Annotated in this window: 71 protein-coding genes, 1 pseudogene and 1 other annotated feature; of the genes and pseudogenes, 69 read left to right on the top strand and 3 right to left on the bottom strand. The window is 41.4% G+C overall.

Features of this window, described 5'->3' with window-relative positions; translation table 11 throughout:
• Positions 1–160: 160 nt before the first annotated feature.
• The 3 genes from radA to pssA all read left to right on the top strand — a co-directional run bounded on the left by radA (position 161) and on the right by pssA (position 3,817).
• Complete coding sequence (gene radA / locus PBAT_RS16190) at positions 161–1,588, top strand: DNA repair protein RadA (protein ID WP_068650959.1); 1,428 nt, start codon at positions 161–163, stop codon at positions 1,586–1,588.
• Positions 1,589–1,959: 371 nt separating this feature from the next.
• Positions 1,960–3,036, top strand: coding sequence for a DNA integrity scanning diadenylate cyclase DisA (disA, locus tag PBAT_RS16185; protein ID WP_068650964.1), 1,077 nt, complete (start codon positions 1,960–1,962; stop codon positions 3,034–3,036).
• Between the two features lie 55 nt (positions 3,037–3,091).
• Positions 3,092–3,817, top strand: a complete 726-nt coding sequence (gene pssA, locus PBAT_RS16180; RefSeq protein ID WP_068650958.1) for a CDP-diacylglycerol--serine O-phosphatidyltransferase — start codon at positions 3,092–3,094, stop codon at positions 3,815–3,817.
• A gap of 103 nt (positions 3,818–3,920) precedes the next feature.
• Here the strand turns inward: pssA and PBAT_RS16175 are convergent, their stop codons facing one another.
• Positions 3,921–4,316 (bottom strand): nucleoside triphosphate pyrophosphohydrolase family protein, encoded by a 396-nt coding sequence (locus tag PBAT_RS16175; RefSeq protein WP_068650957.1) that lies wholly within the window; start codon positions 4,314–4,316, stop codon positions 3,921–3,923.
• A 215-nt stretch (positions 4,317–4,531) separates the two neighbouring features.
• On the opposite strand from PBAT_RS16175, the gene PBAT_RS16170 reads away from it, so the two are divergent.
• The 63 genes from PBAT_RS16170 (at position 4,532) to PBAT_RS15860 (ending at position 52,064) form a co-directional block, all read left to right on the top strand.
• On the top strand, positions 4,532–5,620 hold the full coding sequence (locus PBAT_RS16170) for a PIN/TRAM domain-containing protein (protein WP_068650956.1): 1,089 nt from the start codon (positions 4,532–4,534) through the stop codon (positions 5,618–5,620).
• Positions 5,621–5,681: 61 nt separating this feature from the next.
• Positions 5,682–6,374, top strand: coding sequence for a 2-C-methyl-D-erythritol 4-phosphate cytidylyltransferase (gene ispD / locus PBAT_RS16165; protein WP_068650955.1), 693 nt, complete (start codon positions 5,682–5,684; stop codon positions 6,372–6,374).
• A 2-nt stretch (positions 6,375–6,376) separates the two neighbouring features.
• Positions 6,377–6,865 (top strand): 2-C-methyl-D-erythritol 2,4-cyclodiphosphate synthase, encoded by a 489-nt coding sequence (ispF, locus tag PBAT_RS16160; protein ID WP_068650954.1) that lies wholly within the window; start codon positions 6,377–6,379, stop codon positions 6,863–6,865.
• Positions 6,866–6,909: 44 nt separating this feature from the next.
• On the top strand, positions 6,910–8,364 hold the full coding sequence (gene gltX / locus PBAT_RS16155) for a glutamate--tRNA ligase (protein WP_068650953.1): 1,455 nt from the start codon (positions 6,910–6,912) through the stop codon (positions 8,362–8,364).
• Positions 8,365–8,909: 545 nt separating this feature from the next.
• Positions 8,910–9,629, top strand: coding sequence for a serine O-acetyltransferase EpsC (gene epsC, locus PBAT_RS16150; protein WP_084403146.1), 720 nt, complete (start codon positions 8,910–8,912; stop codon positions 9,627–9,629).
• Between the two features lie 33 nt (positions 9,630–9,662).
• The gene (cysS, locus tag PBAT_RS16145) at positions 9,663–11,069 is read left to right on the top strand and encodes a cysteine--tRNA ligase (protein WP_068650952.1); all 1,407 of its coding nucleotides are present in this window, start codon (positions 9,663–9,665) and stop codon (positions 11,067–11,069) included.
• On the top strand, positions 11,066–11,518 hold the full coding sequence (locus PBAT_RS16140) for a Mini-ribonuclease 3 (protein WP_068650951.1): 453 nt from the start codon (positions 11,066–11,068) through the stop codon (positions 11,516–11,518). Before cysS ends, PBAT_RS16140 begins: the two co-directional genes overlap by 4 nt.
• Positions 11,519–11,546: 28 nt before the next feature.
• The gene (gene rlmB, locus PBAT_RS16135) at positions 11,547–12,296 is read left to right on the top strand and encodes a 23S rRNA (guanosine(2251)-2'-O)-methyltransferase RlmB (RefSeq protein WP_068650950.1); all 750 of its coding nucleotides are present in this window, start codon (positions 11,547–11,549) and stop codon (positions 12,294–12,296) included.
• Between the two features lie 6 nt (positions 12,297–12,302).
• A complete protein-coding gene (locus PBAT_RS16130) occupies positions 12,303–12,824 on the top strand; it encodes an NYN domain-containing protein (RefSeq protein WP_068650949.1) in 522 nt (173 codons plus the stop codon).
• A 150-nt stretch (positions 12,825–12,974) separates the two neighbouring features.
• Positions 12,975–13,619 (top strand): RNA polymerase sporulation sigma factor SigH, encoded by a 645-nt coding sequence (gene sigH / locus PBAT_RS16125; protein ID WP_068537361.1) that lies wholly within the window; start codon positions 12,975–12,977, stop codon positions 13,617–13,619.
• A 396-nt stretch (positions 13,620–14,015) separates the two neighbouring features.
• Positions 14,016–14,165 (top strand): 50S ribosomal protein L33, encoded by a 150-nt coding sequence (rpmG, locus tag PBAT_RS24845; RefSeq protein ID WP_076577037.1) that lies wholly within the window; start codon positions 14,016–14,018, stop codon positions 14,163–14,165.
• A gap of 29 nt (positions 14,166–14,194) precedes the next feature.
• Positions 14,195–14,386 (top strand): preprotein translocase subunit SecE, encoded by a 192-nt coding sequence (secE, locus tag PBAT_RS16115; protein WP_068591128.1) that lies wholly within the window; start codon positions 14,195–14,197, stop codon positions 14,384–14,386.
• Between the two features lie 22 nt (positions 14,387–14,408).
• Complete coding sequence (nusG, locus tag PBAT_RS16110) at positions 14,409–14,945, top strand: transcription termination/antitermination protein NusG (RefSeq protein ID WP_068591130.1); 537 nt, start codon at positions 14,409–14,411, stop codon at positions 14,943–14,945.
• A 68-nt stretch (positions 14,946–15,013) separates the two neighbouring features.
• Positions 15,014–15,439 carry a 50S ribosomal protein L11 gene (gene rplK, locus PBAT_RS16105; RefSeq protein ID WP_068537355.1) on the top strand — a complete coding sequence of 142 codons (426 nt, stop codon included), beginning with the start codon at positions 15,014–15,016 and terminating at the stop codon, positions 15,437–15,439.
• Between the two features lie 88 nt (positions 15,440–15,527).
• Positions 15,528–16,220, top strand: coding sequence for a 50S ribosomal protein L1 (gene rplA / locus PBAT_RS16100; RefSeq protein ID WP_068650947.1), 693 nt, complete (start codon positions 15,528–15,530; stop codon positions 16,218–16,220).
• Between the two features lie 68 nt (positions 16,221–16,288).
• Positions 16,289–16,446, top strand: a sequence feature (ribosomal protein L10 leader region).
• 61 nt (positions 16,447–16,507) lie between these two features.
• On the top strand, positions 16,508–17,011 hold the full coding sequence (gene rplJ / locus PBAT_RS16095) for a 50S ribosomal protein L10 (RefSeq protein WP_068600256.1): 504 nt from the start codon (positions 16,508–16,510) through the stop codon (positions 17,009–17,011).
• A gap of 67 nt (positions 17,012–17,078) precedes the next feature.
• The gene (gene rplL, locus PBAT_RS16090) at positions 17,079–17,438 is read left to right on the top strand and encodes a 50S ribosomal protein L7/L12 (RefSeq protein ID WP_068600254.1); all 360 of its coding nucleotides are present in this window, start codon (positions 17,079–17,081) and stop codon (positions 17,436–17,438) included.
• A 159-nt stretch (positions 17,439–17,597) separates the two neighbouring features.
• Complete coding sequence (locus tag PBAT_RS16085) at positions 17,598–18,203, top strand: class I SAM-dependent methyltransferase (protein WP_068650946.1); 606 nt, start codon at positions 17,598–17,600, stop codon at positions 18,201–18,203.
• Positions 18,204–18,551: 348 nt separating this feature from the next.
• On the top strand, positions 18,552–22,097 hold the full coding sequence (gene rpoB, locus PBAT_RS16080; RefSeq protein ID WP_068650945.1) for a DNA-directed RNA polymerase subunit beta: 3,546 nt from the start codon (positions 18,552–18,554) through the stop codon (positions 22,095–22,097).
• Between the two features lie 85 nt (positions 22,098–22,182).
• On the top strand, positions 22,183–25,797 hold the full coding sequence (gene rpoC, locus PBAT_RS16075; RefSeq protein ID WP_068650944.1) for a DNA-directed RNA polymerase subunit beta': 3,615 nt from the start codon (positions 22,183–22,185) through the stop codon (positions 25,795–25,797).
• A gap of 169 nt (positions 25,798–25,966) precedes the next feature.
• Positions 25,967–26,218 carry a ribosomal L7Ae/L30e/S12e/Gadd45 family protein gene (locus PBAT_RS16070; RefSeq protein ID WP_068537341.1) on the top strand — a complete coding sequence of 84 codons (252 nt, stop codon included), beginning with the start codon at positions 25,967–25,969 and terminating at the stop codon, positions 26,216–26,218.
• Between the two features lie 139 nt (positions 26,219–26,357).
• The gene (gene rpsL / locus PBAT_RS16065; protein ID WP_068537339.1) at positions 26,358–26,777 is read left to right on the top strand and encodes a 30S ribosomal protein S12; all 420 of its coding nucleotides are present in this window, start codon (positions 26,358–26,360) and stop codon (positions 26,775–26,777) included.
• A gap of 45 nt (positions 26,778–26,822) precedes the next feature.
• Positions 26,823–27,293: a 30S ribosomal protein S7 gene (rpsG, locus tag PBAT_RS16060; protein WP_068591146.1), complete on the top strand. Its 471-nt coding sequence runs from the start codon at positions 26,823–26,825 to the stop codon at positions 27,291–27,293.
• A gap of 44 nt (positions 27,294–27,337) precedes the next feature.
• Positions 27,338–29,416, top strand: a complete 2,079-nt coding sequence (gene fusA / locus PBAT_RS16055) for an elongation factor G (protein ID WP_068650943.1) — start codon at positions 27,338–27,340, stop codon at positions 29,414–29,416.
• 100 nt (positions 29,417–29,516) lie between these two features.
• Positions 29,517–30,707 (top strand): elongation factor Tu, encoded by a 1,191-nt coding sequence (tuf, locus tag PBAT_RS16050; protein ID WP_068650942.1) that lies wholly within the window; start codon positions 29,517–29,519, stop codon positions 30,705–30,707.
• A 421-nt stretch (positions 30,708–31,128) separates the two neighbouring features.
• Entirely contained in the window at positions 31,129–31,437 is a 309-nt protein-coding gene (gene rpsJ, locus PBAT_RS16045; protein WP_036652923.1) for a 30S ribosomal protein S10, read from the top strand.
• Between the two features lie 46 nt (positions 31,438–31,483).
• Positions 31,484–32,107, top strand: a complete 624-nt coding sequence (rplC, locus tag PBAT_RS16040) for a 50S ribosomal protein L3 (protein WP_068650941.1) — start codon at positions 31,484–31,486, stop codon at positions 32,105–32,107.
• Between the two features lie 24 nt (positions 32,108–32,131).
• Entirely contained in the window at positions 32,132–32,755 is a 624-nt protein-coding gene (rplD, locus tag PBAT_RS16035) for a 50S ribosomal protein L4 (RefSeq protein ID WP_068600244.1), read from the top strand.
• Positions 32,755–33,048, top strand: a complete 294-nt coding sequence (gene rplW, locus PBAT_RS16030) for a 50S ribosomal protein L23 (protein ID WP_068537324.1) — start codon at positions 32,755–32,757, stop codon at positions 33,046–33,048. The genes rplD and rplW overlap by 1 nt, the downstream gene beginning before the upstream one ends.
• A 30-nt stretch (positions 33,049–33,078) precedes the next feature.
• Positions 33,079–33,909, top strand: a complete 831-nt coding sequence (gene rplB / locus PBAT_RS16025) for a 50S ribosomal protein L2 (RefSeq protein ID WP_068537322.1) — start codon at positions 33,079–33,081, stop codon at positions 33,907–33,909.
• Positions 33,910–33,978: 69 nt separating this feature from the next.
• Positions 33,979–34,257 carry a 30S ribosomal protein S19 gene (rpsS, locus tag PBAT_RS16020; RefSeq protein ID WP_068650940.1) on the top strand — a complete coding sequence of 93 codons (279 nt, stop codon included), beginning with the start codon at positions 33,979–33,981 and terminating at the stop codon, positions 34,255–34,257.
• A 35-nt stretch (positions 34,258–34,292) separates the two neighbouring features.
• On the top strand, positions 34,293–34,625 hold the full coding sequence (gene rplV, locus PBAT_RS16015; protein WP_068537318.1) for a 50S ribosomal protein L22: 333 nt from the start codon (positions 34,293–34,295) through the stop codon (positions 34,623–34,625).
• A 13-nt stretch (positions 34,626–34,638) separates the two neighbouring features.
• Positions 34,639–35,304 carry a 30S ribosomal protein S3 gene (rpsC, locus tag PBAT_RS16010; RefSeq protein ID WP_068591161.1) on the top strand — a complete coding sequence of 222 codons (666 nt, stop codon included), beginning with the start codon at positions 34,639–34,641 and terminating at the stop codon, positions 35,302–35,304.
• A gap of 2 nt (positions 35,305–35,306) precedes the next feature.
• Complete coding sequence (gene rplP, locus PBAT_RS16005) at positions 35,307–35,741, top strand: 50S ribosomal protein L16 (protein ID WP_068537314.1); 435 nt, start codon at positions 35,307–35,309, stop codon at positions 35,739–35,741.
• Positions 35,731–35,928, top strand: a complete 198-nt coding sequence (gene rpmC / locus PBAT_RS16000; protein WP_068537312.1) for a 50S ribosomal protein L29 — start codon at positions 35,731–35,733, stop codon at positions 35,926–35,928. Before rplP ends, rpmC begins: the two co-directional genes overlap by 11 nt.
• Before the next feature lie 44 nt (positions 35,929–35,972).
• Positions 35,973–36,239: a 30S ribosomal protein S17 gene (gene rpsQ / locus PBAT_RS15995; RefSeq protein ID WP_068591163.1), complete on the top strand. Its 267-nt coding sequence runs from the start codon at positions 35,973–35,975 to the stop codon at positions 36,237–36,239.
• Between the two features lie 37 nt (positions 36,240–36,276).
• Positions 36,277–36,645 (top strand): 50S ribosomal protein L14, encoded by a 369-nt coding sequence (rplN, locus tag PBAT_RS15990; RefSeq protein ID WP_068591165.1) that lies wholly within the window; start codon positions 36,277–36,279, stop codon positions 36,643–36,645.
• A gap of 53 nt (positions 36,646–36,698) precedes the next feature.
• Positions 36,699–37,052: a 50S ribosomal protein L24 gene (rplX, locus tag PBAT_RS15985; protein WP_068650939.1), complete on the top strand. Its 354-nt coding sequence runs from the start codon at positions 36,699–36,701 to the stop codon at positions 37,050–37,052.
• A 31-nt stretch (positions 37,053–37,083) separates the two neighbouring features.
• The gene (gene rplE, locus PBAT_RS15980; protein ID WP_068650938.1) at positions 37,084–37,626 is read left to right on the top strand and encodes a 50S ribosomal protein L5; all 543 of its coding nucleotides are present in this window, start codon (positions 37,084–37,086) and stop codon (positions 37,624–37,626) included.
• Between the two features lie 47 nt (positions 37,627–37,673).
• The gene (locus tag PBAT_RS15975; RefSeq protein ID WP_068591169.1) at positions 37,674–37,859 is read left to right on the top strand and encodes a type Z 30S ribosomal protein S14; all 186 of its coding nucleotides are present in this window, start codon (positions 37,674–37,676) and stop codon (positions 37,857–37,859) included.
• A 32-nt stretch (positions 37,860–37,891) separates the two neighbouring features.
• Positions 37,892–38,290 (top strand): 30S ribosomal protein S8, encoded by a 399-nt coding sequence (rpsH, locus tag PBAT_RS15970; protein ID WP_068591172.1) that lies wholly within the window; start codon positions 37,892–37,894, stop codon positions 38,288–38,290.
• 33 nt (positions 38,291–38,323) lie between these two features.
• On the top strand, positions 38,324–38,866 hold the full coding sequence (gene rplF / locus PBAT_RS15965; protein WP_068650937.1) for a 50S ribosomal protein L6: 543 nt from the start codon (positions 38,324–38,326) through the stop codon (positions 38,864–38,866).
• An 83-nt stretch (positions 38,867–38,949) separates the two neighbouring features.
• Positions 38,950–39,318, top strand: coding sequence for a 50S ribosomal protein L18 (gene rplR / locus PBAT_RS15960; RefSeq protein WP_076577040.1), 369 nt, complete (start codon positions 38,950–38,952; stop codon positions 39,316–39,318).
• A gap of 28 nt (positions 39,319–39,346) precedes the next feature.
• On the top strand, positions 39,347–39,844 hold the full coding sequence (rpsE, locus tag PBAT_RS15955) for a 30S ribosomal protein S5 (protein WP_068537297.1): 498 nt from the start codon (positions 39,347–39,349) through the stop codon (positions 39,842–39,844).
• A 12-nt stretch (positions 39,845–39,856) separates the two neighbouring features.
• Positions 39,857–40,045, top strand: coding sequence for a 50S ribosomal protein L30 (gene rpmD, locus PBAT_RS15950; protein WP_068650936.1), 189 nt, complete (start codon positions 39,857–39,859; stop codon positions 40,043–40,045).
• Positions 40,046–40,090: 45 nt separating this feature from the next.
• Complete coding sequence (gene rplO / locus PBAT_RS15945) at positions 40,091–40,531, top strand: 50S ribosomal protein L15 (protein WP_068537293.1); 441 nt, start codon at positions 40,091–40,093, stop codon at positions 40,529–40,531.
• Entirely contained in the window at positions 40,531–41,829 is a 1,299-nt protein-coding gene (secY, locus tag PBAT_RS15940) for a preprotein translocase subunit SecY (RefSeq protein WP_068650935.1), read from the top strand. Before rplO ends, secY begins: the two co-directional genes overlap by 1 nt.
• Before the next feature lie 75 nt (positions 41,830–41,904).
• Positions 41,905–42,549, top strand: a complete 645-nt coding sequence (locus tag PBAT_RS15935) for an adenylate kinase (RefSeq protein ID WP_068650934.1) — start codon at positions 41,905–41,907, stop codon at positions 42,547–42,549.
• Positions 42,550–42,554: 5 nt separating this feature from the next.
• On the top strand, positions 42,555–42,815 hold the full coding sequence (locus tag PBAT_RS15930) for a M24 family metallopeptidase (RefSeq protein ID WP_068650933.1): 261 nt from the start codon (positions 42,555–42,557) through the stop codon (positions 42,813–42,815).
• A gap of 10 nt (positions 42,816–42,825) precedes the next feature.
• A complete protein-coding gene (locus PBAT_RS15925) occupies positions 42,826–43,134 on the top strand; it encodes a KOW domain-containing RNA-binding protein (RefSeq protein WP_068650932.1) in 309 nt (102 codons plus the stop codon).
• A gap of 4 nt (positions 43,135–43,138) precedes the next feature.
• On the top strand, positions 43,139–43,354 hold the full coding sequence (infA, locus tag PBAT_RS15920; RefSeq protein ID WP_068537283.1) for a translation initiation factor IF-1: 216 nt from the start codon (positions 43,139–43,141) through the stop codon (positions 43,352–43,354).
• Between the two features lie 186 nt (positions 43,355–43,540).
• Positions 43,541–43,654: a 50S ribosomal protein L36 gene (gene rpmJ, locus PBAT_RS15915; RefSeq protein WP_026688601.1), complete on the top strand. Its 114-nt coding sequence runs from the start codon at positions 43,541–43,543 to the stop codon at positions 43,652–43,654.
• Positions 43,655–43,674: 20 nt separating this feature from the next.
• The gene (rpsM, locus tag PBAT_RS15910; protein WP_068591185.1) at positions 43,675–44,043 is read left to right on the top strand and encodes a 30S ribosomal protein S13; all 369 of its coding nucleotides are present in this window, start codon (positions 43,675–43,677) and stop codon (positions 44,041–44,043) included.
• A 19-nt stretch (positions 44,044–44,062) separates the two neighbouring features.
• A complete protein-coding gene (rpsK, locus tag PBAT_RS15905; RefSeq protein WP_068537278.1) occupies positions 44,063–44,458 on the top strand; it encodes a 30S ribosomal protein S11 in 396 nt (131 codons plus the stop codon).
• A gap of 129 nt (positions 44,459–44,587) precedes the next feature.
• Positions 44,588–45,532 carry a DNA-directed RNA polymerase subunit alpha gene (locus PBAT_RS15900; protein WP_068537275.1) on the top strand — a complete coding sequence of 315 codons (945 nt, stop codon included), beginning with the start codon at positions 44,588–44,590 and terminating at the stop codon, positions 45,530–45,532.
• A 32-nt stretch (positions 45,533–45,564) separates the two neighbouring features.
• On the top strand, positions 45,565–45,930 hold the full coding sequence (gene rplQ / locus PBAT_RS15895) for a 50S ribosomal protein L17 (RefSeq protein ID WP_068591189.1): 366 nt from the start codon (positions 45,565–45,567) through the stop codon (positions 45,928–45,930).
• Positions 45,931–46,161: 231 nt separating this feature from the next.
• Positions 46,162–46,950 (top strand): tRNA pseudouridine(38-40) synthase TruA, encoded by a 789-nt coding sequence (gene truA / locus PBAT_RS15890; RefSeq protein WP_068650931.1) that lies wholly within the window; start codon positions 46,162–46,164, stop codon positions 46,948–46,950.
• 186 nt (positions 46,951–47,136) lie between these two features.
• Positions 47,137–47,574 (top strand): 50S ribosomal protein L13, encoded by a 438-nt coding sequence (gene rplM, locus PBAT_RS15885; protein ID WP_068537268.1) that lies wholly within the window; start codon positions 47,137–47,139, stop codon positions 47,572–47,574.
• Positions 47,575–47,594: 20 nt separating this feature from the next.
• A complete protein-coding gene (gene rpsI, locus PBAT_RS15880; protein WP_068591195.1) occupies positions 47,595–47,987 on the top strand; it encodes a 30S ribosomal protein S9 in 393 nt (130 codons plus the stop codon).
• A gap of 186 nt (positions 47,988–48,173) precedes the next feature.
• A complete protein-coding gene (locus tag PBAT_RS15875) occupies positions 48,174–48,866 on the top strand; it encodes a phosphoadenylyl-sulfate reductase (RefSeq protein ID WP_068650930.1) in 693 nt (230 codons plus the stop codon).
• A gap of 34 nt (positions 48,867–48,900) precedes the next feature.
• Positions 48,901–50,070, top strand: coding sequence for a sulfate adenylyltransferase (sat, locus tag PBAT_RS15870; RefSeq protein WP_068650929.1), 1,170 nt, complete (start codon positions 48,901–48,903; stop codon positions 50,068–50,070).
• A gap of 68 nt (positions 50,071–50,138) precedes the next feature.
• Positions 50,139–50,903 (top strand): N-acetylmuramoyl-L-alanine amidase CwlD, encoded by a 765-nt coding sequence (cwlD, locus tag PBAT_RS15865; protein ID WP_068650928.1) that lies wholly within the window; start codon positions 50,139–50,141, stop codon positions 50,901–50,903.
• Between the two features lie 57 nt (positions 50,904–50,960).
• Positions 50,961–52,064 carry an Mrp/NBP35 family ATP-binding protein gene (locus PBAT_RS15860; RefSeq protein ID WP_068650927.1) on the top strand — a complete coding sequence of 368 codons (1,104 nt, stop codon included), beginning with the start codon at positions 50,961–50,963 and terminating at the stop codon, positions 52,062–52,064.
• 69 nt (positions 52,065–52,133) lie between these two features.
• Here PBAT_RS15860 and gerD read toward each other — a convergent pair whose 3' ends face one another.
• On the bottom strand, positions 52,134–52,790 hold the full coding sequence (gerD, locus tag PBAT_RS15855) for a spore germination lipoprotein GerD (RefSeq protein ID WP_068650926.1): 657 nt from the start codon (positions 52,788–52,790) through the stop codon (positions 52,134–52,136).
• A 126-nt stretch (positions 52,791–52,916) separates the two neighbouring features.
• Here gerD and PBAT_RS15850 point away from each other — a divergent pair, with 126 nt between their 5' ends.
• Positions 52,917–53,507, top strand: a complete 591-nt coding sequence (locus tag PBAT_RS15850) for a KinB-signaling pathway activation protein (RefSeq protein WP_068650925.1) — start codon at positions 52,917–52,919, stop codon at positions 53,505–53,507.
• Positions 53,508–53,587: 80 nt separating this feature from the next.
• Here the strand turns inward: PBAT_RS15850 and pdaB are convergent, their stop codons facing one another.
• A complete protein-coding gene (pdaB, locus tag PBAT_RS15845; protein WP_068650924.1) occupies positions 53,588–54,397 on the bottom strand; it encodes a polysaccharide deacetylase family sporulation protein PdaB in 810 nt (269 codons plus the stop codon).
• Positions 54,398–54,472: 75 nt separating this feature from the next.
• Between pdaB and PBAT_RS15840 the strand changes: the two are divergent.
• Together PBAT_RS15840 and PBAT_RS15835 are read left to right on the top strand one after the other, a co-directional pair.
• Positions 54,473–55,149: pseudogene (locus tag PBAT_RS15840) on the top strand (stage II sporulation protein M).
• A gap of 129 nt (positions 55,150–55,278) precedes the next feature.
• Entirely contained in the window at positions 55,279–55,509 is a 231-nt protein-coding gene (locus PBAT_RS15835; RefSeq protein ID WP_068591214.1) for a hypothetical protein, read from the top strand.
• Positions 55,510–55,951: the final 442 nt, after the last annotated feature.

Raw genomic sequence — 55,951 nt, 5'->3', positions numbered from 1 at the left:
CACTATTTTTTGTGGGTAATCGCTTGTCTTTTGAGTTATTATAAGAAGAGATGTAAACTTTTTATGTAAACTATTCGATATATAGATATAGATGGCTTGCCGTCTACTAAATATGGCTATTTTAAATATGATTTGATTAACCGAGGAAGTGAATTTTAATATGAAAAAGAAAACAATATATAAGTGTACGAGTTGTGGTCATGAGCATATAAAATGGCAAGGTTCGTGTAATGATTGTCGAGAATGGAATACGCTTGAAGAAGAAGAGATTGGCGATGTAACGGGTGGACAAAAGACTATCAGTAAGAAGAAAAATGTTAAAGTAAACCGGCTAACCGATACCATATCTCAAAACAGTGATAGGATTATCACGAAATACAATGAATTTAACCGTGTGATGGGCGGGGGAATTGTAAAAGATTCGATTACGATTATTACTGCTATTCCAGGGGCGGGTAAATCAACCCTCTTGTTACAAATATCCGATGATATGGCAAAGCAAGGATTAAAAGTGCTATATGCTTCTGGTGAGGAAAGTGACTCACAGATCAAAACAAGAGCAGAACGTGTGCTGCAAGATATGCATAAGGACGTATGGGTCTACTCTGATAATAGCTTGAACAACGTGTTAGGTTGTATTGATCAAATTGACCCCGATGTTATTATCATCGATAGTATTCAAACTTTTGTATTGGATGAGTACCCTCAAAGACCTGGTTCTCCTACGCAAACTATGGAATGTGCGAATACGCTCTTGAAAATTGCCAAAGATGCGCAAAGACCAAGAGCCATTATTATGGTTGGACAGATGACCAAAGATAACGAACTGGCCGGTTTGAGAGCATTAGAACATTTGGTTGATACTGTTCTTATTCTCGAGGGAGAAGAAGGCGAAGAGTTGAAAATGCTATTTTCTTCTAAGAATCGTTATGGAAGTTCTGGGGAAATTGGTTTTTTCTCAATGGGCGAGCAAGGAATGACAGCCGTCGATAATCCATCCGAATTCTTTATGACGCAAAGAGATGATAATGATGTGATTAGCGGTAGTGCATTAACTGTCGTTAAAGAAGGAACCAGGCCCATTATTCTTGAGATAGAGAGCTTGGTATCATCAACGTTTATGCCGTATCCGAGTCGAATTGCAGAATGTTTAAAGAAAGACCATGTAAATACACTCATAAGCATCATGGAACAAAGAGCGGGTATCCCTTTACACGATAAGAATGTTGTAGTGAAAACTACAGGTGGTATTCGATTGAAAGAACAATCCTCCAACTTAGCTGCAATTATGAGTATTGTGTCTTCATACAAGAATAAAGGAATTCCTAATGATACCGTATTTATTGCCGATATTGGATTAACGGGTGAGTTGAAGAAAGTACCTACCTTAGAATTACGTATTAAGGAACTTGAACGAATGGGATTCAAACGTGTGTATGTTGCGTTTAACGGATTGAAGAGTACAACGACATTTTCTAAAATCAAGGTTATTCCATGTAAGACGTTAAGCCAAGTGATCCAATCTGTATTTGGAACTTCTACTTCCAAAGGTGGGAGTCAACGTGCTCCTTGGGATGAGGAAGAATGAGGATGTTTTTCTAACCGTTAACAGTTTTATGTTAAAGGCTAGAAATTATCCGTTATACTTAGATGTATGGATTTAGCATTTGGGCGTTCTCATGAGTTGTTGGATTTAGAGTGTCTATCTTAATGTAAAACAGCATGAATTTTGATTAGGAATTATATAATATAAATGTTCCTTCAGAATCAAGATTGCTATCTCAAAAGAGTGCCGGTGGCGTGAAATTTGACGAACCTGCAGTAGATTTGGAAATAGCTGTGGGATGATGCTCGATAAGAGTTTGAAGGTATGGAGACATCCTAAATAAATGGAGTCTACGAGTGTAACTATTGTGGCACAAGCACTTGCTGTTGCGTTAAATTAGGGGGCATTTAATGATGAAAGAGAGTAATCAAGTAGATATAATGAATGATTTACTAAGATTAGTTGCACCTGGAACAGCCTTTAGGGATGGTCTGGAAAATGTATTACGTGCGAAAACGGGAGCGCTAATCGTTGTTGGCTATAGTCCGGAAGTTATGGAGGTAGTGGATGGAGGTTTCTCAATTAACTGTGATTTCTCGCCCAATTATTTATACGAATTGGCCAAGATGGATGGAGCCATAATATTGAGTGAGGACCTCAAGAGGATATTGTATGCAAATACGCAGCTAATCCCTGACTCCTCCATTGCATCCTCTGAGACGGGCATTCGGCATAGAACAGCAGAACGTGTGGCTAAGCAAACAGGTAAGTTAGTGGTCTCCATCTCGCAACGTCGTAATATAATTACCTTGTATCAGGGCGTATTACGTTATTCACTTAAAGAGATTGGTGTTATTCTTACCAAAGCCAATCAAGCTATACAGACTTTAGAGAGATATAGAGCTGTCTTGAATCAATCACTCACTAATTTATCGGCATCCGAGTTCGAAGAACTCGTAACGATTCCAGAAGTAGTGAATGTGATTCAACGTGTAGAGATGGTACTTCGCATCAAGACAGAGATTAAACGTTACATTACGGAATTGGGTAATGAGGGGCGTCTAATCAGCTTACAGATGGAAGAACTAGTAAGTAATATGGAAGTAGAAGCTTGGTTATTATTTAGAGACTATGCCCGTGACGATAACGAAGATAAGATTCGTGAGATTATTGCGGGACTCAAACGTGCCTCGGATGATGAATTACTGGATCTCCACTATATCACTCGATTATTAGGCTATCCGACATCATTTGTGACATCAGAGGAGTCAGTCGTTCCACGCGGATATAGAGTCTTGAATAAAATACCAAGATTGCCTAATGTAATCATTCATAATCTTCTAGAGCGGTTCGAACAATTGCCACAAATTATGACTGCCACAATTGAACAGTTGGATGAAGTGGATGGTATTGGAGAGGTTAGAGCTCGAAATATCAAGGAGGGTCTTATACGATTACAAGAGCAAGTATTCATTGACAGGCAAGTGTAAATACCATACAATCAATGGATGATATGGGGTATATTGAACAAATTGAGGTGAATAAATGATAACGAAGTCAATTCCGAATATGTTTACTTTAGGTAATCTAGCTCTCGGAATGATTGCGATGATGATGGCGCTGAATGAAAAATACAGTATGGCTGCAATCATGATTATTATAGCGATGCTACTTGATGGCCTAGATGGTCGCGTGGCAAGAGCACTTCATGTGCAAAGCGAGTTCGGGAAAGAATTAGATTCCCTTTCGGATGTTATTTCTTTTGGTGCAGCACCTGCACTTATTATGTATATGGTTACAATGCAAGGTATACCAGACCCAATTGCTTGGAGTGCTACGGCCATATTTCCGATGTGTGGTGCACTTCGTTTAGCTCGATTTAATGTTCGAAAAGGAATGCCAGGTTATTTTGTTGGATTGCCCATTCCTGCTGCTGGTGGAGTATTAGCAACATTATCTCTTTTTCATAACGAGATTTCTGATACTTATATGATTATTGCCATGCTTTTGCTATCTTATTTGATGGTTAGTACGGTAAGATATCCCAATTTTAAAAAAGTGGGATTACCTAAAAAAGTTGTTATAGGCGCACCTGTTGTTATTATTGTTGCAGTAGCGATCGCTGTAGTCTTTCCGGATCAAATATCGAAGTTGATCTTTATACCACTTGTTATATATGCGGTATATGGTGTGAAACAAAGCATTGAGCGATCACTGAGACGTCGTAAACATAAAAAGAAGGAAGAAGATCCGCTTCATTCCGATCATTGAGATCTTTCATTCCCTAGAAATATAAATAAAAAGCATTTATTTCATGCCTTATGGCAGTGAGATAAATGCTTTTTTTGTGTTTACTCATGATGGACAATACCCTCTAAGACATATTGAATAAGCCCAGAGTAGAGCATTTCTTCGATTCATCTCGAACGACATCATCCATATTAATTTCAAGCAAGTTACAAAGAGCTGATAAGTAGAACATGTTACGACCTAATTCGGTACTGATTATCTCTTTGCAGTTCTCACATAAGTGTCCATGTACGTGACTTCCTACAACTTCTTTAGTAGATGCTAAATCTAATCCGGGTTCAAATGCTTGTTTGGTAGCATGGAGTTCGATACAACCACAATCTGTAATGGATTTGGCAACAGCTCGGTTCAATGATGCGCTACTCTGTCCATTTTTAGACATCACATCGAGTAGACTACGGTGACGGAGCAGTAGGTCGGATATTTGATCTTGGAATTCCTGTAAACTGACTGTACTCATTTTTCCAATCACCTCGTAAATTATGAATTGAATTCATTATATGCCAGTGGAATGTTTATTTTCAACCTAAAAAGTGACAGTAAAGAAGAAACAAAGGGATGGTTTATCAACCATTAATAAAAATTGGGCAAATTAGGGTTAGGTACCAACGAATTGGATCATACTGGATAAAGATATCTATAAACGCTATATATTGTGAAGGAGATGTGGAACTGATGGTAAAAAAAGCTATTTTAGTATTCATTGGACTATGTGGTGCATGGTTTGGATATACGATTTATCAAATGTTAGGTAAATCATTCCCTGAATGGATAACCTTATTTGGTGAAAATGATGCTGTACGGGGAGGGTTGGTCTTTGCGGCATTAGGAGCGATCTTATTTATGTTGATTGGTTCTATGAGTTACCCAACCGTTGTTGATAAAGTGCAAGGTATTGTTGGTGCCTTTTCAAAAATGCCAATGAATGAGTTGACTGCTGGGGCGGCTGGGTTGACAGGTGGACTTCTACTGGCTTTGCTGCTGTATCCTAGCCTTGTGTGGCTCGGGAAAGCAGGACAAATGATAGAAGTGGGTATAACTCTAATATGCGGCTATATGGGCCTTAGAGTCGGTATGGAGAAGAAGGAAGAACTGGCAACATTATGGACCTCAGGAAGATGGGGGCGTGCGGAGTTATCCGACGAAAGAATGTTGGAAGAGCATAAAATACTCGATACAAGCGTCATTATTGATGGACGGATTGCTGATATATGCAAGACGGGTTTTATCGAGGGGACGATTGTTATTCCTGAGTTTGTACTCGAAGAGCTTCAACATATCGCAGATTCGTCAGATTTACTCAAACGAAATCGAGGGCGTAGAGGCCTGGATATTTTGAACAAAATTCAGAAAGAATTAGCTATAAAAGTACTCATATACGAAGGGGATTTCGAAGAAATTTCAGAAGTGGATAGTAAACTTGTTAAGTTGGCTAAGGTATTAAAGGGAAAAGTGGTCACCAACGACTACAACTTGAACAAAGTATGTGAGCTGCAAGGGGTGTCTGTCCTGAACATCAATGATCTAGCGAATGCAGTCAAACCCGTTGTTCTTCCTGGGGAAGAAATTATGGTGCAGGTAATCAAAGATGGTAAAGAGCATGGACAAGGTGTCGCCTATCTAGATGATGGAACGATGATTGTTGTGGAGGGCGGACGTGAATATATTGGATCCCTTATGGAAGTGTTGGTAACGAGTGTATTACAGACCTCTGCGGGACGAATGATATTTGCGAAACCGAAACTGTTGGAAAAAGCCCAGTAAAAACGGTATGATGGAGATAACTATTTCCTTAATACTTGGGAATGAAGACAGGGGTATAATTATGGACAACAGTTTGGGGATCGTTATTGTATCAGCAGGTAAAGGTTCCCGGATGGGTACCCTTGAAAGTAAACAGTACTTGTTGCTACAGGACAAGCCCATTTTGATTCATACATTAGAAGTATTCAACAGTATGCCTCAAGTGAAAGAGATTGTTCTGGTAACGGGTCAGGATGATGTGGGGCGTGTCCAAGAATGGGTACACGAGTATAAGATTGACAAGGTGATCCAAGTGATTCCTGGTGGAAGTGAGAGACAACACTCCGTCTATAAGGGCTTATTAGAGATTGGGACGGAGTGGGTCATGATACATGATGGCGTACGCCCCTTTGTAGACCAAGTCGACATTGAATCATGTTATCACAGGGCACTTCGCACTGGGGCTGCTGTATTAGCAGTACCTGTGAAGGATACAATTAAACAAGTTGATGAATCCGGTATCATAGTCGCGACACCGGATCGTCAAAGTCTGTGGGCTATTCAGACCCCACAGACTTTTCGTGTTTCTGATCTTCTTAGATCTCATCAAGAGGCACAGAGAAGCGGGTTTGTGGGAACGGATGACTCTATGTTAGTGGAACGAATGGGTATTCCGGTGGCTATCGTAAAGGGGAGTTATTCCAACATCAAGATTACAACACCCGATGATTTAGAATATGCTGAATTTATAGAGAAACGTAAGGGAGAGGGATAGTCATGATAAGAGTAGGACAAGGTTTTGATGTACATCAACTAGTTGAGGGCAGGCCGTGTATTATTGGTGGGGTCACGATTCCGTATGAGTTAGGTTTAGTTGGACACTCAGATGCAGATGTGCTATTGCATGCAGTTACAGATGCTATTCTTGGTGCACTTGGGCTTGGTGATATTGGTAAGCACTTCCCAGATACAGATCCTGACTATAAAGATGCCGACAGTCTCAAATTATTAGTACAGGTTTGGAATCTTGCCAAAGAGAGAGGCTATCGACTTGGTAATATAGACTCCACAATTATTGCTCAGAAACCTAAAATGGCCCCTTATATTCCTCAAATGATGGAGGTTATTGCGAAGGCGCTTGATGCAGATGTCACTCAAGTCAACGTGAAGGCAACAACAACGGAGCAGTTAGGGTTCACAGGTCGTGGCGAGGGGATTGCCGCCCAATCTATTGTATGCCTAACCCAAGATATGCTATCATCTTGAAATACAAGTGAAGGTTTGATATATACGAAGCGGAGGAATTAGATATGACCAGTGGAGTGCGCGTGCGATATGCACCTAGTCCAACAGGACATTTACATATTGGGAATGCAAGAACAGCTCTTTTTAACTATTTGTATGCTCGTCATTTGGGTGGACAATTTATTATTCGCATTGAAGACACAGACGTGAAACGTAACGTTGAAGGCGGAGAAGAAAGCCAACTCAAATATTTGAAGTGGTTAGGAATTGAATGGGATGAAAGTATAGATGTAGGCGGGGCATATGGGCCATATCGTCAGACAGAGCGACTGGATATTTATCGTACTTATTGGCAAGAACTGCTTGATAAGGGCCTTGCTTATCGTTGCTACTGCACAGAAGAGGAATTAGAACAGGAGCGGGAAGAACAGACTGCTCGTGGAGAAACACCGCGTTACTCTGGTAAACATCGTGATTTAACAGAAGAACAACGGCTTGCGTTTGAGGCGGAAGGTCGCATTGCGAGTATACGTTTTCGCGTACCGGAAGACAAAACATACACTTTCAATGATATCGTTAAGGGCACGATTTCCTTTACAACACAGGATACAGGGGATTTCGTTATTGTGAAGAAAGATGGTATTCCAACATATAACTTTGCTGTAGTGCTTGATGATCATCTGATGGAGATTTCGCATGTATTACGTGGTGAAGATCACGTCTCTAATACGCCCCGTCAATTGATGATATATGAAGCACTTGGATGGGAAGCTCCGCAATTCGGGCATATGACATTGATTGTGAATGAGAATCATAAGAAGCTTAGTAAGCGGGATGAGTCTATCGTTCAGTTTATTGAACAGTATGATCAACTGGGCTTTTTACCGGAAGCATTATTTAACTTTATTTCCTTGCTTGGATGGTCACCTGAGGGTGAGGAAGAGATGTTCTTAAAAGATGAGTTAATTACTATTTTTAACGCAGAACGTTTGTCTAAGAGTCCAGCAGTATTCGATCAGAATAAATTGGCTTATATGAACAATCATTATATCAAACATGCGGATCCAGATCGGATTGCGAAGCTTGCTATTCCACATTTGCAACGTGCAGGGTGTCTGCCTGAAGTGTTGAATGCTGAACAGGAAGCATGGGCGAAGTCTTTGGTTGCTCTTTATCAGGAACAATTGAATTCCGCTTCTAACATTGTGGAATTGTCTGAGATGTTCTTCCGCTCCAATATCGAACTAGATGAAGAAGCGAAATCGATCCTTGCGGAAGAGCAAGTACCAACGGTTCTTGCTGCATTCTTGGCAAAGGTAGAAGCTACAGAAGATTTCACTCCAGCTAACATGGCTGTTCTTATTAAGGAAGTACAGAAAGAGACTGGATTTAAGGGTAAACAATTGTTCATGCCAATTCGTGTAGCGTTAACGGGACAGACGCATGGCCGAGATCTGAACCAAATCATCTATCTTCTTGGATTAGATCGTGTACAGAATCGGTTGAAGTCACAAATCTAGGATGGAAGCATAACTTGATGAAAAGATAGTTGTCGTTACTGATGTCTTGTCAGTTCCTTGTCTTTTCGTTATAATACATCCAAATAACTTTATCATTCGGATATGATAGTATATCGTGAGTAATACGAATAGTTGTTAATAGCTAGGATCAGGAGAAGTACGTTACTTTGCATATTCCAGAGAGGATAACCCTTGGGGATTTCATTTGTTTTCCCTAATGGCTGTGAGTTATCTATGTGTCGGTAATCGAAAATGCACCTGTGAGCTGCGCGACCGAGCGAAGGAGCGAACAAAAGTTACGCTATCGTTAGGTTGTGCCGGATTGACCTCCGTTATAAGGCATTAAGAGGAGATGCATCGTTATGTTAATGGGTACAATATTAACAAGCGTCTCAAGCAGAGTGGAACCACGGTTAAACGTCTCTGCAGCGTATGCTGCAGGGGCGTTTTTTGAGTTCTAAGACGGATACATGATGATACAACTATGATGCTCACAGAACGAGGAGTCCTACAGCGGGCGAGTTGAATGACAGAGATAAGGTGTTATGGGAGCACAAGGAGAGCTGAAAAGCGTCGAAGAGGAGAATAATATGTTTAAGAACATGAAATCAGATATCCAAGCGGTATTTGAAAACGACCCTGCAGCTAGACGACTATTTGAAGTTATCTTCACCTATTCGGGACTCCACGCGATTTGGGCACAAAGAGTTGCCCATGCTTTGTACAAACGTCGTTGGTTTACATTGGCACGTACGATCTCACAGTGTAGCCGATTTATGACAGGCATTGAAATTCATCCGGGGGCAACCATCGGAAAAAGATTGTTTATCGACCATGGAATGGGTGTCGTTATTGGCGAGACTTGTGAAATAGGAGACGATGTGGTGATCTATCAAGGGGTAACTCTTGGAGGAACTGGTAAGGAGAAAGGGAAACGACATCCTACCATTGGGAATAATGTTGTCATTGCATCAGGGGCCAAAGTATTGGGTTCTTTTACAGTAGGCGACCAATGTAATATTGGAGCTAACTCCGTTGTTCTGAAGGAGGTTCCACCAAATAGTACCGTTGTGGGTATCCCAGGTAGGATTGTTAAGAGGGATGGTAGACGTATTGATCGTCTTAGTCATCAATTACCGGATCCAGTCGTCGATGCTATGCGTTTACTCCAAATGGAAATTGAGGAACTTCGTACGGAACTAGACCTCGTAAAGCGCGAAAGGCATCCATTACAAGAACAAGAATTATCTACTTATAGCGAGTAATAAAGCAGAATAAGAACGGGAGGAATATGTTCAATGGCTCTTAAAATTTATAATACGCTGACCCGGAATAAAGATCTCTTTGTACCACAGGAACCTGGCAAAGTAAAAATGTATGTATGCGGACCAACCGTGTACGACTTTATTCATATCGGAAATGCACGTCCTATGATTGTGTTTGATGTGGTTCGAACGTACCTAGAACAACTGGGTAATGAAGTGAACTATGTTGTAAACTTCACGGATATCGATGATAAGCTAATTCGTAAAGCGGAACAAACAGGTAGTACAGTACCGGAGGTAGCCGATACTTTTATTGGTGCTTACTACGAAGATCTTGAAGGTCTTGGTCTCACTCGTGCGACTTTGAATCCACGCGTAACGGAAAATATGGATTCTATCCTTGAATTTATTCAGGAGCTTGAGCAGAAGGACTTTGCTTATGAGAATGGTGGAGACGTATTCTACCGTACTCATAAATTCAAAGAATATGGTAAATTATCTCACCAGAATATCGAAGAATTACAGTTTGGTATCCGAATTGGGGTGGATGAACGTAAAGAACATCCAGAGGACTTCGTACTTTGGAAGGCAGCGAAGCCAGGAGAGATAGCTTGGTCTAGTCCATGGGGGGATGGAAGACCGGGATGGCATATTGAATGTTCAGCTATGGCTCGTAGATACCTTGGAGATAGCATCGATATTCATGGGGGCGGACAGGATTTACAATTCCCACATCATGAATGCGAAGTTGCGCAGACAGAAGCACTAACAGGTAAGAAATTTGCTAACTATTGGATGCATAATGGATACATTAACATTAATAATGAAAAAATGTCCAAATCCCTAGGCAATGGTATATTGGTTAAAGATTTGCGTAAACAGTATAAATGGGAGTCCATCCGCTACTTTATGTTATCTAGCCAATATCGTAATCCACTTAATTTCAACGATGAGACAATTGATCAAGCGGAGAAAAGTACAGAACGAATCCGTAATGCTGTAGACAATGTTAAACATCGCTTGACGGCAGTAGTGGAAGATAAGGTGGCTATCGTTAATGAGGCTTTGCAGGATAGACTGACGGCTATACTAGCTACTTATCATGCTAAAATGCAGGATGATTTCAATACACCAGACGCGATTACAGCTATGTTTGAATGGGTATATGAGGCTAATGCCTTATTGCAGGAGCCAGTAGTGAAGGCTGTTGATTTGCATGCGTTGCTTCAAGCTTTTAATGAGATGAATCAAGTGCTAAGACTTTATGCTCTCCATGAAGGTGAACTTATCGATGAAGAGATTGAAAGGTTGATCGTCGAAAGAGTTAATGCTCGCAAGGATAAAAATTGGGGTCGTGCTGATGAAATTCGAGATCTACTTGATTCCCGAGGCATTGTTCTAGAAGATACTGCGCAAGGAATGCGCTGGCGGCGTAAATGACAGGCGGGCGTGATGAAGAGCTAGTTGGGGGAAATAAGGATCTGTGGTTTCCTTTCCCCCCTTCTAAGCAGCCTAAGTTGATTCCACCGATTGTATTAGCCTATATTGGAGACTCGCTTTATGAAGTAGCTGTACGTCAATATCTGATTTCCAAGCCTAATCTACGACCGCATCATCTTCATCGTTCTGCAACTAAAATGGTGTCGGCCAAAGCACAAAGTAAAATTGTGACACATTTAGATGCGATCTTAACAGACGATGAGCGAGATGTGGTAAGACAAGGGCGTAATGCCAAATCGGGAAGTGTCCCGAAGAATGCAGATGTGCTGGAATATCGTCATGCGACAGCTTTTGAAGCTTTAATTGGTTATTTGTACTATACGAAACAGAGTGCAAGAATGGATGAATTAATTGAATTGAGTATTAAATATATAGATGAACAGAGTTAATTTTAACTCAGTAGAAGGAGGAAGAACCATGGAAAATAATGATATGATCGCGGGTAAACATTCCGTAACCGAAGCTCTTCGTTCAGGAAGAAGCATTAATAAAATATGGATCTCAGAGAATGCACAAAAGCATTTAACACTTCCCATTATCGCGGAAGCTAAGAAACGCGGAGTCGTTATCCAGCAAGTAGACAAGCGTAAGCTTGACTCACTAGTTCCGGATGTTCAACATCAAGGGGTAGTTGCTCAAGTTGCACCATACGAGTATGCGGAAGTTGATGACATTATAGCGATTGCTGAACAAAAAGGTGAAAAGCCGTTTTTGATATTGCTTGATGAAATCGAAGACCCGCATAATTTGGGATCTATTTTGCGTACAGCAGATTGTACGGGGGCTCACGGTGTGATAATCCCTAAACGTAGATCAGCACAAGTAACGGCAACAGTATCTAAGACATCTGCTGGAGCTGTTGAATATGTTCCTGTTGCTCAAGTGACTAATTTAGGGCAAACCATAGATAAGTTGAAAGAAATGGGCGTCTGGGTTGTAGGTACAGATGTTGAGGCTGTCCAGGAATTCTATGAGACAGATGTATTCGAAGGACCTGTCGCTGTGGTTATTGGTAACGAAGGTACAGGTATGGGGCGTTTGATTAAAGAAAAATGCGATGTATTGGTAAAGTTGCCAATGGCGGGTAAAATAAATTCGCTTAATGCTTCCGTGGCGGCTGGAGTAGTTATGTATGAAGTGCTGCGCAGACGTCATAATCAAGGGTAACCTTGTATGGTAGATTTGCGAGATGTGCTTCTTGTTGATGCATACAATATGATCGGTGGATGGCCTGAGCTTGCACAATTAGCGCCAATCAATATGCAGGAAGCAAGGGATCGCCTTCTTGAACGAATGGCAGATTATCAGGCATTCACAGGCACGCATGTTATTGTAGTCTTTGATGCTTATCGTGTTCCAGGGTTAGGGAAGTCCTTCTCGCAGAGTAAAGTTGAAGTGTATTTTACGAAAGAAAAAGAAACGGCCGATGAGACCATTGAACGCTTGGTTGGTGAAATGAGTCGCAAGAGACGCCAGATTTATGTAGCAACGAGTGATCTTATCGAGCAACATGTTATATTTGCTAAGGGAGCACTTCGTCTGTCTGCACGTGAATTACTTATTGAGGTAGAGAATAGCGAACACGAAATTAAGAAACGAATAGAACAAGACAACAGTAGATCTAATCGAAATACGCTAGATGGCAAATTGAGTCCAGATCAGCGTAAATTATTCGAACGTTGGCGTCGCGAGTAATGAAATGAGTCTATATTTTTAATTCTAGTCACTGGACAATGTTGTATAAATGACATTAATATGGTTGACGTTCATAGGTTACATAATATATACTGATCCTATATTTCACAGAGTAACGGTGTACCTTGCGTTGCAGCCGGGGGGATTCTGGTGAGTGTCGACCTGAAGGATTCAATGTTGTCAGAATATATGTGCCTCAGTGATGAGGACATTGTCGAAGCTTTCCGCTTAGGCGAAAGTGAAGCTCTAGAGTTCTTGATTAACAAGTATAGGAATTTTGTGCGCGCTAAAGCCAGGTCTTATTTTTTGATCGGTGCTGATCGTGAGGATATCGTCCAAGAAGGAATGATTGGTTTATACAAGTCGATAAGGGATTTCAAAGGGGATAAACAGTCTTCGTTTAAAGCCTTCGCTGAATTATGTATTACAAGACAGATCATTACGGCGATTAAGACAGCAACGAGACAGAAGCATATTCCACTGAATTCATACATATCGTTGGACAAGCCCATTTATGATGAAGATTCCGACCGGACGTTGCTCGATGTCATTTGTGGATCGCAAATATGTGATCCGGAACAACTAATTATTAATAAAGAAGAGTTTGTTGGTCTTGAAGACAAAATGTCGGAAATTCTAAGTGATTTGGAACGTAAAGTTCTTATGCTCTACTTGGATGGTCGTTCGTATCAGGAAATTTCGGTTGACCTTAAGAGGCATGTGAAATCGATTGACAACGCTCTCCAGCGTGTGAAACGTAAGTTGGAGAGATACTTAGAAGTAAGAGATAACTGAACAGACGCTTATATAAAGGGAAGGCTCGATCGTGAGTCTTTTTTTTTCTCACAAGAAATACAATGTTTAGTCCCTGTAAGAATGACCATACTAGTGAATGATTGCAGGCAGTTTGTCATAGAGAAAATAGGGTTGAGACGGCCTATAATAAGGAACTGTGTATACTTCTATTACCTTCATTCTTTCGTTGACATGGTATGACCCATGTGATAAAGTGTTTTAGGTAGGCCTAAATTCGCGTGGTTTTAATGAATGAGAAAGCAGAAGTCATCATGTATTCTTTCTTATTCATCTCGCAGAAACGGCTTTTTCCTTTCAGCAATGAAGGATTGAACGTTTCTAATTGGGATCAATATAGAGTCTTCTTAAAGGAGACATCTACGGGAGGTGTACATCATGCGGGTAATTATTACTTTGGCTTGTACAAATTGCAAGCAAAGAAACTACGCTACCACGAAGAACAAGCGGAACAACCCCGACCGCATGGAGATGAAGAAGTTTTGCAAGTATTGCAACGTGCAAACTCCTCATCGCGAAACCAGATAAGAATAGTCTTATTGGAGGTGTAGTCGGTCGTGAAACGCAGCTTCAAGTCTCTTTTTTCCTTTTTCTCAGAAAGCTGGGCGGAACTTAAAAAGGTTCGCTGGCCCAATCGTAAAGAACTGACGAACTATACGCTTATTGTTATTGGAACGGTTACGTTTGTCACAATTTATTTTTGGGTATTAGACATCGGTATTTCCGCTGTGATCGAAGCGATTATTTAAGAAGGGTCCCAGGTGGCTTGATATGGAGAAAAGATGGTATGTCGTTCATACCTATTCAGGGTATGAGAATAAGGTCAAGGCCAATTTGGAAAAACGCGTTGAGTCCATGGGTATGGAAGATAAGATATTCCGCGTTCTTGTTCCTATGGAAGAAGAAATTGTAAACAAAGACGGTAAGAAAAAAACCGTTATGCGTAAAGTTTACCCCGGATATGTCATTGTCGAAATGATCCAGACTGATGATTCTTGGTATGTTGTTCGCAATACACCAGGAGTTACAGGTTTTGTAGGTTCAACAGGGTCAGGTTCTAAACCTACAGCTCTGCTTCCGGAAGAAATGGAATCAATCCTTAAACACATGGGAATGACTGAACCGAAAGCCCTAGTAGAATTTGAACTTAAGGAATCCGTTAAGATTAAAGTCGGTCCTTTTGCGAATTTCGTCGGCTCCGTGGAAGAAATCTTGGTAGACAAGAGCAAAGTTAAGGTACACGTCAACATGTTCGGACGGGAAACCCCAGTTGAGCTGGATTTCACTCAAGTGGAGAAGATTGAATAATCTTATCGTTTCTTGTGGGAGGACAGAGATGTCCGCTTAACCACTATTGATTCAAGGAGGTGTTTTACATGGCTAAAAAGGTAATCAAAATGGTAAAACTGCAGATTCCTGCAGGTAAAGCGAATCCGGCACCGCCGGTAGGTCCAGCATTGGGTCAAGCAGGTGTTAACATTATGGCATTCTGTAAAGAGTTCAATGCACGCACAGCTGATCAAGCTGGATTGATTATTCCAGTTGAAATCTCAGTGTTTGAAGATCGTTCCTTTACATTTATCACCAAAACTCCACCTGCTGCAGTTCTACTTCGTGTAGCTGCTAAGATAGAGAAGGGTTCTGGCGAACCTAATAAGAAAAAAGTTGCAACGGTTAAACGTGCAGTAGTACGCGAAATCGCTGAAACAAAAATGCCTGACCTTAATGCTGCATCCGTAGAGGCTGCTATGCGTATGGTTGAAGGTACTGCCCGCAGTATGGGAATTACGATCGAAGATTAATTTTAGGTTTTTCTGCTTCACGCAGGTCTGAATAAGATCAGCATATGTGGGAGGAATTTCCGTTAAAACCACAAAGGAGGAACATTTCATGGCTAAACATGGTAAGAAGTACCAAGAAGCTGCAAAGCTTATTGATAACGAAACAGTATATGAGCCTGCTGAAGCCGTACAATTGGTGAAAAAGGCAGCGACTGCTAAATTTGACGAAACTGTCGAAGCGGCTGTTCGTTTGGGTGTAGACCCTCGTAAACAAGACCAAGCCGTTCGTGGTGTAGTTGTCTTGCCTCACGGTACAGGTAAAACACAACGCGTATTGGTTTTTGCAAAAGGTGATAAAGCGAAAGAAGCGGAAGCTGCTGGTGCAGATTTTGTTGGTGATTTAGATATGATCAACAAAATTCAACAAGGCTGGTTCGATTTCGATGTCTGCGTAGCAACACCTGATATGATGAGTGAGGTTGGTAAACTGGGTCGTCTACTTGGTGGTAAAGGTCTAATGCCTAACCCTAAAGCGGGCACAGTTACTTTCGATGTTACTAAAGCTGTTCAAGAAATTAAAGCTGGTAAAATCGAATACCGTCTCGATAAAGCAGGTCAAATTCACGCGCCAATCGGTAAAGTTTCATTCAGTGAAGAACAATTGAATGAGAATCTTAAATCTTTACTTGAAGCGTTAAACCGTGCAAAACCAGCATCTGCTAAAGGTGTGTATCTTAAGGGGATTGCTATTTCCTCCACGATGGGTCCAAGTGCACGTGTAAATACAACTTCTTACAAATAATACTTGTTGACGTGTTCAATGATGTTTGTTATTCTGTAATAGTTGTGTGAATGACTTGAGGTTATTCTTAAAGTTGAATATGCTTACCGTAGACAGTAGGTGCCAATAGGCTTAATTTCCTACCGAGGTGTTGTGATAGAACGTCAGCAGTGATTGGACGAAAGTCCTTGCAAATGATGATTCATCAGGCCTTCGTAGATTCTGCGGAGGCTTTTTACTTGCCTAAGTAGAATGTCAGAGTCGCGATTTCGTGATTCTGTATAGTAAACTATCAGGAGGTGTACAAATTGGCAAATACAAAAGTAATTCAAGCTAAACAAGAAGCAGTAGACGCTGTAACAGCAAAACTACGCGGAAGCGTAACGACTGTTGTTGCTGACTATCGTGGATTGAATGTTGCTCAAATCACTGAATTGCGTAAGCAACTTCGTGAAGCAGGAATTGAGTTTTCAGTATTGAAAAACTCCTTGTTGCGTCGTGCGACTGCTGCTACAGATCTTACAGAATTGGATGCAATTCTTACGGGTCCTACAGTTGTAGCGTTCGGTGGAGAAGATGTTGTAGCTCCTGCTAAAATTCTTAACGATTTCGCTAAGAAGAATACAGCATTGCAATTGAAAGGTGCCGTAGTTGAAGGTAAAGTCATTGGCGTTGATCAAATCAAAGCTCTTGCTGAACTTCCTTCTCGCGATGGACTTCTTTCTATGCTTCTCAGCGTGCTTCAAGCGCCTGTGCGTAACTTCGCACTTGCTGTTAAAGCTGTTGCTGACAAAGAAGAACAAAGCGCGTAAGCAAATTGTTCTTCAAAAGTTCCATCATAAAAAATTGATTTTAATATAAAATTGGAGGTTCACCCACATGAGTAACGAACAAATTTTGGAAGCCATTAAAGGTATGTCTGTATTGGAATTGAACGATCTTGTAAAAGCAATCGAAGAAGAATTCGGCGTAACTGCTGCTGCTCCAGTAGCTGCTGCAGGTTCTGCTGCTGTTGAAGCAGAAGAGCAATCCGAGTTTGACGTAGTCTTGATGAGCGCTGGCGCTTCCAAGATCAACGTAATCAAAGCAGTTCGCGAAATCACTGGTCTTGGTTTGAAAGAAGCTAAAGACTTGGTAGACAACGCTCCAAAAGCTTTGAAAGAAAAAGTTTCTAAAGAAGAAGCTGAAACTGTAAAAGCTAAATTGGAAGAAGCAGGCGCTAACGTAGAAGTTAAGTAATTTAACTTTCGTTTGCAAGAAGCTTATACTTTCTTATAATGTTCAAAAAAAACAAACCCCTTGAACTAAATTCAAGGGGTTTGTTTTAATTAATGGATTGATGTCTAAATTATAAACATTGGGAAAAAATAGAATGGAACGCAGATTCGGAGGATTAGGATGCCACAGCACTATTATTCGAACCAACCGGATGCACAGCATGACCGTAGAGCGATTGAAGAACAATTAAAAGGATCTACGTATCGTTTTATAAGTGATGCTGGAGTGTTTTCCAAAAAAGGCGTGGATTATGGTAGTAAGGTATTGATTGAAGCCATGGAGTTTTCACCTGGATCAGAAGTACTTGATGTTGGATGTGGGTATGGGCCGATGGGTCTTACTGCAGCGCGGATGGTGAAAAATGGTCATGTGACGATGGTTGATGTCAATAGCCGAGCAGTCGAACTAGCCAAAGAAAATGCTTTGCTAAATGGAATCACGAATGTTTCTATTATGGAGAGTGATCTGTTTACAGCGGTCAAAGGTAAAAGCTTCGATGTTATTCTAACTAATCCTCCGATCCGTGCTGGAAAAGAAACGGTGCATGCTATTTTTGAACAGGCTTATGAGCATTTACGAGAAGGTGGAGCGCTATGGGTAGTCATCCAGAAAAAACAAGGTGCGCCATCGACAAAAGAAAAGCTTACGAAGTTGTTCGGAGATGTGCAGGAAGTTACGAAGGATAAGGGTTATCGAATATTTAAGGCTTTAAAACCTTTGAAATAATCCGCAATAGGACTATTGACTTGATATTTCAAATATGATACTATTATGAAATGTCAGTATTAGGATAGGCTTCTTGTCTTTAGTTTGCTCAAATGTCAAGTGCTTTGTTAGAACTAAATAACATAGCCATGCATGTATTAAAATGCTATGCAGATGTTAAGCAAGTCTGTTGAACGTGAAGTCCAAGTGATGTAAGGATCCACGGTAAGATGCTCTTTGTTCGAAAGAATTCGGGTAAGGGCTTTTCTTTATTTGTGGAAGAACGCTCTGTATGGTTCCATTATAATTGTCCAAACAGAGGTTCGCAATGTATTTTTAAAGTGAGTAGACATGAGGGGTGAGTTAAAGTTGGCAGGACATCTTGTTCAGTATGGTCGACGCACTCGGCGAAGTTATGCACGAATTAACGAAGTACTCGAAATTCCGAACCTGATTGAAATCCAACAAAAATCTTATGATTGGTTTTTGGAGGAAGGATTACGGGAGATGTTTCACGATATTTCGCCGATCCAAGATTTCACAGGTAATTTGGTGCTGGAGTTTATTGACTACAGCCTAGGTGAACCAAAATACAACATTGACGATGCTAAAGAGCGTGACGTCACGTATGCGGCACCACTACGGGTTAAAGTGAGACTCATTAACAGAGAAACGGGAGAAGTCAAAGAACAGGAAGTGTTCATGGGAGACTTCCCACTAATGACGGAGACCGGTACATTTATTATTAATGGTGCAGAACGGGTAATTGTCAGCCAGTTGGTTCGCTCTCCTAGCGTCTATTTCAGCACCAAAATCGACAAAAATGGTAAACGGAATTACACAGCTACAGTAATCCCTAACCGTGGAGCATGGCTTGAACTGGAAACGGATGCGAAGGATATCATGTATGTCCGTATTGATCGCACACGTAAAATACCGGTAACTGTATTACTTCGAGCACTAGGTTTTGGTAGTGATGCTGAAATTCTTGATTTGCTTGGAAATGATGAATATATCCAGAACACATTAGATAAAGACAGCACGGATTCTACGGAAAAAGCGCTCATTGAAATTTATGAACGTCTTCGTCCGGGTGAACCTCCAACTTTGGATAATGCGAAGAGTCTATTGGTAGCTCGATTCTTTGATCCAAAACGTTATGATCTAGCTAATGTAGGTCGTTACAAAATCAATAAAAAATTACACATTAAGAATCGCTTGTTCAATCAAAAGTTGGCTCAGAATCTAGTTGATCCGGAAACGGGAGAAATCCTGGCTGAATCCGGTCAAATGGTAGACCGTCGTTTGTTGGATGAATTGCTTCCTCATTTAGAGAATGGTGTTGGTCTCAAAACGTACCATGTAGCTAATGGCGCGTTAGACGCAGGTGAAGTTCCACTGCAAAGCATCGATGTTTTCTCTCCAATTGAAGAAGGAAAAATCATCAAAGTGATTGCTAATGCTAATATCGATAAATCAGTTAAGAACATTACGCCAGCTGATATTATCTCATCCATCAGTTATTTCATTGATTTGCTGCATGGTGTAGGTAATACAGATGATATTGACCATCTAGGTAACCGTCGTCTGCGTTCTGTTGGTGAGTTGTTGCAAAACCAATTCCGTATTGGTCTATCGAGAATGGAACGTGTCGTTCGTGAAAGAATGTCCATTCAAGATGCGAATGTTATCACGCCACAAGCATTGATTAATATTCGACCAGTAATTGCATCGATTAAAGAATTCTTTGGTAGTTCTCAGTTGTCACAGTTTATGGATCAGACCAATCCACTTGGCGAATTGACGCATAAACGTCGTCTATCAGCTTTGGGACCCGGCGGTTTGACTCGTGAGCGTGCTGGATTTGAAGTGCGTGACGTCCATCCAAGTCATTACGGCCGGATGTGTCCGATTGAAACACCAGAAGGTCCGAACATTGGATTGATTAACTCGTTGTCTACATTTGCACGTGTTAATGAATATGGCTTTATTGAAGCTCCGTATCGTTGGGTAGATCCAAAAACGGGTATCGTTACGGAACAGATCGATTATCTAACTGCTGATGAAGAAGATAACTATATTGTCGCGCAAGCGAACGCTAAATTGACAGAAGAAAGCAAGTTTGCAGACGACATTGTTATTGTTCGTTATAACAAACAGGCTGATAATATTCTCTCAATGCCAAGTGATCGCGTCGATTATATGGACGTATCTCCGAAACAAGTTGTGTCGGTCGCTACGGCGCTTATTCCTTTCCTTGAGAACGATGACTCCAACCGTGCACTAATGGGATCCAACATGCAGCGCCAAGCGGTGCCATTGTTAATTCCTAAGGCTCCGTTGGTTGGTACAGGAATGGAACACAAAGCAGCGAAAGACTCTGGCGTATGTATTGTGTCCAAACATGACGGTATTATCGAAAGATCTTCAGCTAATGATATCTGGATACGCCGTGTTGAACTTGTAGATGGTAAAGAAGTGAAGGGCGATCTCGTTAAACATAAATTACACAAATTTATGCGCTCTAATCAGGGTACTTGTATTAACCAACGTCCTATCGTTAAGAGAGGCGACGTCGTGAAAGTGGGAGATATCCTAGCGGATGGACCTTCTACTGAAATGGGCGAAATTGCTTTGGGTCGTAACGTAGTCGTTGCCTTCATGACTTGGGAAGGTTACAACTATGAGGATGCGATCCTTCTAAGCGAGAAGATGGTTAAGGAAGACGTATACACTTCGATCCATATTGAAGAATATGAATCTGAAGCACGTGATACGAAACTTGGACCTGAAGAGATTACTCGTGATATCCCTAACGTTGGGGAAGACGCACTTCGTAATCTAGATGAACGAGGCATTATCCGCATTGGTGCGGAGATCAGTGCTGGTGATATCTTAGTAGGTAAGGTAACACCTAAGGGTGTGACTGAACTGACTGCGGAGGAACGTTTGCTCCATGCTATCTTTGGTGAGAAAGCTCGTGAAGTTCGTGATACTTCACTACGCGTTCCACATGGTAGTGATGGTATTATCGTCGATGTGAAGGTATTTACTCGTGAGAACGGTGATGAATTACCTCCAGGTGTTAACCAAATGGTTCGTGTATATATTGCACAGAAACGTAAGATCTCTGAAGGTGACAAAATGGCAGGACGCCACGGAAATAAAGGTGTCGTTGCTCGTATTTTACCAGAAGAAGATATGCCGTTCCTTCCTGATGGAACGCCAGTACAGGTTGTTCTAAACCCTCTAGGGGTGCCTTCACGTATGAACGTCGGTCAATTGCTCGAAGTGCATTTAGGTATGGCAGCAATGCGCCTTGGTATTCACGTAGCAACACCAGTATTTGATGGTGCTAATGAGAATGATGTATTTGATACGATGGAAGAGTCAGGCATGCAGCGTAACGGTAAGACGAAATTGTATGATGGTCGTACAGGTGATATGTTCGAACGTGAAGTTACCGTCGGTGTCATGCATATGATCAAACTTGCGCACATGGTTGATGATAAAATCCATGCTCGTTCCACAGGTCCTTACTCACTTGTTACACAACAGCCGCTGGGTGGTAAAGCTCAGTTCGGGGGTCAACGTTTCGGTGAGATGGAAGTTTGGGCACTTGAAGCTTATGGTGCCGCTTATACACTGCAAGAAATCTTGACAGTTAAATCCGATGATGTTGTAGGTCGGGTGAAAACGTACGAATCCATTGTTAAGGGTGAGAATGTTCCGGAACCAGGTGTTCCTGAGTCATTCAAGGTTCTAATTAAAGAACTTCAATCACTAGGTATGGACGTTAAGATCCTTAGTGGTGACGAACAAGAAATCGAGATGAGAGAACTCGATGACGAGGATGAGCAGGCAGGAGATAAGCTGAGTCTCAACTTGGAAGGCGCGGAAGTCGGAGTGGAATAATGTATCGTGATCGGCAGTAAGGATACCCTTGCTGCCCGACTCACGTCATCAAATAATATAGTACTAGATTAAGGAGGGTTGCTCCTTGTTGGATGTTAACAATTTTGAATACATGAAAATCGGGCTCGCTTCTCCCGAAAAGATTCGGTCATGGTCCCGCGGAGAAGTTAAAAAGCCGGAAACGATTAACTATCGTACGTTAAAACCGGAAAAAGAAGGCCTGTTCTGTGAAAAGATTTTTGGACCAACGAAAGACTGGGAATGTCACTGTGGTAAGTACAAGCGTGTCCGTTATAAAGGCGTAGTATGCGATCGTTGTGGCGTTGAAGTTACTCGTGCGAAAGTACGTCGTGAACGTATGGGACACATTGAACTTGCTGCACCTGTATCTCATATCTGGTATTTCAAAGGTATTCCTAGTCGTATGGGTCTGGCATTGGATATGTCTCCAAGATCACTTGAAGAGATCATTTACTTCGCATCTTATGTTGTAACGGATCCTGGTGAAACTCCACTTGAGCGAAAACAACTCTTGTCCGAGAAAGAATATCGTAGCTATCGTGAGAAATACGGCTACGGATTCCATGCTGGGATGGGTGCAGAAGCTGTGAAGAAACTTTTACAGGACATCGATGTCGATAAAGAACTCGTGTTCCTAAAAGAAGAACTTCGCACGGCACAGGGTCAACGTCGTAATCGTGCGATTAAACGCCTTGAGGTCATTGAAGCATTCCGTAATTCCGGGAACAAGCCGGAATGGATGATCATGGATGTACTACCGGTTATTCCTCCAGAGCTTCGTCCGATGGTACAGTTGGATGGTGGGCGTTTCGCAACGTCTGACTTGAATGACTTGTATCGCCGTGTAATTAACCGTAACAATCGTTTGAAACGTCTATTGGATCTTGGAGCGCCTGACATTATCGTTCAGAACGAGAAACGTATGCTTCAAGAAGCAGTAGATGCTCTAATTGATAATGGACGTCGTGGTCGTCCCGTTACGGGTCCAGGTAATCGTCCATTGAAATCACTCAGCCATATGCTGAAAGGTAAGCAAGGACGTTTCCGTCAGAATCTACTCGGTAAACGTGTCGACTATTCTGGTCGTTCCGTTATCGTTGTTGGGCCATACCTTAAGATGTATCAATGTGGTCTGCCTAAGAAAATGGCACTGGAATTGTTTAAACCTTTCGTAATGAAAGAATTGGTTAACAAAGGTCTTGCCCATAACATTAAGAGTGCGAAACGCAAAGTTGAACGCGTAAGCCCTGAAGTATGGGACGTATTAGAAGAAGTCATTAAAGAGCATCCAGTTCTGCTTAACCGTGCTCCTACGCTTCACCGTCTCGGTATCCAAGCGTTTGAACCGATCCTAGTAGAAGGTCATGCTATTCGACTTCATCCACTCGTATGTACGGCTTACAATGCCGACTTTGATGGTGACCAAATGGCTGTTCATGTTCCGTTGTCTGCAGAAGCTCAGGCTGAAGCGCGTATTCTTATGTTAGCATCAGGTAACATACTGAATCCGAAAGACGGTAAACCAGTTGTAACACCATCTCAAGATATGGTTCTTGGTACGTTCTACCTCACGATGGATAATAAAGAAGAAAAAGGATCAGGAATGATTCTTCGTACAGTGAATGATGCTGTATCTGCTTATCAACGTGGAACAGCGGGTCTACATGCGCGTGTGGCTATTCCTGTTAAAGCATTGGGTAAAACCAACTTTACAGAGAAGCAACAAAATGCGTTGATGATCACGACTGTAGGTAAAATTATCTTTAACGAAATCTATCCGAGCAGCTTCCCATACATTAACGAAGCGACACGTGATAACTTGTTCAATGGTACGCCTGAACGTTACTTCGTGTACGAGAAAGGTGCAGATATTCGTGCACTGATTGATAGTCTTCCAATTGCTGGGGCAGTCGGTAAGGAATACCTCGGACAGATCATTGCTCGCTGTTTCGAGACATACCATACGACTAAAACATCAGTTATTCTTGATAAAATTAAACAACTCGGATTTACGTATTCTACACGCTCGGGGATTACAGTAGCTGTATCTGACGTTATTGTACCTAAAGAAAAAGATGAGATTCTTCTTGCATCTGATGCTAAGGTTAGTGTCGTTACGAATCAGTATCGCCGTGGTTTGATTACGAATGAAGAGCGTTATGACCGAGTTATCGGTATTTGGTCTAAGACAAAAGATGAGATTACAGAAGTGCTTATGAAATCCATGGATCGATATAATAATATTATGCTCATGGTTGATTCTAAAGCGCGTGGTAATAAATCGCAGATCACACAGTTGGGTGGTATGCGCGGACTGATGGCCAATCCATCAGGACGTATCATTGAGTTACCGATCAAATCTAACTTCCGTGAAGGTCTAACGGTACTTGAGTACTTCCTATCTACTCACGGAGCGCGTAAAGGTCTTGCCGATACAGCGCTACGTACAGCCGATTCAGGTTATCTAACACGTCGTCTCGTTGATGTAGCACAAGATGTTATTGTCCGCGAAGAGGATTGTGGTACAGATAAAGGCTTTAGTGTAGCGAAGATTCAAGACGGTAAAGAAGTCATCGAGGATCTGTATGACCGTATTGAAGGTCGTTACTGCTTCGAGACGGTTCGTCATCCACAGACCGGAGAGGTTATTGTTAATCGCAATGATCTAATCGACTCTGACAAAGCAAGTGCTATTGTAGAAGCAGGGGTTGAAAAACTTCAAATTCGCTCTGTATTAAGTTGCCGTGCTCGTCATGGTGTATGTAAAACTTGTTACGGTCGAAACTTGGCAACTGGTAAACACGTTGAGATTGGTGAAGCGGTTGGTATTATCGCAGCACAATCCATCGGTGAACCGGGAACTCAGCTTACAATGCGTACCTTCCATACCGGGGGTGTTGCAGGAGACGATATTACACAAGGTTTGCCGCGTATTCAAGAGCTATTTGAGGCTCGTATACCAAAAGGGCAAGCAACGATCAGTGAAATCGATGGTGTCGTTAAAGAAATTCGTGAAACGAAAGATCGTCGTGAAATTGAAGTTCAGGGTGAAGCAGAAACCAAAACATATTTGGTTACTTATGGATCTCGTCTTCGTGTTAGTGAAGGCCAAGAAATCGAGGCTGGTGACGAACTTACAGACGGTTCAATCGATCCGAAAGAAATTCTACGTATTAAGGGTATCCGCGGGGTACAGAACTATATCTTGCAGGAAGTTCAACGTGTATACCGTAACCAAGGCGTAGAAATTAACGATAAGCATATTGAAGTTATGATTAAACAGATGCTTCGTAAGATTCGAATTGTCGATGCTGGAGAGACTACTCTTCTTCCAGGGGCATTCTCGGATATTCATGAATACGAAGCAGCTAATAAAGTGGCTATCATTTCTGGTAAAGAACCAGCAGTTGCCAAACCAGTTCTTCTCGGTATCACGAAAGCTTCTCTTGAGACTGATTCATTCTTGTCTGCGGCTTCTTTCCAAGAAACGACTCGTGTATTAACAGATGCTGCGATTAAGGGCAAAGTTGATAAACTTCTCGGCTTGAAAGAAAATGTTATCATCGGTAAGTTAATACCGGCGGGTACAGGATTGAATCGTTATCGTAGCGTGACTTACGCTGATCCAGAATTGTTGAATAAGGCGCCTAAAGTGTTGGAACCAGTTACTGTAGAATAATTTAGGTGGTTGCTGTGAAGTCTTATAGTAAGTTAATTTGACTTCACAGTACCAACTTCATTAATCAATATTACAACAAATGCCTTGACATCGATGATATGAGATGCTAATATATCATAGGTGCGTGAGTAACTGCATTATTCCTGTTCTTTTGGAGGATTCGTAAAAGATGTCTAATGATAAAGGATTACAGGATGCTCATGTAAGAATCGGCACCAAACAAACCATGCGTACCGTTGAGTGTGGTCAAGCTACTGAAGTATATGTAGCCTTAGATGCGGACAACCGACTTATTTCAAAGATTGTAGCACTGTGCGAAAAGCATAGCGTCAACATAACGTATGTGGACACCATGATCGAATTGGGCGAAGCATGCAGCATTGAAGTGGGTGCAGCAATGGCTGCCGTCATTAAACAGTAGTTGTAAGAAGTTTTTGTGTGAAAGATACAAATTCTTTTCCGCAAAAACTTTTCATTTGTCCTTTTATGAACCACCTGGGTCTGTGGGCTTGGGATGCGGTTATAGATGGACAGTAATATAGGAAGGGGGTGGCAACAACATGCCAACAATTAATCAGTTAGTTCGTAAAGGACGCCAATCTAAGATTTACAAGTCTAAATCCCCAGCATTACAAAAAGGGTATAACGCTTTGAAGCGTGAAGAGACTGGATTGAGTGCTCCACAAAAACGTGGTGTATGTACTCGTGTAGGTACTATGACTCCACGTAAACCAAACTCCGCACTTCGTAAATATGCCCGTGTTCGTTTGACGAACCGCATTGAGGTGACTGCTTATATCCCAGGAATCGGACACAACTTGCAAGAGCACAGTGTCGTATTGGTTCGTGGAGGAAAAGTAAAAGACCTTGCAGGAGTTCGTTATCACATCGTTCGCGGTGCTCTTGATACTGCAGGCGTTAACAACCGGATGCAAGCTCGTTCCAAGTATGGTACGAAACGTCCGAAAGTCAAAAAATAATAGTGAATTCAATAGAATTCAATGATTTGAGAAAGGGGGATATCCATGCCACGCAAGGGTCCAGTTACTAAAAGAGACGTATTACCAGATCCGTTGTACAATAGCAAGCTAGTTACTCGTCTAATCAACCGCATTATGTTGGATGGTAAGAGAGGTACTGCAGCGACAATTCTATATAACGCGTTCAAGCTTATTCAAGAACGTACGGAGAAAGATCCGATGGAAGTATTTGAAGCAGCTATTAAGAACATCATGCCAGTTCTAGAAGTTAAAGCACGTCGTGTAGGGGGTTCTACCTACCAGGTACCACTAGAAGTGAAACCTGAAAGACGTACTGCTCTAGGTTTACGTTGGCTCGTGAACTACTCCCGCAACCGCGGAGAGAAGACTATGGAAGAACGTTTGGCTGCAGAAATTATTGATGCTTCTAACAACACAGGCGCTTCTGTTAAGAAACGCGAAGATACACACAAAATGGCTGAAGCGAACAAAGCGTTTGCTCACTATCGTTGGTAGAATCTATTTTAATATAACTTTGTTATTGAAGGGAGACTGTTTTTATGGCAAGAGAGTTCTCCTTGAGTAATACACGTAATATTGGGATCATGGCTCATATTGACGCAGGTAAGACTACTACCACTGAACGGATCTTGTTCTACACAGGTATAACGCACAAAATTGGTGAGGTTCACCAAGGGGCTGCGACTATGGACTGGATGGAACAAGAACAGGAGCGCGGAATTACAATTACTTCCGCTGCTACTACCGCTTCTTGGAAGGGTCACCGCGTTAATATCATTGATACCCCGGGACACGTTGACTTCACTGTTGAAGTTGAACGGTCCCTTCGTGTATTGGATGGGGCAGTAGGTGTGTTCAGTGCAAAAGAGGGCGTAGAACCTCAGTCCGAAACCGTATGGAGACAGGCTGACCGTTATGGCGTACCACGTATTGCATATGTGAACAAGATGGATATTATCGGTGCTGATTACCTTAATGTTATTGAATCTATGCGTGATCGTCTTGCTGCGAATGCAGTAGCGATTCAACTTCCGATTGGTGCAGAAAATGAATTTATCGGAATTATCGACCTTATTGAGCAAAAAGCTCATATGTATAAGGATGATCTAGGTCAAAACATTGAAGTGGTTGAAATTCCTGAAGAATTCAAGGCTCAAGTTGAAGAACTTCGTGCAATTCTGTTTGAAAAAGTAGCAGAGTTAGATGAAGAGCTAACAATGAAGTACCTTGAAGGCGAAGAAATTACAATTCCTGAATTGAAAAAAGCTCTTCGTAAAGGTGTTGTTGAGACGAAGATTTTCCCAGTTATCTGTGGATCTTCATATCGCAACAAGGGAGTTCAATTGATGATGGATGCTGTTGTAGATTATCTTCCGGCTCCAACTGACGTTCCAGCTATCGTTGGTCACCTTGATGATGGTACTGAAACAATTCGTCAGGCTGATGATAAAGCTCCTTTCGCAGCGCTTGCATTTAAGATTATGACTGACCCTTATGTTGGTAAACTTACGTTCTTCCGTGTATATTCCGGTGTATTACAATCCGGCTCTTATGTACTGAATGCAACGAAAGGTAAACGCGAACGTATCGGACGTATTCTTCAAATGCATGCTAACAGTCGTCAGGAAATCGCCGAAGTTTACTGCGGTGATATCGCATCAGCTGTTGGATTGAAAGATACAAGTACTGGTGATACACTCTGTGATGAGAAACACCCAGTTATTCTTGAATCAATGAACTTCCCTGATCCGGTTATCTCGATCGCAGTTGAACCTAAAACGAAGGCTGACCAAGATAAACTTGGTGTAGCACTCGGTAAGTTGACTGAGGAAGATCCTACACTTCGTGCTCATACAGATGAAGAGACAGGTCAAACGATTCTAGCAGGTATGGGTGAACTTCACCTTGATATCATCATCGATCGTATGCGTCGTGAGTTCAACGTAGAAACTAATGTGGGTAAACCGCAGGTTGCTTATCGTGAAACTTTCCGTGCAGCAGCACGTGTTGAAGGTAAGTTCGTACGTCAATCTGGGGGCCGTGGACAATACGGTCACGTATGGGTTGAATTCGAACCGCTTGAAGCAGGTACTGGTAATACTTTCGAAAGTAAGGTTGTTGGTGGATCTGTTCCTAGAGAATATGTTGCTCCAGCACTTGCAGGGATTGAAGAAGGAATGAAGAGCGGTGTTATCGCAGGCTTCCCGCTTGTTGATGTCAAAGCTACCATCGTTGATGGTTCATACCATGATGTCGATTCCAATGAAATGGCATTTAAAGTTGCAGGTTCTCTAGCGCTTAAAGCTGCTAAAGACAAGTGTAAGCCTGTCCTTCTTGAGCCTATCATGAAAGTTGAAGTCGTAGTACCAGAAGAGTATATGGGTGATGTTATGGGCATGCTGAATTCCCGTCGTGGACGGATTGAAGGTATGGATTCCCGTGCAGGTGGCCAAATCATTCGTGCTAAGGTGCCTTTGTCCGAAATGTTCGGATATTCCACAACTCTTCGTTCAGGTACTCAAGGACGCGGTGTGTTCTCAATGGAGCTTTCTCACTATGAAGAAGTTCCGAAGAGTATCTCCGAAGAAATTATCTCCAAGACTAAGGGTGGAGAATAATCACCACTTTTTTTCACAGAACGAAACGAAAGAAATGATTCTTTTACTTCGTGCTGTATAAACATAAACAATTTATTTATTGAAGGAGGAAGTGTTTAAAATGGCAAAGGCTAAATTTGAACGCAATAAAACACACGTAAATATCGGTACTATTGGTCACGTCGATCATGGTAAAACGACTCTTACTGCAGCAATTACAACTGTATTGTCCAAAACTTACGGGGGTGCTGCTGTAGCATTCGATCAAATCGATAAAGCTCCAGAAGAGCGCGAACGTGGTATTACAATCTCTACAGCTCACGTTGAATATGAAACTCCTACGCGTCACTATGCACACGTAGATTGCCCAGGTCACGCCGATTATGTTAAAAACATGATCACTGGTGCTGCTCAAATGGACGGAGCTATCCTAGTTGTTTCTGCAGCTGATGGTCCTATGCCACAGACTCGCGAGCATATCCTATTGTCTCGTCAAGTTGGTGTTCCATACATCGTTGTATTCTTGAACAAATGTGATGTTGTAGAAGACGAAGAGCTTCTTGAATTGGTAGAAATGGAAGTTCGTGACCTGTTGAATGAATATGATTTCCCAGGCGACGACACTCCAATCTTCCAAGGTTCTGCTCGTGAAGCTTTGGCTAATCCAGACGGAGAATGGGCTGCTAAGATCGTTGAAATGTTCAACGTTATCGACGTGTATGTTCCAGATCCAGTTCGTGATACTGACAAACCTTTCTTGATGCCTATCGAGGATGTATTCTCTATCACTGGTCGCGGTACCGTTGCTACAGGTCGTGTAGAGCGTGGAACTGTTAAGATCGGCGAAGAAATCGAAATCGTTGGTATTACTGAAGAATCCAAGAAATCTATCGTTACTGGTGTGGAAATGTTCCGTAAATTGCTTGATTCCGCACAAGCTGGTGACAACATCGGAGCATTGCTTCGTGGAGTAGACCGCACAATGATCGAGCGTGGTCAAGTTCTTGCTAAACCAGGTTCTGTTAAGCCTCACACAGAATTTTCTGCACAAATCTACGTGTTGACTAAAGAAGAAGGTGGACGTCATAAACCTTTCTTCACTGGTTACCGTCCACAGTTCTACTTCCGTACAACTGACGTAACTGGCGTTATCACTTTGCCAGAAGGATCTGAAATGGTTATGCCTGGTGACAACATCACTGTAACTGTTACATTGATCAACCCAATCGCGATTGAAGAAGGTACTAAGTTCTCCATTCGTGAAGGCGGACGTACTGTTGGTGCAGGTGCTGTAGCAACAATCACTAAATAATAAGACCTTTTGGTCTTGAATCATAAGCAACAGTGTACTGTAACGAGCAACAGTGTGATGTGAACGCAATTCAACAGAGGATTCTATCCTTATAAACGATAGAATCCTCTGTTTTTATTTTTTTACAGTGTATATGGGTAAAATTACTGGTAAGCTGATTCAATATATGAATAGTTTAAGGTTGCCTAGTTAGCGAATAAAGTGTATTATATAAACTTAGCCACGAGGTAATAACTTAACTTTCTATTTAATACTTGCTTTATACCCAAGTATTCTATATAATAATGAATGTTGTTCTGAGACGTTGCGATGATGCGAGAGGTTACTGACACACCTGGCCCCTTTGCCATGGAACGGTTGTCTAGAAAATTTTCGCGGAGTATGTCCGATACCAAATTGGGCGATAGAAGGAGGGACTAAAATGGCAAAGCAAAAAATTCGTATTCGTTTGAAAGCTTACGATCACAGAATTCTTGATCAATCCGCTGAGAAAATTGTTGAAACTGCAAAACGTTCGGGTGCTAGTGTTTCCGGACCGATTCCACTTCCAACTGAAAAACAAATCATTACCATTCTCCGTGCGGTACACAAGTATAAGGATTCGCGGGAACAGTTCGAACAACGCACTCATAAGCGTTTGATCGACATCGTTAACCCGACTCCACAAACTGTGGATGCCCTAATGCGCTTGGACCTGCCGTCCGGTGTAGATATTGAAATTAAATTGTAATATAGTTTTTGCTAGTACGAATTTATAAAGGAAACGAGGTGTCAACATGAAAGGTATCTTAGGAAAAAAACTCGGGATGACTCAAGTATTTACCCCTGAAGGTAATGTAATTCCTGTAACAGTAATTGAAGCAGGACCTTGTGTTGTTTTGCAAAAGAAAGACCTAGAGAACGATGGTTATGAAGCGATTCAACTAGGCTTTTCCGATAAAAAGGAAAGAAACGCGATCAAGCCAGAAATAGGCCATGCGAAAAAGGCAAATACTGCGCCTAAGCGCTACGTTCGCGAAATTCGCGGGATTGACTCCACAACTGTTGAAGTGGGTCAAGAGTTGAAGGCTGATGTCTTCACAGAAGGTGAATTTGTTGACGTAACAGGTACTTCAAAGGGTAAAGGATTTCAAGGTGTAATTAAACGATGGAACCAAAGCCGCGGACCAATGGCTCACGGATCACGTTACCACCGTAGACCGGGTTCAATGGGTTCTATCCAAGCGAACCGTGTACCTAAAGGCAAACGCCTTCCAGGACATATGGGACATACGACAATTACAGTACAAAAACTTGAAGTTATCAAAGTAGACGTGGAACGTAATGTTCTACTTGTAAAAGGTGCTGTACCAGGACCTAAAAACGGCTACGTGAAAATCAAAGAAACGGTGAAGAAATAATCACCATAGAAAGGAGGAACAACAATGCCCAAAGTAGTGCTTTTTAATGTAGGTGGAACTGAAGTAGGAGAAGTGGAATTGAGTGACACTGTATTCGGTATTGAACCGCATGTACATGTTATGAATCAAGCTGTTCTTTTGCAAAGAGCTTCTCTACGTCGTGGAACTCACAAAGTTAAAGGACGTTCTGAAGTGCGCGGTGGCGGACGTAAACCTTGGAAACAAAAAGGTACAGGTCGCGCTCGTCAAGGTTCAATTCGTTCGCCACAATGGAAAGGCGGCGGCGTAGTATTCGGACCAACACCACGCAGTTATACATTCAAACTGCCTAAGAAGGTTCGTCGTTTGGCAATTAAATCAGCATTGTCATCTAAAGTATTGGATAATAACATTATCGTACTAGATGCATTGACGTTGAATTCGCCAAAAACGAAAGAATTTGCAGCGATTTTAAGTAACTTAAAAGTCGATCGTAAAGCTCTAATTGTTACACCTAGTTATGATGATACAGTAGCTATGTCTGCTCGTAACATTCCTGGTGTGAAATTTGTAGCAGCAGACGGCATTAATGTCCTTGACGTACTATTGTACGACAAGTTGATCATTACGAAGGAAGCAGTTCAGAAGGTAGAGGAGGTGTTCGCGTAATGAAGGATCCTCGCGATGTGATCAAACGTCCGGTTATTACGGAACGTACGTCCGAATTTATGAGCGATATGAAATATGCTTTTGAAGTGGACATCCGTGCCAATAAAACCGAAATTAAACAAGCTATTGAAGCTATATTCAAAGTTAAAGTAACAAATGTTAATACAATGCGTGTACCGCAAAAACCTAAACGTTACGGTAAATATTCCGGTTATACATCGGAATGGAAGAAAGCTATCGTATCTCTTAGCAAAGATAGCAAGCCGCTTGAATTTTTTGAAGCAGTAGAGTAGTAAAATCGCTAAAGTAAGGAGGAAAACTCTGTGCCAATTAAAAAGTATAAACCTACTTCCCCGGCTAGAAGACACATGTCTGTGTCCACGTTTGAAGAAATCACTACAAACGAACCGGAAAAATCCTTGTTGTCTCCCCTTTTTAAACATGCGGGACGTAACAACCAAGGTAAAATTACAGTTCGTCACCATGGCGGCGGACACAAACGTAAATACCGTATTATTGACTTCAAACGGACTAAAGACGGCATACCAGGTCGCGTTGCTACGATTGAATACGATCCGAACCGTACTTCCAATATTGCTTTGATCCACTATGCAGACGGAGAGAAACGTTATATTATCGCTCCTCAAGGTCTAAAAGTTGGAGATCAAATCGAATCAGGACCAGCATCCGATATCAAAATTGGTAACACGCTTCCTATGGAAAACATTCCAGTAGGTACAGTTATCCACAATATCGAATTGCAACCAGGTAAAGGTGGACAATTAGTACGCGCAGCTGGTACTGAAGCTCAACTTCTTGGTAAAGAAGAAAAATACGTATCCGTACGTTTGTCTTCTGGTGAAGTTCGTAAATTGTTGAAAGTTTGTCGCGCTACAATCGGTTCTGTAGGTAATGCTGATCACGAACTAATTAAGATCGGTAAAGCAGGACGTAGCCGTTGGATGGGACGTCGTCCAGAAGTACGCGGAGTAGTAATGAACCCGAACGATCACCCACACGGTGGTGGTGAAGGACGCGCTCCAATCGGACGTAAATCTCCATTGTCTCCTTGGGGTAAACCAACTCTTGGTTACAAAACGCGTAAAAAAGGCAAAGCTTCTGACAAATATATCGTTCGCCGCCGCACAAAATAATGCACGTTGTGCATAACTTTGTGAAGTGCCGAAAGTAACGAGAAGATTTGATGAAGGGAGGATTCATATATGAGTCGCAGTTTAAAAAAGGGACCTTTCATTGATGGTTACCTGATGAAAAAAGTTGATGATATGAACGCATCGGAGAAAAAGGCTGTTATTAAGACTTGGTCTCGTCGTTCTACTATTTTTCCACAGTTCATCGGACTTACATTTGGCGTTTATGATGGACGTAAGCACGTTCCAGTATACGTAACGGAAGATATGGTAGGACACAAATTGGGCGAGTTTTCCCCAACACGTACTTACAGAAGTCATTCGGATGATGATAAGAAAACAAGAAGATAATATTTTAAGCTCTTTGTCTGAGAGGAGGTAACACAATGGAAGCAAAAGCACATGCTAAATCTATTCGGATTTCTTCCCGTAAAGTTCAATTAGTAATTGACTTGATTCGTGGAAAAGAAGTTGGCGCTGCAATCGCAATTCTTCGTCATACTCCGAAAGCCGCTTCCCCGGTTGTGGAAAAGTTGTTGAACTCAGCGATCGCAAATGCTGAACACAACTATTCACTAGATGTTAACAAATTGTTTGTTAGTGAAGTTTATGTCAACCAAGGACCGACGATGAAACGTTTCCGTCCTCGTGCGATGGGACGCGCTAGCAAAATTAATAAGCGTACTAGCCACATTTCTTTGGTGGTATCTGAGAAATAAGGAGGGATAACGAGTGGGCCAAAAAGTAAATCCTATAGGACTACGTGTAGGCATTATTCGTGATTGGGAATCTAAATGGTTTGCCGGTAAAGAGTTCGGTACTCTTTTAATCGAAGACATTAAAATTCGCGAATACGTTAAAAATAAATTAAAAGATTCAGCTGTTTCTCATATTGAAATTGAGCGTGCAGCTGGTCGTGTGAATGTTACTATTCATACAGCTAAGCCAGGAATGGTAATCGGTAAGGGCGGTGCTGAAGTAGAAGTACTTCGTACTCAAATTGCTAAGATTTCTCTTGGTAAAAAAGTTCACATTAACATTTCTGAAATCAAACACCCTGAACTAGATGCTATTCTTGTAGCTGAAAGCATTGCACAACAATTGGAACGTCGTGTTTCCTTCCGTCGTGCTTTGAAGCAAGCAATGCAAAGAACTATGCGCTCTGGTGCAAAAGGGATTAAAACACAAGTAGGCGGACGTCTTGGCGGTGCTGAGATTGCTCGTTCAGAAGGCTACAGCGAAGGAACTGTTCCACTTCATACGCTTCGTGCTGATATTGACTACGGTACAGCTGAAGCAGCTACTACTTTCGGTCTAATCGGAGTGAAGGTATGGATCTATCGTGGAGAGGTTCTTCCTACGGCTAAGAAACAGGCTGCGCAGGAAGGAGGCAACTAATCATGTTGGTACCAAAACGTGTAAAACACCGCAAACAACAACGCGGACACATGAGAGGTCAAGCTAAAGGCGGAACTGAATTGAACTTCGGAGAATTCGGTCTTGTAGCATTAGAGCCATCATGGATTACTAACCGCCAGATTGAAGCTGCGCGTATTGCTATGACGCGTTACATCAAACGTGGTGGTAAAGTATGGATCAAGATTTTCCCGGATAAGCCAATTACACAGAAGCCTCTAGAAGTACGTATGGGTAGTGGTAAAGGTAACGTGGAAAAATGGGTTGCAGTTGTAAAACCTGGTAAGATTATGTTTGAACTTGGTGGAGTGCCTGAAGAAATCGCTCGTGAAGCGATGCGTCTTGCTTCTCACAAATTGCCAATTAAAACTAAGTTTATCAAACGTGAAGAAGTGGGTGGTGAAGCAAATGAAAGCTAGTGAACTTCGTAACCTAACCTCTGCTGAGATAGAACAAAAAGTATCCGGATTTAAAGAAGAACTCTTTAACCTCCGTTTTCAACTGGCTACTGGTCAGCTTGACAACCCGACTCGGATTCGTGATGTTCGTAAAGAAATAGCTCGTGCTAAAACTATTATCCATGAAAGACTACTTGGAATTAGTTAATTGAATCGGACTAACGTCGTCTATATTCAGGAAGGAGGCTTACAATGAGCGAGGAACGTAATGCACGTAAAGTACAAGTGGGTAAAGTAGTCAGCGATAAAATGGATAAAACTATTGTTATTGCTGTTGAATCTCATAAAAAGCACAACTTGTATCACAAGAGCATTAAACACACTAAGAAGTTTAAGGCACATGATGAAAACAATGATGCTAAAATCGGGGATGTAGTTAAAGTTATGGAGACCCGTCCACTATCTAAGGATAAACGCTGGAGATTAGTAGAAATCGTAGAAAAAGCGATTATCATCTAAATCCTTTATACGTTTTTTTCGAAAGGAGGAAATATAAATGATTCAACCATTTACACGTTTGCATGTAGCTGACAACTCCGGAGCGAAGGAACTTATGTGTATCCGCGTTTTAGGAGGAACAGGTCGTCGTACAGCAGCAATTGGTGATATGATCGTATGTGCTGTTAAAGCAGCAACACCAGGCGGCGTTGTCAAAAAGGGTGATGTAGTAAGAGCTGTAGTAGTTCGTACTAAACGTACTGTTCGTCGTAAAGACGGTTCGTATATCGCTTTTGATGAAAATGCAGCAGTTGTAGTTAAAGATGATAAGAGCCCACGTGGAACTCGTATTTTTGGACCTGTTGCTCGCGAACTTCGCGACAGAGACTTCATGAAAATCGTTTCCTTGGCACCGGAAGTTATCTAAATCCAATTAACCTTAAACTTGCAAGGAATAGCAAGCCGCAGGAGGTGTAACAAATGCCAAAAGTGAAAAAAGTTCTTGAATCCCACAGCCATAAACTTCATGTCAAAAAAGACGATGTAGTCATGGTGATCAGCGGGAAAGACAAAGGTAAAAAAGGTCGTATCATTGCTTCTTATCCTCGTCAAAACCGGGTCTTGGTCGAAGGTGTAAACATGATGAAGAAACATCAAAAACCTAACCAATCTAACCCGCAAGGCGGTATCATCGAGCAAGAAGCTGCAATTCACGTTTCTAACGTGATGCATATCGATCCAAAGAGCGGAAGCGTAACTCGTATCGGATACAAAGTATTGGATAACGGACAAAAGGTTCGCGTAGCGAAAAAATCCGGAGAAGTTATCGACTAATCGAATAGTGATGAAAGGAGGTTTGTGATTCATGGCAGTAAGAATAAAAGATCGTTACTTGAACGAAATTACACCTGCTTTGATGCAGAAGTTTAACTATACAACAGTTATGCAAGTACCTAAGATTGAGAAGGTTGTTATCAACATGGGTGTTGGTGAAGCAGTTTCTAACTCTAAAGTACTTGATGCGGCTGTAAATGATATGCAATTGATCTCTGGTCAAAAGCCAATTATCACTCGTGCTAAGAAATCCATCGCTGGATTCAAATTACGTGAAAACATGCCAATCGGTGTGAAAGTAACGTTACGTGGAGAACGCATGTATTATTTCTTGGACAAATTGTTTAACATTACTCTTGCTCGTGTTCGCGATTTCCATGGTGTATCCAATAAAGCCTTTGACGGCCGTGGTAACTACACGCTTGGACTCAAGGAACAATTGATTTTCCCTGAGATTGAATATGACAAGGTAGATAAAGTTCGTGGTATGGATATCGTTATTGTAACGACAGCCAATACTGATGAAGAGTCGCGCGAGCTTCTCACTCAAATGGGAATGCCTTTTGCAAAGTAATTCCGCAAATCCATTTCTCCGAAAATTATTAGGAGGTGTCAGTCTAAGTGGCAAAAACTTCGATGATAGTAAAACAACAACGTACGCCTAAGTTTAAAGTACGTGGTTATACTCGTTGCGAACGTTGTGGTCGTCCACATTCAGTACTGCAGAAGTTTAAAATTTGCAGAATTTGTTTCCGTGAATTAGCTCATGCGGGCCAGATTCCTGGCGTGAAAAAAGCAAGCTGGTAAGAAGTCCATAAACGGGAAGGAGGTTTACACACATGACTATGTCTGATCCAATTGCAGATATGCTTACTCGTATTCGTAACGCTAATACAGTACGTCACGAAACGGTTGAAATGCCTGCATCTACGATGAAGAAACAAATCGCTGATATTTTGAAGCGTGAAGGATTCATCCGTGACGCAGAAGTTGTCGCTGATAACAAACAAGGGATTATCCGTATTTTCTTGAAATATGGACAAAACAACGAACGTGTTATCACAGGTTTGAAGAGAATTAGTAAACCAGGCCTTCGCGTGTATACGAAGAGCAACGAAGTTCCTCGTGTACTCGGCGGTCTAGGTATCGCGATTGTCTCCACTTCAAAGGGAGTTATGACCGATAAAGAAGCTCGTCAATCTAAATCTGGCGGAGAAGTTGTCTGCTACGTTTGGTAATATAATGTCACAAGACAAGGAGGTGCAACATATATGTCTCGTATTGGTCGCAAACCAATCGCAGTACCAAGTGGTGTAGAAATCACTTTGAATAACACTGTTATTACTGTTAAAGGACCTAAAGGAACTTTGACTCGTGAACTTCATAAAGACATGAAGGTAACAGTTGATAATAATGAAATACTTGTTGAACGTCCTTCTGACAATAAAACGCATCGTTCTCTTCACGGCACGACACGCAGCGTTGTCAGCAACATGGTTACTGGTGTAACTGAAGGTTTCTTTAAAAACCTAGAATTGGTTGGGGTCGGATATCGCGCAAGCAAATCCGGAGATAAAATCGTTCTAAACGTAGGTTACTCACACCCAGTTGAAATCGCTCCAGAACCAGGTATTGAGTTTGAAGTACCTGTTAATACAAAGATCACTGTTAGAGGGATCGATAAAGAACGCGTAGGAGCTTATGCTGCTAACATCCGTTCTGTACGTGAGCCTGAACCTTACAAAGGTAAAGGAATTAAGTATGAAGGCGAACGCATTATCCGTAAGGAAGGTAAAGCAGGTAAGAAAAAATAAGTTATTTTTTCTTATTCCTGAGTTACCATGTGCGTCTTAACGTGATGCTTTGAAGGTAAACTGAAAGGAGTGAAATGGAAGTCATGATTAATAAAGAAGATAAGAACAAGGCACGTGTAAGAAGACATCTTCGTGTTCGTAAGAAAATTACTGGAACCGTTGAACGTCCACGTCTTAACGTTTTCCGTTCTTCCAAACATATCTATGCTCAATTGATTGATGACGTTGCTGGTGTTACATTGGTAGCAGCATCAACAGTTGATAAAGAATTGAGTGAAGGAATCACTAATGGCGCTAACGTAGAGTCAGCTCGTAAAGTTGGCGAATTGGTTGCTAAACGTGCAAAAGATAAGGGCTATGCTTCGGTTGTATTTGACCGCGGAGGTTACTTATATCACGGACGAATTCAAGCACTTGCAGATGCAGCTCGTGAAGCAGGCTTAGAATTCTAAGAAATTTTTTAAAAAGGAGGTTAACGACTTGCGTGTAGATCCGAATACTTTAGAACTGACTGAAAGAGTTGTAAATATTAACCGCGTAGCAAAAGTTGTAAAAGGCGGACGCCGTTTTAGCTTTAGCGCGTTGGTAGTTGTCGGCGATGGCAAAGGTTATGTTGGCGCCGGTATCGGTAAAGCAGGCGAAGTACCTGATGCGATTCGCAAAGGTATTGAAGATGCTAAGAAAAATCTAATTCATGTTCCACTTGTTGGAACATCTATTCCTCACACGGTAACAGGTAAATTCGGAGCTGGTCGCGTCTTTATGAAACCAGCATCAGAAGGTACTGGAGTTATCGCTGGCGGTCCTGTACGTGCAGTACTTGAACTTGCTGGTGTGGGTGATATCTTGACAAAATCTCTGGGTTCTTCGAACTCCATGAATATGGTCAACGCAACTTTAGAGGGCTTGTCCCGTCTGAAACGCGCTGAGGATGTTGCGAAATTACGCGGCAAATCCGTCGAAGAATTGCTCGGTTAAGGAGTGAATGTCATGACAAAACAACTTGAAATTACCCTAGTTCGTAGTTTGATTGGTCGTCCTGGTGATCAACGTGCGACTGTCAACACACTTGGTTTGAAAAAAATCAACAAAACTGTTGTTCATAACGACAATCCAGCGATTCGCGGAATGATCAATAAAGTGTCCCATTTAGTATCAGTAACAGAAATCGAAGCTTAATCTATATAGATTAAGCTACAAAATCTTAAGGAGGTGCAACGAACGATGAAATTACATGAGCTTTCCTCTGCCCCTGGTTCCCGTAAAGAACGCAAACGTGTTGGACGCGGTACTAGTAGTGGTACAGGTAAAACATCAGGTCGTGGCCATAAAGGTCAAAACTCTCGTTCCGGCGGTGGAGTTCGCCCTGGTTTCGAAGGTGGACAAAACCCGTTGTATCGTCGCTTACCTAAACGCGGGTTTACTAACCCTACGCGTAAAGAATATGCGATCGTGAACATCGAAGATCTTAACAACTTCGCAGCAGATACAGAAGTAACACCAGAATTTTTGTTCGAAAACGGAATCGTGAAAAATGCTAAAAGCGGAATCAAGATTCTTGGCAACGGCGAAGTAACAGTTAAGCTGTCTGTCAAAGCGAATAAGTTTTCTCAATCTGCGGTGGAGAAAATAGAGGCTGCCGGCGGTAAAACCGAGGTGATCTAATGTTTAAGACGATCAAAAATATTTGGCACATTGAGGATCTACGCAAAAGAATCTTCTTTACACTATTCGTACTATTTATTTATCGCATCGGTAGCTTTGTACCAGTACCTGGTGTTGATAAATCAGTCCTATCGGATATTAATAATGCAGGTGCAGATTTTCTTGGTCTTCTCAACACGTTCTCGGGTGGCGCATTGATGCAATTCTCGATATTCGCCCTCGGGATTACGCCATATATTACAGCATCCATTATAGTGCAGTTGCTCTCTATGGATGTTATACCTAAACTTTCCGAGTGGGCCAAACAAGGCGAACACGGAAAGAAGAAATCAGCACAATTGACGCGCTATGGTACAATTGTATTGGGTATAATTCAGGCGTTTGCTATGTCTATCGGGTTTAACCGTATGTATGGCGCTGAAATGGTTCCCAACGCAACATTCGCTAAATATGCGCTGATTGCTATTGTTTTGACGGCGGGTACTGCCTTCCTGATGTGGTTAGGTGAGCAAATTACGGAAAGAGGTATGGGGAACGGTATATCGATACTTATCTTTGCAGGTATCGTAGCTAACATTCCAACCTATATTACGAATACTGCTCAGTCTTCCTTCATCCAAGACAATCAAATGTTTATGAATTCAGTGAAGACGATTCTCTTAGTTCTTGTAGTTGTACTGATTGTTGTTGGTGTAATATACGTCCAACAAGCGATTCGTAAGATTCCAGTACAATATGCAAAACGTGTCGTTGGAAACAAAATGTATGGAGGACAAAATACGCATATTCCGCTTAAGATTAATGCGGCGGGCGTAATTCCAGTCATTTTCGCCATATCATTACTTCAATTTCCAGTTATCATTGCTAACTTTTGGTCCACACACACATGGGCTAAATGGGTTGTTAAAAACCTGAGTCATGATCAACCGCTTGGTATGGTCTTGTATGTTATTATGATTATTGGATTCACATTCTTCTATACATTTGTACAGATGAATCCTCAACAAATGGCTGAAAATATGAAGAAAAACGGTGGATACATTCCTGGGATTCGTCCTGGTAAAGCAACTGAGAAATATATGACTCGTGTTATGTCTCGTTTGACAATGACAGGTGCAATATTTCTAGCTGTTATATCGTTGATGCCAATCTTCTTAGGTACATTGGCTGGTTTGCCTAAATCCGTGCAAATCGGGGGTACAGCACTTCTCATCGTTATCGGTGTTGCGCTGGATACTATGAAGCAAATCGAAGGTCAATTGATCAAACGTCATTACAAAGGTTTCATTAATAAATAAAAGGTTCGGTGAAGTTTTTTAAACTTCCTGGCACCTGCATTTCTTGCAATAGGAATTCTTGGGGGAGTGATAATCGTGAACATTCTTTTCATGGGACCTCCTGGGGCAGGTAAAGGAACACAAGCTGCGGCCATTGTTAACGAATTTGGTATTCCTCACATATCTACTGGCGATGCATTTCGTCTGGCGATTAAACAGGAAACACCGATAGGAGTTAAGGCTAAAGAATATATGGATCAGGGCTTACTTGTACCGGATGATGTAACCATTGGTATTGTGGGTGAACGTCTACAGCAGTCCGATTGCGAAAATGGTTTTTTATTGGATGGATTTCCAAGAACCCTTTCGCAAGCGGAAGCGCTTGAAGGAATATTATCCAATTTGAATACTCAATTGAATTATGTTGTTAATCTGAAGGTTGATCGCGACAAATTAATGGCGCGCTTAACTGGACGTCGGATTTGTAAAGACTGTGGATCTACGTATCATGTGATCTTTAACCCGTCTAAACAGGAAGGTGTTTGTGATATAGACGGAGGGGAACTATACCAACGCTCTGATGATAACGAAGAGAGTGTAGGTAAAAGACTTGACGAATATATCAACAAAACAGCACCTCTCCTAGATTTTTATCAGGAAAAAGGTTTATTGCGTCAGATCGATGGTGAAAAGGAAATTGATACGGTTACAACTGAAATCGTATCAATATTGCGAGGTTAGGTGTAATGATCATAGTTAAGTCCAAAACGAAACGTGGGCTTATGAGCGAAGCAGGGCATGCTCTGACTACAAGTCAACTTGCTGAACCGTACATTCGCAGTCAAGCTTTAGTGCCATCTGATAAGGACTACAATGGTTTCCTTACTAGCATTTGCACTTCGGTCTTAGTCCCTGGATCCTCCGGTATACGCAAGTTAAACGAAGACCACATTGTTATGTTAGACATCAGAGCGGAGTACAGTGGACTCACAAAACTAAAGTGGTAGGTGATTGTTTATGAATAAGCAATCCATACCGACTATTGGTCAAATTGTGAAGATACTGAGAGGCAAGGATGCCGGACAGTTAGCTGTAGTCCTCACCCAAGCCGATAACAAGTTCGTCTATATTGCGGATGGGGATAAACGTAAGTTTGATCAAGCGAAGAAGAAAAATCTTCTTCATTTGGAAACCCAGTCGTATATTAGCAGTGAGGTTGTAAACAGTTTAATGGAAAACGGTCGGGTCACAAACGGAAAGCTGCGTCATGCAGTTATGATGTCTAGACAATCAACCGAATCACATGCGCAAGAGAAAGGAGACTAACATTGTGGCTAAAGAAGATGTAATTGAAGTAGAAGGTACGGTCCTTGAATTGCTCCCAAATGCAACGTTTAAGGTTGAACTTGAGAACGGTCATCAAATACTTGGTCATGTTTCAGGGAAGCTACGGATGCACTTTATTCGTATTCTGACAGGAGACAAAGTGGTCGTACAGTTATCACCTTATGATCTAACAAAAGGTCGTATAACTTACCGCAAATAATACAACGTACACATTAAGATGTTAGCTGTAACCTGTTTTGCCCGGCAAAATAGAGCTGATTCTTACGATGAAAGTTTCTTGAATTAGAACTTTCAAAATGCTTTCGATGTCAGTTTTGCAATGCAAAACTTGGTATATGCTTTCGAAGTCAGTTTTGCTTCGCAAAACTTTGAGGAGGTAATTAACATGAAGGTAAGACCTTCTGTAAAACCCATGTGCGAAAAATGCAAAGTCATTCGTCGTAAAGGGACAGTAATGGTGATTTGTGAAAATCCGAAACATAAACAAAAACAAGGTTAAAGAAGGGGGTGTAGCGTAAAATGGCTCGTATAGCTGGAGTGGATTTACCACGTGATAAGCGCGTTGAGATCGCCTTGACTTACATTTTCGGAATCGGTAGAACGACTTCCCAGAAAATTTTACAAGAAACAGGCATCAGTTCAGAAACTCGCGTTAGAGATCTAACTGAAGATGAAGTCAGCAAATTGCGTGAAACGATCGACAAAACGGTTAAAGTTGAAGGTGACCTACGTCGTGAAATTTCCTTGAATATTAAACGTCTAGTTGAAATTGGTTGCTATCGTGGTGTGCGTCATCGCCGTGGGTTGCCGGTTCGTGGACAACGTACTAAGACGAATGCACGTACACGCAAAGGCCCTCGTCGTACGGTAGCGAACAAGAAGAAATAATAAGGGGGGATAAAAGACAATGGCAAAACCAAAAAAAGTCGTGCGTACTAAACGCCGCGATCGCAAAAATATTGAATCTGGCGTGGCACATATTCGTTCCACGTTCAACAATACGATTGTAACGATCACTGATCCACACGGTAATGCAATCTCATGGGCTAGTTCAGGCGGACTAGGATTCAGAGGTTCACGTAAGTCCACTCCATTTGCTGCACAAATGGCCGCTGAAACAGCAGCTAAAGCAGCTATGGAACATGGAATGAAATCAGTTGAAGTTATGGTTAAAGGTCCTGGAGCTGGTCGTGAAGCTGCGATTCGTTCTTTGCAAGCTGCTGGTCTGGAAGTCAACCTAATTAAGGATGTAACTCCAGTTCCGCATAACGGGTGCCGCCCACCAAAACGTCGTCGTGTCTAATTAAGTCAACCAGAACAATGTGGTATAAAACCCGCGCGTTTTGCTAACAATGGTTGTTTAGGTATACCACAGGATACTCTAGACAAGATGACTGTTATATAGGAGCGACGTTTGAAGGAGGGTACATGCGTGATTGAAATCGAAAAGCCGAAAATTGAGACCATTGACGTCAATGAAAATGGTACTTATGGTAAATTCGTAGTAGAACCACTAGAACGCGGATATGGTCAGACCTTGGGGAATTCACTTCGCCGAATCTTACTATCTTCGCTGCCTGGTGCAGCTGTTACATCTGTTCAGATTGACGGTGTTCTTCATGAATTCACAACAGTACCAGGAGTAATGGAAGACGTAACGGAGATTATTCTAAACTTGAAAGCTCTATCCCTTAAAATTCATTCTGACGAAGAGAAAGTGTTCGAGATTGATGCTGAAGGCGAAGGAGTTATTACAGCAGCGGATATCCGTGCGGACAGTGATGTTGAAATTCTAAATCCTGATCTTCACATTGCGACATTGGGTCCTGGATCCAGACTACACATGCGTATTTTTGCAAGTCGTGGACGTGGTTATGTTCAAGCAGATCGGAACAAACGTGATGACCAACCGATCGGCGTCATTCCGGTTGATTCCATCTACACTCCAATCTCACGCGTCAATTATGGCGTTGAGAACACACGTGTTGGTCAAGTGACTAACTACGACAAGCTTACAATGGAAATCTGGACTGACGGAAGCGTTAGACCAGAAGAAGCTGTTAGTCTTGGAGCTAAAATTTTGACCGAGCATGTGAATCTATTCGTTGGTTTGACTGACGAAGCTAAAGATGCTGAAATTATGGTCGAAAAAGAAGAAGATAAAAAAGAAAAAGTGCTTGAGATGACGATCGAAGAGCTCGATCTATCAGTCCGTTCTTACAACTGCCTCAAGCGTGCTGGTATCAATACAGTACAAGAACTTACAACTAAGACCGAAGAAGATATGATGAAGGTTCGTAACTTGGGCCGCAAATCTTTGGAGGAAGTACAAGAAAAGCTCGAGGAACTCGGTTTGGGACTTCGGACTGAAGAATAGCTTCTAAGATTGTTAGTGAAGGAGGGAAAAACATGGCATACCAAAAGTTGGGCCGCGATGCTAGCGCACGTAAAGCATTATTTCGTGACTTGGTAACGGACCTATTCTTATATGAACGCATCCAAACAACGGAAGCGAAAGCTAAAGAAGTTCGTTCGATCGCTGAAAAGTTGATTACGAAAGCGAAAAAGGGAGACCTTCACGCACGTCGTCAAGTAGCAGCATTCGTACGTCGTGAAACATTGGATGGCGAGCAAGATGCTATTCAAAAATTGTTTACCGATTTGGCACCTCGTTACTCAGAGCGTCCAGGTGGATACACTCGTATTCTTAAACTAGGACCTCGTCGTGGCGATGCTGCGCCAATGGTTTACTTAGAATTAGTAGACCGCGCGTAAATATCGAAATGTTGAAAGGGTAAGCAGTAATCGTTGATTCTGTATTAACCCTTTTTTCACTTCATTTCGGAATAGAGGAAGCTCCGAAAGGAGCTTCTTTTTTAAATGATAAGAAAGTGTAAGTTCCAGAACCTTTGCTTATCAATCAAATAGCAATGGGGTGCCGTCTTAAAGTTAACGGTGATCGGATCTATTTGATGATTGAGCTATGCTAAATGAGGTGATGTTACTTTGCGCAACTTATGTATGAAAGTCAGTTACGAGGGGACGAATTATAACGGCTTTCAGACACAAACGGATGGCAGAACGGTTCAGGATCACCTTGAGAAGGCTATTAAGATGCTTACAGGTGATGAGGTGAAGATTATAGCTTCAGGGCGGACAGATGCAGGTGTTCATGCCTACGGTCAGGTATTCAATTTCCATTCTCTATCTGCAATTCCCGTAGAACGGTGGGCAATGGCCCTGAACACAAGGCTACCAGGGGATATCGTAGTTAGAGAGGCAATAGAAGTACCGGAACTCTTTCACTCTCGTCGATCAGCCAAACGTAAAACATACCGTTACACAGTAAATGCAAATCAATTTATTGATGTGTTTGCGCGACACACCCAATTTCATCATCATGGGAGATTGGATATCAGTGCAATGCAGAGTGCTATAAAGTACTTCATAGGAACACATGACTTCACATCATTTGCTTCCCGTAATTCTACGAAGACATGTCATGTTCGCACATTGTTTGACGCTTATATCGAAGTGGATGATTCAATGTGTAGGTCAGCTTCCAGAGATCAAGGCGTTATTCATACGTATGTAACAGGAAGTGGCTTTTTACAGCACATGGTTCGTATTATGATGGGAACATTACTGGAAGTTGGAGAAGGGAAGAAGTCTCCTGATGACATACCAGTCATTTTGGCGGCTTTAGATCGGACACAAGCCGGTCCAACTGCGGAAGGAAAGGGCCTTACGCTTTGGGATGTGGATTACAGTGTTCATATGAAAAAAACTTTATAAATCTCTTGCGATTTGCTTGTGAATACTGTAGAATAAAAATTGTGTTTTCTTAATGGCTTTCCCACAGCCCCAAATAAGATGATCACAATTATGCATTAAATTAATTGATAACATTTACTAACTACTATGAACGAAGATAAATGAAATATGTTTGATTTTCGGACGATAACAAGGAGGAACTATTTTATGCGTACCACCTATATGGCTAAGCCAAATGAAGTAGAGCGCAACTGGCACATCATCGATGCTGATGGTAAAACGCTAGGTCGTTTGGCAACTGAGGTTGCTGCTCTTATTCGCGGCAAACACAAGCCACAATTTACTACACATGTTGACTCTGGCGATTTTGTAGTCGTAATCAACGCTGAGAAGATCCATTTGACAGGAAGAAAGTTGACTGACAAGAAATACTACCGTCACTCACAGCACACTGGTGGTTTGAAAGTAACTACAGCTCAAGAGATGCTGAAGACTTTCCCTGAACGTGTTATTGAAGCAGCTGTAAAAGGCATGATTCCTAAAACTCGTATGGGTGATAAGATGAAGTTGAGACTTAAAGTTTACGCAGGTACAGAACATCCACACGCAGCACAAAATCCAGAAGTTTACGAACTTCGCGGCTAATTTAAAAGGAGGACAGTTTCATGGCACAAGTACAATACTATGGGACAGGTCGTCGTAAACATTCGGTAGCACGTGTTCGTCTTATACCGGGTGAAGGACGCATTGTCATTAATAAACGCGACATTAATGAATATTTCGGTCTAGAAACACTTAAGTTGATTGTTAAGCAACCTCTTAACTTAACAGAAACACTTGGCAAATACGATGTTCTCGTAATTGCTCATGGTGGAGGAACATCAGGTCAAGCTGGAGCAATTCGTCACGGTATTTCCCGTGCATTGCTTAAAGTAGATCCTGAAATGCGCGGTTCTCTTAAGAAAGCAGGATTCTTAACTCGTGATCCTCGTATGAAAGAACGTAAGAAATACGGACTTAAAGCAGCACGTCGTGCTCCTCAGTTCTCCAAACGTTAATATTATTTCAAGAAGACCCATTCTTTCGAATGGGTCTTTTTTTGTTTTTTTTTATTACAATCATATAGAATAGGCGAATACATATTGACACAATCAACTGGTAAAATTTATAATAAGATATAATTCATATGAAATTAGTTGGAATTTATCTTTATTAATTTTTAATGCATTGGGGGAGACAAATTTATGAATTTGTTAGAGAAAGAGCAACTCATCAAAGAAAAGTCAGAAGAGTTTGAGGATGCTTTACCTGAAGATGTTATAAGATGGGCTATTGATACCTTTCCGAACATTACATTTGCATGCAGTTTTGGGGCAGAAGACGTTGTACTTGTTGATATGATTCAAAAAATAAGTCCATCAACCGATATTTTCTATTTGGATACGGATTTTCATTTTAAAGAAACGTATGAGACACGAGATCAAATGGCTAACAAGTATGGATTGGAATTTGTTCGTGTATCTCCCAAGCTAACACCTGAAGAGCAGGCATTAGAACATGGAGAAGCTTTATGGACTGTGGATGCTAATAAGTGTTGTAACATACGGAAGGTTGAACCACTTACTCGTATCCTGTCTCAGTATGATGCATGGATAACGGGTATTCGACGTGATCAGGCACCAACACGTGCGAATACTAAGAAAATGGAATATGACGCTAAATTTGGACTGGTTAAATTTAATCCTATTGCTTCTTGGACATCGGAAGATGTATGGGATTACATTCGGAAGAATGATGTACTCTATAATCCTCTTCATGATCAGAATTACCCTAGCATAGGTTGTGAATATTGTACCCGTCAAGTTATGCCTGGGGAAGACCCTCGTGCAGGTCGTTGGGCTGGTAATGATAAGACAGAATGCGGTCTTCATAAGTAATTTTTAAATAAATTATATACAAGGAGCGAAATGAATGACTTCAATATTACCACATGGCGGCAAATTAATTCAGAGGATTGTACAAGGTGAGGAAAGAGAAGCATTGTTACAAACTGCTCTTGGACTCCAACAAATCACGATTAGTACATGGACTATTTCAGACTTAGATCTCATCGCTGTAGGTGCCTTTTCACCACTTAGTGGTTTTATGAATGAAGATGATTATCGATCCGTTATTTCCAATATAAGACTTGCGAATGGTACTGTTTGGTCTATTCCTATTACACTGGCTGTAGACGCTCCTATCGCGGCGCAACTATCTCTTGGAGAACAAGTAGCACTTGTAGGGGAAACGGATGGAATTGTGTACGGTACGCTTAATGTGGGGAGTATTTATAATGTAGATCAAGCAGAAGAAGCGCTAAATGTATTTAGAACCAATGATCCTGAGCATCCAGGAGTCAAAAAGTTGATGGAACGTTCTAACACCTATGTAGGTGGTTCAATCCAAGTGTTAAATAGACCTGAACCTGCTAAATTTAAAGAGTTCTATTATGACCCTGCGGAGACACGTCGTTTGTTCGCAGAGAAAGCTTGGAAGACAGTTGTTGGATTCCAAACTAGAAATCCTGTTCATCGCGCTCATGAATATATTCAGAAGAGTGCAATGGAGATCGTAGATGCTTTATTTTTAAATCCACTAGTAGGTGAGACGAAATCAGATGATGTACCTGCTGATGTACGGATGAAGAGTTATTTAACACTTTTGAAAAATTATTATCCTGAGGATCGTGCTTTTCTTGGCGTATTCCCAGCTGCAATGAGATATGCAGGACCGCGTGAAGCGATTTTTCACGCGATTGTTAGGAAGAACTATGGATGTACTCACTTCATCGTAGGACGAGATCATGCAGGAGTTGGAGATTACTATGGTACGTATGAAGCGCAGGAAATATTCAAGAATTTCACGGCAGAAGAATTAGATATTACACCTTTATTTTTTGAACATAGCTTCTTCTGTACGAAATGTGGAAATATGGCTTCTAGTAAAACATGTCCACATGGAAGTGAGGATCATATGACCCTGTCAGGTACGAAAGTTCGTGGACTGCTACGTGAGGGACTTTGTCCACCTCCGGAATTCACGCGCCCTGAAGTTGCCAAGGTTCTTATTGAAGGAATGGCTGAACAAGTTACTTTATAATGTACTATTTGTCCACCTCCACCCATATAGATGTTTAAGAGTCTATAGGACAGGAGGTGGCCTTTTTTATGTCCAAGCCTAAGTCAGGCGTAATAACGATATGGATCCGGCTTAGAACAATCAAAAAGCTACTATTGGGCGTTTGTTTACTGATTGTTTTTGTAGGTATAGTTACATACGAAGTTCCTACCGAAAGAACGACGAAATACTGGAGTTTACCTTTGGCCGGAAAAGTGATTGTCCTTGATGCTGGTCATGGGGGCGTAGATGGGGGAGCTGTAAGTCGTCAGGGTGTGATTGAGAAGGATATTAACCTTGCCATTACACTTTATCTACGTGATTACCTACAAGAGGCTGGAGCTCTGGTTAAGATGACGCGTGAAGGAGACTATGATCTGGCATTGCCAGATACTAAGGGATATTCGAAGCGTAAAACGGAGGATTTGAAACAACGTGTGAAGAAAATAGAAGATCAACAGCCATATTTATTTCTTAGTGTTCACATGAATAGCATTCCTTCAAATCGCTGGCGAGGAGCTCAAGTATTCTATTATCCAAATCATCCCGACAATGCTAATTTGGCTACTTTAATGCAAGAAGAAATGAGACGTAATTTGGAGAATACGGATCGGATTGCCAAAACAGTCAACACCGTGTATTTGCTTCGTGCGCTCAAGGTTCCAGCTGCACTTGTGGAAGTAGGATTTCTATCGCATGATGAAGAAGCGATGTTATTAAGAGATGTGGAATACCAACGGAAAGTTGCAGCATCCATTTACAAGGGGATTTTGCGATATTCTTCAGGAGAGAAGTCCAAGGTGTCGTCAGAATGAGATGGGTAAGATATAATAGATAAATATGACATTATACGAAGTAGAGGTGCTACCATCATGATATCAAGAGAGCAAGTACAGGAAATTCTACAGTCGATGGATGAACCAACAAGCGGTAAAAGCTTGATCGATCTGCAGCTTATCCGAGATATTGTAATAAGGGATAATCGGATATCGCTTTCTGCCATATTTCTTGACAACAGTGAAGCGTATCATGCTGACCTCGAACAAGAGATCCGTCATCGTTTAGAGAAGTTGGGCCCAGACGAAATTCATATTAGGCTGCGTGAAGCTACAGATTATGATCGTAAGCTAGCTTTTGGAGAACAACTGTCAGAGGAAGATGAAGCCGTCTTGAAAAAAGGCCATGCAGCTGGATTAGAGGATCATGCTTTAATTCAAGAAGATTCGGGTGTGCACTTCATTGCTATAGCTAGTGGTAAGGGAGGCGTTGGTAAATCAACCGTAACCGTTAACTTAGCTGTCGCATTAGCACGTCAAGGTAAACGTGTGGGTCTGATTGATGCTGATATATACGGTTTTAGTATTCCAGATATGATGGGATTAGAAGAAGGACCTATTATTGAAGACGAGCTGATTTTACCTGTAGAGCGTTTTGGAGTTAAGGTAATGTCTATGGGTTTCTTTATTCGTGAGAATAGTCCGGTGATTTGGCGTGGGCCTATGTTAGGGAAGATGTTACGACAATTTCTTGGTGATGTAGGTTGGGGAGAACTAGATTACTTACTCCTTGACTTACCTCCTGGAACGGGTGATGTTGCTCTTGATGTCCATCAAATGTTGCCTCAGTGCAAAGAGATTATTGTGACCACACCGCATGCGACAGCAGCTTTTGTAGCCGCTAGAGCAGGTGCTATGGCTATTCAAACGAATCATGAAATATTGGGTGTAGTTGAGAATATGTCATATTATGAGTGCGCAAGTTGTGGAGATCGCGATTATGTGTTTGGTAGAGGTGGGGGAGGACGATTGGCAGAAACACTTCATACGGAGCTAATAGCGCAATTACCTCTGGGAGTTCCTAATAATCACATATCAGAACCAGATTTTTCACCTTCAATCTATAAGTTTGATACAACAAGTGGAAAAATTTACGATGAGATTGCGACGACTGTAATTGCTAAATGTGAAAAGGACTGACTCAGGAGTCAATCCAATTCAAGCTACTAGTGGGCTCCCTTAACAAGGAGCTCTTTATTATTTGGTTATTCACCCGCCGCCTTCTGATTCCTTCCCTCCACCTTCGCTACTCTCACTGTCGCCACTATCTTTCTTTTCCTTTTCATCTTTTGGTTTTAGTTCACTTTGGACCACAGATTTGAGTAATCCCAGAACTTCCATTTTGAAGAGTGGGTTTTGCATTGCTTCGGTCATAATTGTCATCGTCTGTTTACGGAAATCTGATGATTTAGTAAGATCTAGAAACATTTTGGTTACCTCAGGGGACTTCATGATGTCAGTGACGGACTTTTGATACGTTGGATCTTTAATTAATTGTTGATGTAGTTCTTTACTTTGTGAGCTAATGGCCTTGGCGAAATCACCAGCGAACTTGGGGTCAGTCATAATCTTTTCGAGCTTCTTGTCATATTCAGGAGCTGTAATGGTATCTTTTACGGCGGTTCGGATCTCTTCGGAAGAGGCTGATGACAACATTTTCATTCCCATTGCCCCAGATTCTCCTCCGTTCATAGCCTCCTCGACGGCTTTTTTTCCTTCATCACTTTTTAGGATATCCACCACCATAGATTTCATTTCTTTATATCCCATTTGGGAAGATGAGCTGCTTTGTTCGGATCCGCAAGCTGTAAGAGTAGTAACAAGAACGCAGACCAGTCCTATGATACGTATATTGGCTATTTTCACCCTAGTTCGTCCTCCTTTACATAGATGCTGTCTGTAGTATGTGAAGGTAATTTCATAAATATGTTGGTGGGTAATGGTTTTTTATTGAGAACGTTGGTAAAATAAGTTGTTATGGGGGTGAATTTTTTGACTTTAAGAAAATGGTTTAAGTTATTTTGGGAAACATTATTAGTGGGTGCTGTGGCTTCCATAATTACAGGCATCGGATTGCAGATCGTAAGTGGGGGGATTTCCTTTAATGGATTCTCTGATTATGTTGCTTTCTTCGTAATTTTGTTCGGTTATGGAATGCTTGCCAGTGTTTATTCTCAATTGGGTTTCTTTGCTTATCTGATTCTGAATTATATGGGGAATGGCGTATTCTCTAAAAGAGGTTGGCAATACATACAGATGGTATTAACCGTCTTAGCTTTGCTTGAATTATTGTTCTTCCGTACGTTTGTTGGTGGGGAGAGTGGGAAGTGGTCTGATCTTGTACTAGCCGGAGTTATTTTAATCGTGTCGGTTTTAGTAGCTTACTTTAAAGCACGTATGACGAACGCATCAGCTTGGATTCCAACGTTATTTTTCTTGATTGCGGTTACCATTATAGAAATTGTAGGTGGACTCAAAATCAATGTAGACAATGCAACAGCACTTATTGTTATTCCCTTATTAGCATGTAACGCTTTTCAAATTTTAATTCTTCATCGTATTGTAGTAAACAAAAAGAGCTAAGTTACTTAGCTCTTTTTGTTTAAAAAAGACATACTAAACCCTTCAAGTAAGATAGGTCGTCATTATTATTATTGTCTTGACTAAAGTCCGCTCACATCGTTCTCGATCGACCCTTGAATGAGTGCTTGATCACGTACATCAGTTCCTTTAGTATCTGTTTGGTTGATTAATTCAGACACCGTTACGAATTCATATCCTTGATTTCTAAGCTGATCAATAATAAGGGGAAGTGCTTCATGTGTTTGTTTCGATGAATCACTTGCATGTAACAATACGATGTCGCCAGGGTGTGCTTTGCTAACCACACGTTCAACGATATTTTGTGCTCCGATATTCTTCCAGTCTAAGGAATCAGTATCCCACTGGATCACTTTATAATTCATACTTTCAGCAATACGCAATACTCTTTTGTCAAAATCACCGTTCGGTAATCGGAGTAAGTTTGGAGCTTTACCTGTCATATCGCTTAATACAGAATTAGCTGTGGAAATTTGTTTGCGAATTTCTTCATCACTAAGTGTTGTGTAATTCACATGTTTATGACCATGACTACCAATTTCAAACCCACTATCTTTGATATCCTTTACAATGTCTGGATGGCTCTTACTCCATGGCGAAGAGAGAAAGAATGTAGACTTCTGTACTTTTTTCTCATTTAGAATTTTAATGATAGGTCCAGGACGGGTATCACCCCAACTAATATCGAAAGTCAAGGCAATCACTTTCTTGTTTGTAGGGACACTGTAGATGGCTGAAGGAGCCCCTTCAGAGAATACAGTAATTTGATCACGTTCAATGTACACAACGCCAAATGCAAATACCACCGCAGCTGTAACTAGCAAATATCGTTTGATTTTCTTCCAGCTCAACACATAAAAAAATGAATTCATTGGATAAACGCCCCTCTCATGCACGAATGCTTGTTTACTTCAAATTGTATGCTCGTACTTTGTGGTTATTACTGAATGAGTAAGTGTGTGATGAAGTTTTGTACAAAAAATTATGCCAAGACTTTTAGGAGGTTACTCATGTTTAAATTCTCAAGTTTTATAAGAGATATTTCATTAATCAAAAAGACCATGCTAGTATCGACATTGATATTTATCATAGGAATAGTAGTGGGGTGGCTTAGCACGGAGACAATAGCACAGTTTGTAAATCAACAGATTGAGGGGATTCGTCAAATCAGTCAAAATCTAAGTGAGTCGGAACGTCCACAGTGGAGCTTTTTTGTATTTATATTTTTAAATAATAGTATAAAAGCGGTATTAATCATTTTCCTTGGTATTTTTTAGGCATACTTCCGATTATCTTTCTGATGATCAATGGTATGGTTCTTGGTTATTTGGTACATCATCTGTCTGCGCAAGGTGAGAATATGTTCGATGTTATTGTCAAGGGTTTATTGCCGCACGGAATTATTGAGATACCAGCTATTATTATTGCTTGTGCTTTTGGACTTCGATTAGGAACCTTAGTGTGGATGAGCATAGGGCAATGGAATCGTGAGAAGCGGGCTAATCTCGGAGAAGTATGGAGCGATTTCTTTAAAAGAGTGGGCCCTATCTCACTTTGGATCGTGATATTACTATTCATTGCGGCCATTATCGAAAGTACATTAACGTTTTGGCTGATGCAGTGAGAATAATTTTTACTGTTATGCTCATATTTTTTCCCAAATATGAGCATAACAGTAAAACAGCTATACGGATTGTCGTGGAGGAACCCAGCCAGTTATCCGTTAGTTACATAATCGAGGAGGCAATAATATATGCTGGGTATGCTATTTAATGATAGAGAGTGCAAGGAATTGGATTATGTACTTCGTAAAGAGCTTGACGAAATGTTAATGGATCTAGGAGATAAACGACTAGATCAAGAAATAAAACAATCTATTGCTAAAAGATACAAAGTCGTATTTCGTATGTATGCTCGTTTTGCGCCCCCAAAGGAACTCTCCAAATATGCTCGTAACAACCGATTTCCCCAATTCAAACATTAAATTTACAAAAAAGTGTTGACGAACCTGATTCAAATATGATAAATTAATTCTCGCTTCCTTTGTGACTTAGAAGTTGCGAGATCAACCAATGCAAATTGAATTGAAAATCGCTTAAAAAAACTTCTTGCATAATTGATGAACAGTATGATATGATATAGAAGTTGTCGCCGAGAACATCTGGTGTCAACGAAAGAGAAAAATTGGTCTTTGAAAACTGAACAACGAGTGAGTAGATTTTGCGATAAGTGAAATCAAAACAAATGAGAAATCATTTGATAGAGAATGTAAATTCTCGCCAGTTTGTTTCAAAATGAGCATTTCGCTCTTTCTAAATACCAATTTGGAGAGTTTGATCCTGGCTCAGGACGAACGCTGGCGGCATGCCTAATACCGCCCAGCCCGGCCGCAGAGTCATGCACGCTTGCAACCACAAAACATAAGC

Source organism: Paenibacillus antarcticus (genome assembly GCF_001637225.1).
GTDB lineage: Bacteria > Bacillota > Bacilli > Paenibacillales > Paenibacillaceae > Paenibacillus_AQ > Paenibacillus_AQ antarcticus.
This window is presented reverse-complemented; position numbering and strand designations above follow the sequence as displayed.

Excerpts from the sequence above, each read along its gene's own strand:
- pdaB (WP_068650924.1), bottom strand. The coding sequence starts at position 54,397 with ATGAATTCATTTTTTTATGTGTTGAGCTGGAAGAAAATCAAACGATAT.
- rplR (WP_076577040.1), top strand. The coding sequence starts at position 38,950 with ATGATTAATAAAGAAGATAAGAACAAGGCACGTGTAAGAAGACATCTT.
- rpmJ (WP_026688601.1), top strand. The coding sequence starts at position 43,541 with ATGAAGGTAAGACCTTCTGTAAAACCCATGTGCGAAAAATGCAAAGTC.
- rpsQ (WP_068591163.1), top strand. The coding sequence starts at position 35,973 with ATGAGCGAGGAACGTAATGCACGTAAAGTACAAGTGGGTAAAGTAGTC.
- rplA (WP_068650947.1), top strand. The coding sequence starts at position 15,528 with ATGGCTAAACATGGTAAGAAGTACCAAGAAGCTGCAAAGCTTATTGAT.
- tuf (WP_068650942.1), top strand. The coding sequence starts at position 29,517 with ATGGCAAAGGCTAAATTTGAACGCAATAAAACACACGTAAATATCGGT.
- PBAT_RS16170 (WP_068650956.1), top strand. The coding sequence starts at position 4,532 with ATGGTAAAAAAAGCTATTTTAGTATTCATTGGACTATGTGGTGCATGG.
- PBAT_RS16175 (WP_068650957.1), bottom strand. The coding sequence starts at position 4,316 with ATGAGTACAGTCAGTTTACAGGAATTCCAAGATCAAATATCCGACCTA.
- epsC (WP_084403146.1), top strand. The coding sequence starts at position 8,910 with ATGGGAGCACAAGGAGAGCTGAAAAGCGTCGAAGAGGAGAATAATATG.
- rpmG (WP_076577037.1), top strand. The coding sequence starts at position 14,016 with ATGCGGGTAATTATTACTTTGGCTTGTACAAATTGCAAGCAAAGAAAC.
- rpmC (WP_068537312.1), top strand. The coding sequence starts at position 35,731 with ATGAAAGCTAGTGAACTTCGTAACCTAACCTCTGCTGAGATAGAACAA.
- rplK (WP_068537355.1), top strand. The coding sequence starts at position 15,014 with ATGGCTAAAAAGGTAATCAAAATGGTAAAACTGCAGATTCCTGCAGGT.
- sat (WP_068650929.1), top strand. The coding sequence starts at position 48,901 with ATGACTTCAATATTACCACATGGCGGCAAATTAATTCAGAGGATTGTA.
- PBAT_RS16130 (WP_068650949.1), top strand. The coding sequence starts at position 12,303 with ATGGTAGATTTGCGAGATGTGCTTCTTGTTGATGCATACAATATGATC.
- rplN (WP_068591165.1), top strand. The coding sequence starts at position 36,277 with ATGATTCAACCATTTACACGTTTGCATGTAGCTGACAACTCCGGAGCG.
- rplC (WP_068650941.1), top strand. The coding sequence starts at position 31,484 with ATGAAAGGTATCTTAGGAAAAAAACTCGGGATGACTCAAGTATTTACC.
- ispD (WP_068650955.1), top strand. The coding sequence starts at position 5,682 with ATGGACAACAGTTTGGGGATCGTTATTGTATCAGCAGGTAAAGGTTCC.
- rplO (WP_068537293.1), top strand. The coding sequence starts at position 40,091 with ATGAAATTACATGAGCTTTCCTCTGCCCCTGGTTCCCGTAAAGAACGC.
- secY (WP_068650935.1), top strand. The coding sequence starts at position 40,531 with ATGTTTAAGACGATCAAAAATATTTGGCACATTGAGGATCTACGCAAA.
- PBAT_RS16085 (WP_068650946.1), top strand. The coding sequence starts at position 17,598 with ATGCCACAGCACTATTATTCGAACCAACCGGATGCACAGCATGACCGT.
- rlmB (WP_068650950.1), top strand. The coding sequence starts at position 11,547 with ATGGAAAATAATGATATGATCGCGGGTAAACATTCCGTAACCGAAGCT.
- PBAT_RS15930 (WP_068650933.1), top strand. The coding sequence starts at position 42,555 with ATGATCATAGTTAAGTCCAAAACGAAACGTGGGCTTATGAGCGAAGCA.
- rplE (WP_068650938.1), top strand. The coding sequence starts at position 37,084 with ATGGCAGTAAGAATAAAAGATCGTTACTTGAACGAAATTACACCTGCT.
- PBAT_RS15925 (WP_068650932.1), top strand. The coding sequence starts at position 42,826 with ATGAATAAGCAATCCATACCGACTATTGGTCAAATTGTGAAGATACTG.
- gltX (WP_068650953.1), top strand. The coding sequence starts at position 6,910 with ATGACCAGTGGAGTGCGCGTGCGATATGCACCTAGTCCAACAGGACAT.
- rplL (WP_068600254.1), top strand. The coding sequence starts at position 17,079 with ATGAGTAACGAACAAATTTTGGAAGCCATTAAAGGTATGTCTGTATTG.
- PBAT_RS16070 (WP_068537341.1), top strand. The coding sequence starts at position 25,967 with ATGTCTAATGATAAAGGATTACAGGATGCTCATGTAAGAATCGGCACC.
- rpmD (WP_068650936.1), top strand. The coding sequence starts at position 39,857 with ATGACAAAACAACTTGAAATTACCCTAGTTCGTAGTTTGATTGGTCGT.
- rpsM (WP_068591185.1), top strand. The coding sequence starts at position 43,675 with ATGGCTCGTATAGCTGGAGTGGATTTACCACGTGATAAGCGCGTTGAG.
- rpsL (WP_068537339.1), top strand. The coding sequence starts at position 26,358 with ATGCCAACAATTAATCAGTTAGTTCGTAAAGGACGCCAATCTAAGATT.
- rpsS (WP_068650940.1), top strand. The coding sequence starts at position 33,979 with ATGAGTCGCAGTTTAAAAAAGGGACCTTTCATTGATGGTTACCTGATG.
- PBAT_RS15875 (WP_068650930.1), top strand. The coding sequence starts at position 48,174 with ATGAATTTGTTAGAGAAAGAGCAACTCATCAAAGAAAAGTCAGAAGAG.
- PBAT_RS15860 (WP_068650927.1), top strand. The coding sequence starts at position 50,961 with ATGATATCAAGAGAGCAAGTACAGGAAATTCTACAGTCGATGGATGAA.
- rplM (WP_068537268.1), top strand. The coding sequence starts at position 47,137 with ATGCGTACCACCTATATGGCTAAGCCAAATGAAGTAGAGCGCAACTGG.
- rplP (WP_068537314.1), top strand. The coding sequence starts at position 35,307 with ATGTTGGTACCAAAACGTGTAAAACACCGCAAACAACAACGCGGACAC.
- rpsJ (WP_036652923.1), top strand. The coding sequence starts at position 31,129 with ATGGCAAAGCAAAAAATTCGTATTCGTTTGAAAGCTTACGATCACAGA.
- PBAT_RS15835 (WP_068591214.1), top strand. The coding sequence starts at position 55,279 with ATGCTGGGTATGCTATTTAATGATAGAGAGTGCAAGGAATTGGATTAT.
- PBAT_RS16140 (WP_068650951.1), top strand. The coding sequence starts at position 11,066 with ATGACAGGCGGGCGTGATGAAGAGCTAGTTGGGGGAAATAAGGATCTG.
- rpsK (WP_068537278.1), top strand. The coding sequence starts at position 44,063 with ATGGCAAAACCAAAAAAAGTCGTGCGTACTAAACGCCGCGATCGCAAA.
- rplF (WP_068650937.1), top strand. The coding sequence starts at position 38,324 with ATGTCTCGTATTGGTCGCAAACCAATCGCAGTACCAAGTGGTGTAGAA.
- ispF (WP_068650954.1), top strand. The coding sequence starts at position 6,377 with ATGATAAGAGTAGGACAAGGTTTTGATGTACATCAACTAGTTGAGGGC.
- cwlD (WP_068650928.1), top strand. The coding sequence starts at position 50,139 with ATGTCCAAGCCTAAGTCAGGCGTAATAACGATATGGATCCGGCTTAGA.
- rplD (WP_068600244.1), top strand. The coding sequence starts at position 32,132 with ATGCCCAAAGTAGTGCTTTTTAATGTAGGTGGAACTGAAGTAGGAGAA.
- fusA (WP_068650943.1), top strand. The coding sequence starts at position 27,338 with ATGGCAAGAGAGTTCTCCTTGAGTAATACACGTAATATTGGGATCATG.
- rplQ (WP_068591189.1), top strand. The coding sequence starts at position 45,565 with ATGGCATACCAAAAGTTGGGCCGCGATGCTAGCGCACGTAAAGCATTA.
- rplX (WP_068650939.1), top strand. The coding sequence starts at position 36,699 with ATGCCAAAAGTGAAAAAAGTTCTTGAATCCCACAGCCATAAACTTCAT.
- rplW (WP_068537324.1), top strand. The coding sequence starts at position 32,755 with ATGAAGGATCCTCGCGATGTGATCAAACGTCCGGTTATTACGGAACGT.
- rplV (WP_068537318.1), top strand. The coding sequence starts at position 34,293 with ATGGAAGCAAAAGCACATGCTAAATCTATTCGGATTTCTTCCCGTAAA.
- cysS (WP_068650952.1), top strand. The coding sequence starts at position 9,663 with ATGGCTCTTAAAATTTATAATACGCTGACCCGGAATAAAGATCTCTTT.
- pssA (WP_068650958.1), top strand. The coding sequence starts at position 3,092 with ATGATAACGAAGTCAATTCCGAATATGTTTACTTTAGGTAATCTAGCT.
- rpsG (WP_068591146.1), top strand. The coding sequence starts at position 26,823 with ATGCCACGCAAGGGTCCAGTTACTAAAAGAGACGTATTACCAGATCCG.
- rpsI (WP_068591195.1), top strand. The coding sequence starts at position 47,595 with ATGGCACAAGTACAATACTATGGGACAGGTCGTCGTAAACATTCGGTA.
- disA (WP_068650964.1), top strand. The coding sequence starts at position 1,960 with ATGAAAGAGAGTAATCAAGTAGATATAATGAATGATTTACTAAGATTA.
- rpsH (WP_068591172.1), top strand. The coding sequence starts at position 37,892 with ATGACTATGTCTGATCCAATTGCAGATATGCTTACTCGTATTCGTAAC.
- radA (WP_068650959.1), top strand. The coding sequence starts at position 161 with ATGAAAAAGAAAACAATATATAAGTGTACGAGTTGTGGTCATGAGCAT.
- nusG (WP_068591130.1), top strand. The coding sequence starts at position 14,409 with ATGGAGAAAAGATGGTATGTCGTTCATACCTATTCAGGGTATGAGAAT.